This window comes from Roseomonas sp. BN140053 (assembly GCF_047690175.1).
Lineage (GTDB): Bacteria > Pseudomonadota > Alphaproteobacteria > Acetobacterales > Acetobacteraceae > Roseomonas.
The window spans coordinates 221,443-277,378 of the sequence record NZ_JBLLEB010000002.1 but is presented as its reverse complement, the minus strand read 5'-3'; the positions used below and the strand labels follow the sequence as shown (position 1 = coordinate 277,378).

The window sequence follows — 55,936 nt, the reverse complement described above, 5'->3', positions numbered from 1 at the left end:
GGACCCCGTGCCGCTTTCCAGCACCAGCGGCAGGGCGCCCAGCAGGGCGGCGGCGGTGGTCATCATGATCGGGCGGAAGCGCAGCGACGCGGCCTCGACGACCGCCTCGCGCGGGGCCAGGCCGCGATCGCGCTGCGCTTCCAGGGCGAAGTCGATCATCATGATGGCGTTCTTCTTGACGATGCCCATCAGCAGGATGATGCCGATCAACCCCACGATCGACAGGTCCAGCCCCCAGAGGCGCAGCGCCAGCAGCGCGCCGATGCCGGCGGAGGGCAGGGTGGACAGGATGGTGATGGGGTGGATGAAGCTCTCGTAGAGCACGCCCAGCACGATGTAGATCACCACCACCGCGGCCAGGATCAGCCAGGGCTGCCCGGCGAGCGAGGTGTTGAACTCCGCCGCGTCGCCGCCGAAGCGGCGGGTCACCGTGTCGGGCACGCCGATCTCCGCCTCGGCCGCGTGGATGGCGTCCACCGCCTCGCCCAGGGACACGCCGGCACCGAGGTTGAAGGACAGGGTGACGGAGGCGAACTGGTTTTCCCGCGTCACGATCAGCGGGCCGCGGGTGCGGGTGAAGCTGGCGATCTCGGCCAGCGGAACCTGCACGGCGGTGCCGGTGACGCGCAGCTGGCCGATGGCGTTGGGGTCCTCGCGCAGCCGGTCGCTGGCTTCCAGCACCACGCGGTACTGGTTGCTCTGCCCGTAGATGGTGGAGATCTGCCGCTGGCCGTAGGCGTTGTAGAGCGCGTCCGCCACCGCCTGCATGGTCACCCCCAGGCGCGAGGCGCGGTCGCGGTCCACCCGCACGGCGATGCGCAGCCCGTCCTCGCGCTGGTCGCTGGCCACGTCGCGCAGGCCGGGGATGCCGCGCATCCGCTCCTGCACCCGCGGCGCCCATTCCGCCAGTTCGGCAGCGTCGGGGGAGGTCAGGATGTACTGGTACTGGGTGGTGCTCAGCCGCGCGCCGATCTGGATGTCCTGCACCGCCTGGGGAAAGGCCGCACCACCCGAGACCGCGTCCAGGCGGGACTGCAGCCGGTTCATCACCGCCTGCACCCCGTCCCGCTCGTCGCGCGGGCGCAGCACGGCGGTGATGCGGCCGGTGTTCTGCGCCGGGTTGACCGTGCCGGCACCGGCCACGGCGGCCACGGTGGCCACGGCGGGGTCGGCGCGCACCGCCTCGGCCATGCGCTGCACCAGGTCGGCGGCGCGGGCGAAGGACACGTCCTGCGGTGCCTCGGTGGTGATCTGGATCAGGCCGGTGTCCTGCTGCGGCAGGAAGCCCTTGGGCATCACGACGTAGAGCCAGGCGGTCAGCGCCACCGTCAGCGTCGCCAGGATCAGCGTCACCGCTTCGTGCCGCAGGCTCCAGACCAGGGCGCGGTCGTAGCCGCGGCGCATCCGCTCGAAGCCGTTCTCCGTCCAGCGGGCGAGGCGCGCCGGGCGGTCCTGCCCGGCGGGGCGCAGCACCAGGGCGCACATCATCGGCGTCAGGGTGAGGGAGATCACCATGGACACCAGCACGGCGGCGGTCAGCGTTTCGGCAAATTCGCGGAACAGGCGGCCCACCACGCCTTCCATGAACAGCAGCGGGATGAACACCGCGATCAGCGACACGGAGAGCGAGACGATGGTGAAGGCGATCTGCCGCGAGCCTTCGTAGGCGGCGGCGAGGGGCTTGGTGCCTTCCTCGATCAGCCGGACGATGTTCTCGATCATCACGATGGCGTCGTCCACCACGAAGCCGGTGGCCACGATCAGCGCCATCAGCGACAGGTTGTCCAGCGAGTAGCCCATCACGGCCATGATGCCGAAGGTGCCGACGATGCTCAGCGGCAGGGACACGGCCGGCACCAGCGTGGCACGGCCGCTGCCGAGAAACAGGTAGATCACGCCCACCACCAGAGCGATGGCCAGCACCAGGGTGAACTGCACCTCGTGCACGGAGGCGCGGATGGTCTCGGTGCGGTCGGCCACCACGGTCAGCCGGGCGCCGGCGGGGATGGCGGCGGTCAGCTCCGGCAGCAGGAACTGGATGCGGTCCACCGTTTCCACGATGTTGGCGCCGGGCTGCCGCTGCACGTCGATCAGCACGGCCGGGCGGCCGTTGAACCAGGCGCCGTTGCGCTCGTTCTCCAGCGCTTCCGTCGCCTCACCCACGTCGCGCAGCCGGACGGGGGCGTTGTTCTGCCAGGCGATGATGATGTCGGCGAAGGCGGCCGGGCTCTCGATCTGGTCGTTGGCCAGGATGGTGGCGGCCTGGCGCGGCCCGTCCAGCGTGCCCTTGGGCGAGTTCTGGTTGGCGGCGGTGACGGCGGTGCGCACCGCCTCCATGCCGATGCCGTAGGCGGCGAGCCGCGCGGGGTCGACGCGCAGCCGCACGGCCGGGCGCATGTTGCCCTGCACGGACACCCGGCCGACGCCCGCGGCCTGGGCCAGCTTCTGCGCCAGCAGCGTGTCGGCGGTGTCGCTGAGGCGCGAGATCGGCAGCGTGTCCGAGGTCAGCGCCAGCGTCATGATCGGCGGGTCGGCCGGGTTCACCTTGTTGTAGGTGGGCGGGTAGGGGAGCGTGGAGGGCAGGGTGCCGCGGGCGCCGTCCAGCGCCGCCTGCACGTCCTGCGACGCCTCGTCCATGCTCTTGTCCAGGCGGAACTGCAGGGTGATGCGCGACACCCCCGGCCCGGAGGTGGAACTCATCGCGGTCAGCCCGGAGATCTGGGCGAATTGCCGCTCCAGCGGCGCGGTGATCAGCAGTGCCGCCGTGTCGGGCGAGGCGCCGGGCAGCTGGGTCACCACCTCGATGGTGGGGAAATCCACCTCCGGCAGCGCGGAGACCGGCAGGCGCAGGTAGCCGAAGATCCCCGCCAGCAGCACCGCCACCGAGAGCAGCGTGGTGGCGATGGGCCGGCTGATGAAGGGGGCGGCGATGTTCACCGCGCCGCCTCCGCCGCCTGCCGCGGCCGGCGCTGGCGGCCCGGGATGTCCGTGCCCGGGGCGGGGCCGGTGGGGGCAGGCGGCGGCTCGGCCACCGCCACCAGCGTGCCGGGGTTCAGCCGCAGCCCGCCGGAGGTCACAACGCGCTCACCCTCGCGCAACCCGTCGCGCAGCACCGCCTCGGTCTGGGTGACGGGGCCGAGGGCCACGGCGCGCTGGGCCACCTTGTTGTCGTCGCCCACCACGAAGACGTAGGCGCCGTTGGGGCCCTGCTGCACCGCCACCACGGGCACCACCGTGGCGTCGGGCACCACCTCGATGCGCAGGCGCAGGTTCACGAAGGCGCCGGGCCAGAGGTGCTGGTCGTCGTTGGGAAACACCGCCTTGGCCTTCACCGTGCCGGTGGCGGCGTCCACCTGGTTGTCCACCGTCAGCAGCGTGCCGCGCGCCACCGGCTCGGCGGTGCTGTTGGGGTTGCTGCCCACGGCCACGCCGGTGGCGCCGGCGGCGCCGGGCACGGTTTCCACCGGCACGGATCCTGCGGCCATGGCGCGCATCAGCCGCGGCAGCTCCTGCTGCGGCAGGGTGAAGGTGATGGCGATCGGCCGCAGCTGCGTGACGGTGACGAGGCCGTTGGTGTCCGAGGAGCGCACGAGGTTGCCGGGGTCCACCTGCCGCAGCCCCACCCGCCCGTCGATCGGCGAGCGGATCACCGTGTAGTCCAGCTGGGTCCGGGCGCTGTCGATCGCCGCCTGGTCCTGCGCCACCTGCGCCTCGAACATCGCGACCTGGGCGCGCTGGGTGTCGACCTGCTGCCGGGTGATGCCGCTGGCCGCCAGCAGCCCCTGGTAGCGCTGGAGGTCCACGCGGCCGTTGTTCAGCTGCGCCTGGTCGTAGGCCTTCTTGGCTTCCGCCTGGGCCAGGGCGGCGGCGTAGGTGCGGCTGTCGATGCGCGCCAGCACGTCGCCGACCTTGACGTCCTGGCCTTCGCGAAAGGCGATCTCGGTCAGCACGCCCTCGACCTGCGGGCGCACGGTGATGCTGTTCAGCGGCTGCACCGTGCCCAGCGCGTCCAGCATCAGCGGCACGTCCTTGCGGGTGGCGGCTGCCGCCGTTACTGGCACCGCGACGGGTCCGCCCCCAGGCGCGCCGGCGGGCGGGCCGCCCCGGCGTCCGGCGCCGCGGCCCCGTCCGCCGCTCTCCGCCGTGGTGGTCGGCGCGGCGTAGTAGTGCTGCCAGGCCCAGTAGCCCCCCGCGCCCACGGCGCCGAGCACCAGGACCCCGAGGGTGAAACGGAGGAAGCGGCGGGAGCGGGCCATCGGGGTGCTTTCGCGAAGGGGGTCAGCGCCAGCCGCCGCCGAGGGAGCGGAACAGCCCGACGGCGGCCTGCAGCCGCGCGAGCCGCACCTGCACCAGGGCAGTGCGGGCCGAGAACAGGGTGCCCTGCGCGGTGAGCAGGGTGATCAGGTTGATGGTGCCGGCGCGCAGCTGCGCCTCCGCGATGCCGAAGGCGCGGGCGGCCCGCGCGGCGGCCTCGGCACGCAGCTTCTCCTGCTCCGTGGTTTCGCGCAGCGCCACCAGGGAGGTGTCGACATCCACCAGCGCGGACACGATGGCGCGGCGATATTCCACCAGCAGTTCCTCGGCCTGCGCCCGGCTCAGCTCCACCTGGCCGCGCCGGGCGCCACCGTCGAAGATGGTCTGCGCCAGCTGCGCCACCAGGGAATAGAAGGTGGCTTCCGGGCTGATCAGGGTGCCCAGCACCAGGGAACGGAAGCCGCCCTGGGCCGACAGCACGGCGGTGGGCAGCAGGGCGGCGCGGGCGGCCGCGACGTCGGCATTGGCGGCAGCGAGGTTGGCTTCCGCCGCCAGCACGTCGGGCCTGCGGGCCAGCAGCTCGGCGGGCAGGCCGGGCGACACGGCCGGCACGCGCAGCTGATCGAAGCCGGCCGGGGACACCGTGACGTCCTCGGGCGGGCGGCCCACCAGCGTGGCCAGGGCCAGGGTGTTCTGGGCGATGCTCTGCCGCAGCGGCGGGATGTTGGCCTGCTGCTGCGCCACCACGGTTTCCTGCTGCGCCAGGTCCAGCCCGGTGGCGGTGCCGGCGGTGACCTGGGCGCGGATCACCGCCAGGGTGCGCTGCGCGGCGTCCAGGTTCTCCTCCTCGACGCGGAGTTCCGCCGCGGCTTCCAGCACCTGGAAATAGGTGTTGGCCACGCTGGCCTCGGTGGTCAGCCCGACCGCCGCCGCGTCGAAGCGGCTGGCGCGGGCGGTGAAGGCGGCGGCATCGGTGGTGGAGCGGATGCGGCCCCACAGGTCCAGCTCGTAGCTGGCCGAGAGCGAGAGGTCGTAGGTGGTGGTGCCGCGGAAGCGGTTGCCGTTGCTGCCGGCGGGGCGGGAGCGCGTGACGTTGGCGCCGCCATCCAGCTGCGGAAACAGCGCCGAGCCGGCGATGCGCAGCTGGGCATCGGCCTGCCGGATCCGCGCCGCGGCGGCGGCCAGGTCGAAGTTGCCCGCGGCCGCTTCCGCCATCAGCCGGTTCAGCTCGGGCGAGCCGAAGCCCGCCCACCATTGCGGGTCGGGCCACTGCACGGGTGCGTCACCGGCTTCGCGGAAGCGGCTTGGCAGCGCGATGCCGGACACCACGGGCTCGGCCTGCGGGCCGCAGCCGACGAGGCCGCCGAGCAGCGTGGCCAGCACGCCGCGGCGCGGCGTGGCCAGTGCGCCCAGGCGCAGCGTCGCCGGCGCGCCCCGGCGCAACGTTGCCGGCGCACCCCGGCGCGACGCGGCGGCCGGTAAGGATAAGGTCGTCACGTGCGGCAGTGTTCCTATTCTCTCCGCCTCGGCATGTCGTCGGCCAAGCGGCGGCGCCCGTCGGGCGAGATCGCGCCCACGGCGCGCAGCAGCTCGTTCTCGAAGGCGATGCTGAATTCCTGCCAGCGCCCGCGTGCCGCCGCCAGCGCCGTACCCAGGGCGGCAGGGTCGAAAGGTTCGCGCCGCATGGCCGCCTCGATGGGCTCCCGCGCCTGGCGCATGCCGCGCAGCGCCGCCTCGGTGCGGGCACGCCCGGCTTCCATCTCGCGGTGGAAGATGTCGCGGTCGGGGCCGGAAAGCGCGCGTTCCATGCGGGCCTGCAACCGCCAGGGGCCACCGCCACCCCGGACCGGCCCCGGCCAGGCCAGAAAGGCGCCGAGCACGAGGTTGAGGGCCAGCGAAGCACCCAGGGCGATTCGCAGCACCAGCGGCGCCGAAAGGCGCATCAGTCTCCATCCTCCAGCATGGCCAGCACCGGCGGTGCGACCGCGAGATCCACGCTGCCCTGCGGCGTGGCCAGCACCAGCCAGACGCCGCTGGCCGCCAGCACGGCCAGGGCGCCGCAGCCGGCCGGCAGCACGGGCCGCAGCCAGCGCTCCAGGATCAAGCGGCCCGCAGCCGCCACGGGCAGCGGGCGGCGCGCCACCTGGGCCGCGAGGTTGGCCCGCATCCGGCCGAGCACCGCCGGGTCCAGCGCGGGAAGGCTGGCGCCGAGGGCGGCATCCACCCGGGCGGCCCGGTCCCGCAGCGCCCGGGCTTCGGGCGAACTGTCCAGCAGGGATGCCGCCGCGGCCCGTTCGCCGACCGGCCAATGCGCGGCCTCCGCCCCGAAGGTGTCCAGCAACTGCGCGAAGCGGCGCAGGCTCATGCCCATCCGTCCTGCTCCCCTTCGGGGCCGCGCAGCCGGGCCGCCAGGCAGCGGCGGGCCCGGCGCAGCAGGCCCTCCAGCCCGCGCACCGACACGGACAGGGCTGAGGCAGCCTCGCTGCCGCTCAGCCCCTGGTCGTAGAACAGCGCCAGCGCCGCGCGCTGCCGGGCCGGCAGCTCGGCCAGGGCGGCGGCCATGCGGCCGCGCTGCTGCCGGGCCGAGAGCTGCTCCTCCGGCCCGGGCTCCGGGTCGGCCAGCGCCGCCGCTTCCTCCAGGGGGGCAGCGGGACGGCTGCCCCGGCTGCGGACGCGGTCGATGGCGAGGTTGCTGGCGATGCGGAACACCCAGGTGCCGAAGCTGGCCCGGGCCGGGTCGAAGCGCGCGGCGTTTTCCCAGGCGCGCAGCATCGCGTCCTGGGCGACCTCCTCCGCCTCGGCCGCGGTGCCGGTGATGCGTAGGGCCAGGCCGTAGAGGCGCGGCAGGTGCCGGGCCGCGAGCTGGTCGAAGGCCAGGCGGTCGCCGGCCACCGACCAGGCCACCAGCACCTCGTCGGCCGCCTCGGCGCGGTTGCGCTCCAGGCGGTCCGTGGCCGGAACGCGGGGCATCGGGGCTCCGGTCCAGTGGCGGAGCGCGAGGGCGGCGATGGGGGAGGGCATGGGTCTCGTTTCTACAGGATAGATACGGACACGCCGCCCGTACCCCACGCGACGAATTGAAACCGCTTCGTGGCAGGCTGAGGGCGCCGGGCCCGCGGCCTCCCGGGGGAAGGGCCCGCCGCCCTGCCCGGGGATTGGCGGCCCGCCCGGGTCATCCCGGCGCGGTGACGGAGCGGACCTTGTCGAAGTCGAAGCCCGCCTTGCCCAGCATCAGCTGCAGGGCGCCGTTGTTGCGCTCCACCGCCGTGGCGGTGCCGGTGGAGGTCCAGGTCAGCGGCGCCACGGCACCGCCGGTGGCGATGCCGGTCACGGTGGTGCTGTAGGCGCCGTTCGCCACCTGCGTGCCGGTGCTGTCCTTACCGTTCCAGTTCCAGCTCTGCGCCGCGCTGCCCAGGGTGACGTCGGCCTCGCGCAGGATCCGGCCGGCCGAGTTCCGCACCGTGATATGCGCCTGCGAGGCCGCGCCGGCCGCGGGCAGGCGGATTTCCGCCCGTCCATCCTGCAGGGCGATCTGGCTGCCCTCCACCTCCACGCGCTGGCCCAGCATCGGCGCCGCGGCGGTGAGCTGCGAGGTCTGCTGCAGCGCGATCATCTTCTCCAGGTTGCCGTTCATGGAAATCTGCTGCTCGACGCCCGCGAACTGCACGAGCTGGCCGGTCATCTCGTTGGTGTCGAGCGGGTCGTCGGGCGACTGGTTCTTCAGCTGCGTGGTGAGCAGCGTCAGGAAGGTGTTGAAGTTGGCCGACAGCACCGGCTTGGACGCGGCGGCGCCGGTGGCCGCGGTGGTGGTGGTGCTGGCCGCGGCGGCATTGGTGGTGGTCATGCGGGTCCTCCTGGTCGGGGGTCAGATCGCGATGTCGAGCAGGCCGCGCAGGGCCCGCATGGGTTGGAGAGGGGCCTCGATGCGGTCGGGGCCGCGGCCCAGGCCGCGCCGCCCGCCGGTATCCCGGCGCGGCTCCTGGCCACCGCCGCCCTGGCCGGACAGGGAGAAGCTCAGGCTCAGCCCGCCCTGGGAGGTGATGCCGGCCTGGCACAGGGCGCGGTCGAGGTCGCTGCCGTCCCGCTGCAGCAGGGCCAGAGTTTCCGGGCGCTCGGCGGTGACCTGCACGGCGGCCTTGTCCCGGGTGCGGTCCACCCGGATTTCCACCCGGCCCAGCTCCGCGGGTTCCAGCACCACCTCGATCCGCGCCTGGGCGTCGGGGCTGAAGCTGAGCCCGATGGCCACCGGCGCCACCTGCAGGGCCGGCGTCACCGGCGGCCGCGGCGCCGCGGCCGGGGGGGGAGGCGCTGCGGTGGCGACCGGCGCCGAGGCGGGGCTGGTCGCGGGAACCACGCTGGCGGGGTCCGGCAGGAACGGAGCGGCGGGGAAGGGCGCCTCCGGCGGGCGAGGCTCGCCGGGGTGGGTTGCGGGACTGGCTCCGCCCGTGCCCGCGGCTTCCTTCATCTCCTCGGCCCGGAAGCCGGGTTCCGCGACGGGGCCGCCGGGAGCCTTGCCGTCCGGCATCGCGGCGTCCGGCGCCTGCGCCTCCTCCTTCACCGCGGCCGGATCGGGCGAGGGCTGCGCTCCGCCGGGTGCCTCGGCGGAGGCTCCCGCCGCCGCTCCGATCGGGCCGCCGCCGGACGTCTTCCCTTCAACGCCCGTGGCCATGGCCGGAACCGCGGGGATTGCGACCGTGCCGGGAAGCGGAGGGGGGGTGGCGGGAGCAGGCACGCCCGGCTCCGCACCGGGCTGGGGTGGTTGGGGTGGGGGGGCTTCGCCGGTGCCTGGCTGCGGGACGGCCCGGGGCTCGGGAGGCGGGACGGGCGCTGCGGCCGCCTTCTCGGCGACCGGCGAGGCGGCTTCCTCCTCTCCGGGCGTCGCTTCGGCCGCTTCCGTGCTCTCGCTCCCGGCCGCATCCGCCTTGCCCGGCGCCGTCGCCTCGGCCGAGTCCGGGGCTGCTGCCTCCGCGTCCTGCCGGGACGGTTCCGCCACCGACGCGGCCGGCTCCTCCGGGGGATCTTCCGCCAGCGGGCGCGACCCGCCCTCGCGGGACGGGGGCGGAGAGGGCTGCGCCCGGGGCGGCGGGGCATGGCCCTGGGCAGCGAGCAGCGCGCCGGCGAAGCTTGCCTCCGAGCCGCCGCCGGCGCGGCTGCGCGGCGGTGCCGGGCGGGGCGCGACCGTCTGGGTGGGGTCGATCTTGTCCATCAGCGGCACGTTCCTCGCGGCGGTCCGCAACCCCTTCGGCAAGCCGCTTGCCACGCCCGGTGCCCGGAACGGGCGGCAGAAACTGCCCCTTGCCCCGCTGCACCCGGCAGCTCCTGCCCCGCTCCCGGCAAGCCGGGCCGCCAGGATGGGCGAACGGGCTGGCATGGCCGTCGCACCGGGACGGGCGGGGCGGCTCCGACCGGGATGCCGCCGAACCCGCAACGCCCGCGGCAGGGAGCAGCGCCGATGTCGCTCTACGGATCCATGGTGACCGCGATCAGCGGACTCACGGCGCAGTCGCGCGCCCTGGGCCACGTCGCCGACAACGTCGCCAACAGCCAGACCACCGGCTACAAGCGCGTCGACACCAGCTTCGAGGACTACGTCACCAACTCCACGCAGCGCCTGCACGAGTCCGGTTCGGTGGTGGCGCGGCCGGACTACACCAACAGCCTGCAGGGCAGCATCGCGCAGTCCGACAACACGCTGGCCCTGGCGATCTCCGGCCAGGGCTTCTTCGCGGTGGCGCAGCCCGCGGGCACCGACGCGCAGGGCGCCACGGAGTTCAGCAAGAGCACCCTCTACACGCGGGCCGGCGATTTCGGCCTGAACAACGAGGGCTACCTGGTGAACAATCAGGGCTACTACCTCAAGGGCTGGCCGGCCAACGCCGCCGGCACCCTGAACCGCACCGACCTGACCACGCTGCGCATCGACCAGAGCGTCTTCGATCCCGTGGCGACGGGCAGCGTCGGCCTCAGCGCCAACCTGCCCGCCGATGCCGCCACCGGCACGGCCGTCACGTCCCAGGTGCAAATCTACGACGCGCTCGGGCGGCAGCACGCGGTGTCGCTGAACTACACCAAGGGAACCGGCGATGCCTGGCAGCTCGCGGTCAGCATTCCCGGCACCACGCCGCCCACGCCGGTCGGCACCATCGACCTGAACTTCGGGGCCGGCGCGGGCGTTCCGCCCGGCACGCTGGGCAGCTTCAGCGGCGCGACCGGGCTGACGGGATCGGGCGGCGGGGCCGGCGATCCGGCACAGGTCGGCTTCAGCATCGATTTCGGCCAGGGGCCGCAGAACATCAGCCTGGACCTCGGCTCCTTCGGGTCGTCCCAGGGGCTGACCCAGTTCTCCGGCACGGAGTACGAGGTGGGCAGCCTGACCCAGAACGGCATCCCGCGCGGCTCCTTCTCCTCCGTGTCGATCAAGGAGAACGGCGACGTGGCGGTGAACTACGACAACGGCCAGTCCCGCACGGTGGCGCGGGTGCCGATCGTGTCCTTTGCCGACCCCGACAGGCTCCAGCGCGCCGACGGCCAGGCGTTCCTCGCCACCGTGGAGAGCGGCGAGCCCCTGGCCGCCGACATCAACAACAACGGTGCGGGCAAGCTGGTCACCAGCGCGCTGGAAAGCTCCAACGTCGACATCGCCTCGGAATTCTCCAAGCTGATCCTGGCGCAGCGCGCCTACACGGCGAACACCAAGATCGTCACCACCACGGACCAGATGCTGCAGGACACCATCAACATGACGCGCTGAGCGGCCCGTTAAGCCTTCGCTAACCTCCGCCCTGCGAGGATGCCCGCGCCGTGAGCCTGGATACCGCCCTTTCGATCGCCCGAGGCGGGCTGTCGCTCGTGCAGCGCCAGCTCGCGCAATCGGCCGACAACGTGTCCAACGCGGGCACCGCCGGCTACACGCGCAAGGCCGTGGACGCGGAGGCGATGTCCTCCGGCAGCCAGTCCTTCGGGGTGCGGGCGCTGGCCGCGACGCGGGACGTGGACGCTGCCCTGAATGCCAGCCTCAACGCCGCCCGGTCCGCCAATGCGGCGGCGGTGGCGCGGGAAGCCATCCTGTCGCCCGTGGAACGCGCCCAGGGCAACCCGGAGGACGCGTCCTCCGTCGGCGACCTGTCGGCGGCCCTGAACACGGCCTTCGTGCGGCTGCGCGCTTCGCCGGCCGAACCGGCCCTGCAGCAGGGCGTGCTGTCCGCGGCGGAGGACCTCGCCGGGCGCTACAACGACACGGCCAAGGCGATCGTCGCAGCGCGCCAGGCGGCGCATGACGGCATGGTGCAGGACATCGCCACGCTCAACACCGGGCTGCACGACGTGGCCGGGCTGAACGCGCAGATCATCGCCCTTTCCGCCTCCGGGCAGAGCACGGCCGCGCTGCAGGACCAGCGTGACGCTGCCGTGGCCAGGATCTCCGAAGTGCTGGAGGTCCGCACGATCACCCAGCCGGACGGCGCCATCTCGCTGATCGGGCGCGGCGGCGTGTCGCTGCTGCTGGGCAAGGGAGCGGACGACTTCAGCCTGCAGCCGGCCTCGATCGGGGCGGGGTCGTACCATGGCGCGGGCGGCAGCATCCCCGGCGTGATGCTGGGGGGCGTGGACGTCACCAGCCAGCTCAAGGGCGGGCGGCTGGCCGAATATGCCAGCCTGCGCGACGCGTTGCTGCCGCAGCAGCAGGCGGAGCTCGACATCTCGGCCGCCGCGGTCGCGTCGCGGCTGGACGCGCAGGGGCTGACCCTGTTCACCGGCGGTGGGGGCGCGGTGCCCGACCCGGGTGCCGCCTACAGCGTGCCGACCAACGGGCTGATCGGCTTTTCCGGAACGATCCGCGTGGGTGCGGGCGTGCGGGCCAACCTGGCCAGCGTGCGCGACGGCACCCACGGGGTCACGGCCGTGCCCGGCGGTGCCAGCGCCTTTTCCACCAATCCTTCCGGTGGGCCGCAGGGCTTCACCACGCTGATCGACCGGGTCCTGACCTACGGCTTCGGGGCGGAGGTCGCGGCCGGTACGTCGCAGCCGACGCTGCCCGGAACCGGGCTGGGCCCGGACGGGTCGCTGACCTCCGGCCTCGGCACCGCGCGCACGGTGCAGGACTACGCGGCGCGGCTGGTGGCGAGCCACACCGCGGCGCGGGCGGGCGCGACGGCGGCCAAGGAGGCGGCGGGCACGCTGCTCACGGGGCTGGAGAAGAAGTTCGACGAGAGGTCGGGCGTGAACGTCGATTCGGAGATGGCCGCGATGGTGACGCTGCAGAACGCCTACGCCGCCAATGCCCGGGTGATGAGCACGGTGCAGGCCATGTATGACAGCCTCTTCGCCGTGTCCGGCTGAGGGCGGCCGGCGCGATGAGCACCACCAACGTCCTGGGCAACGGCACCATCGCGCGGCTGATGCAGAATGTCGGCGCGCTGAAGGCGCGGTCCGAGCTGCTGGCGCGGCAATCCGGCGACGGCCGACTGGCCACGGTTTACGGCGACGAGGCGCGGGACGCGCGGCAGGCCATCGACCTGCGCGGCGAGATCGCCCGGCGGGAAGCGACGAGCACCGGCCTGACCCGCGCGCTGGGCCGCACGCAGGCGTCGCAGGTCGCGCTCGGCCGGTTGTCGGACATCGCGACCAGCTTCTACGCGCAGACCACCAAGCTGTCCGCCACGGAACCCTCCGCCATCCGCATGGCCGCTTCCGCCGCGCGTTCGGCCCTGGCCGAAGTAGGTGGTTTGCTGAACGAGCAAAATGCGGGGGAATACCTGTTCGGCGGCAGCGACACCGCCAACCCGCCGATCCCCGGCGGCAACCCTGCCGCGAGCGGCATGAACAGCGACATCGCGGCCGCCATCGCCGGGCTGAGCGGCACCGGCGCCACCTCGGCGCTGACGGCCACCCGGGCGGCCGCCCTGAACGACACGGCCGGCGTGACGCCGTTCTCCGCCTTCCTGTCCGACCCAGCCACCGGTGGCGGCGAGCCGCGCCGGACCACGCTGGTGTCCGACGGCACGGTCCTGCCGACCGGGCTGTGGGCCAACCGGAACGCGGATGCCACCTCGGCGGGGGAAACCACGGGTTCCTGGTCGCGCGACCTGCTGCGCGGGCTGATGACGCTGGCGGCCCTGCCCGACGCGGTGGGGGCCAGCAACGCCGATGTGGACGCCGTGCTGGCCAGCCTGCGCGGCAGCTTCTCCTCCTCCGCCGACGCGTTGGGGGTGGAGCAGGGCACGCTGGGCCAAACGGAAGCGCGGCTGCAGGCGGCCAGGACGTCCCAGGGGGACGTGGTGGTCGCGCTGCGGACGCAGCTCGCCGGAATCGAGGAAGTCGACCTGGCGGATACGCTGACGGCGCTGCAGGACACCAAGACCCGGCTGGAAGCGTCCTACAAGGCGATTTCCACCCTGACGGAGCTGACACTCACCAGCTTTCTCCGCTGAGGCGGGCGCGGGCCGCATTCTTCGCCGCGGTGTTCAGCCCGCGTTAAGGCGGGACAGGCATAACGGAGATCAACCGCAAGACGCGGAACCCAACCGGGTCCTTCGGCACCCGAGCGATGAAAGGGGCAAACACCATGGCCCTGAATTCCGTGAACACCAACACCGGCGCCATGGTGGCGCTGCAGTCCCTCAACCGTACCAGCGACGCGCTGGCGGCCACCCAGAAGCGCATCAGCACCGGCTATCGCGTGGCCGATGCCCGCGACGACGGTGCGGCTTTCGCGGTGGCGCAGGGCGTGCGCTCCGACATCGCCGGCCTGACCTCGGCCAACGAGCAGCTCGGCGGCATCAAGGGCATCCTCAGCACCACCAGCACCGCCCTGAAGAACGTGTCCGACACCATGGCGGAGATCAAGACCGTCCTGGTGAAGCTGGCGGACACCAACACCACCGGCGACTCGCGTACCCAATACACCGCGCAGTTCGGCACGCTGGTGGACAAGGTGAACAAGTTCCTGTCCGACGCCACCTACAACGGCAAGTCCCTGCTGGGCACGGACGAGAACGCGGCTACCGACGTCACCACCGTACGCAACGAGTCCGGCGGCACCTTCACCGTGACCCAGACCGCCGCTGCGTCGCTGACCTTCGACACCGCCGTCAACCTGACCACCGGCGGCACCACCACCACGGCGGACGGCAAGTTCACCCTGGACGCAGCCGCCGACATGACGGCGGAAGGCGCCCAGTTCATCCTGGGCAGCGGCGTCGCGGCCGACCAGCCCGACGTCCGTGCCGGCGGCGGCACCGCCACCGGCATCAAGACCTTCGACACGGTGATGAGGGCGCTCAACACGGCCATGAACCAGTACGGCAACGACGCCAAATACGTCGATGCCCAGGTGAACTACAACAAGGACAAGATGGACAGCCTGGAGGACGGGCTGGGCGCGCTGATCGACGCCGACCTGGCGAAGGAAAGCGCCAAGCTGCAGTCGCTGCAGATCAAGCAGCAGCTCGGCACCCAGTCGCTGAGCATCGCCAACCAGGCGCCGCAGACCCTGCTGAGCCTGTTCCGCTGAACGGCGGCGGGCGGCGCGGAACCCTCGGTCCCGCGCCGCCCGGCTTTCTTGCCACCGGGAACCCCCAAGGAACGCGAACACCGTGTCCACGCTGGTCCTCGAAATGCGTCAAGGCGACCTCATGGTCGTGAACGGCGCACCGATACGTTTCCGCAACCGCACGCGCATCGAGCTGACGGCCAAGGCGCGCTTCCTGTTCGGCAAGCAGATCCTGTCGCCCGACATGGCCACGACGCCCGCCCGCCGCATCTACTTCGCCTTGCAGACCGCCTATATCGGCGACGAGGACGAACGCGAGCGCGGCTTGCTGGCGGCCCGCAGCCTGATCGAGGAGTTCCAGGCCGTGACCACCTCGGTGCTGGCGCGCGAGATGCTGGACCGGGCCCTGGCCGCGGCGGAGGCGGATGAGTGCTACGTCGCGCTGAAGCTCGCGCGGCGGGTGATGCGGCACGAGGATGCGGTGCTGGGCCTCGCCGTGCCGCCCGGCCAGGAGCTCCTGAACGAGGCCGATGCATGAGCGTCGCGGCGCGGGCCTATGGTGCGTCGCGCACGGCGCTCGCACCGCGGCAGCTGGAAGCGGATGTCTTTCGCCGTGTCACCGGCGCCATGCGCGGCAGTGACGGGCCAATGGCCACCACCCGCGCCCTGTCCGACAATCGCCGTCTCTGGCTGGCGGTCGAGACTGCGGTGTCGGACCCCACCAACGCCCTGCCGGCCACGTTGCGGGCGCAGCTGGTGTCGCTGGGCCGCGCCGTGCTCCGCGAACTGGATGCGCCGGAGCCGGACCTGGATTTCCTGATCGAGGTGAACATGACCGTCGCCGCCGGTCTGGCAGGCGGCTGAGATGATCAACGGCGCCCTCGCCCTTTCCATGCTGGGCGCCGGCGGCGGGGCGGGGAGCCGCGCCACATCGAGCCCCGCGGAAGCCGTCGCTGCGCTGAAGCGGGCGCTGGCACCGGGGGCGGAGGCGAAGGGTGTGGCGCAGGCGGCGCGGGACCCGCAGGTGCAGCGCAGCCTCAGCCGCTACCAATCCGCACTGGACGGCGCCAAGGACCTGGAGAGTGCCCTGAAGGACCCTCGGGTCCTTTCCGTGCTGCTGCCCGCGCTGGGCCTGGACGGGGAGCAGAACAAGCCGGCCCTGGTGTTCCGCGCGCTGACCTCGGACCTGAGCAACCCGAAATCCCTGGTGAACCGGCTGGGTGACAGCCGCTGGGCCAGTGCGGCCAAGACCTTGAACCTCGCGGCGGGGAATGGGCTGCAGGCCCTGCGCTCCGCGGCCATGCAGCAGACCATCACCCGTGGCTTCGAGAGCTTCACCTGGCGCAAGGGGCTGGACGACCAGGCGCTCGGCCTGTCGGACGCGCTCTACGCGCAGGAGAATGCCGCCACCGTCGACGATCCCTACGACATTCTGGGCAACGGCGTGATGCGGCGCGTGGTCACGGGCTCCCTCGGCCTGCCCGATGCCATGGCGGTGCAGAGTGTCGAAACCCAGGCGCGGGCGATCACCTCCCGGCTCGACCTGAGCAAGCTGTCCGACCCGCGCGAGGTCACCAAGCTCGTGCAGCGCTACGTGATGAACCGGGCGCAGAACAACACGGGCGGCCAGGGAAGTCCCGGCGGGTTGCTGTCGCTGCTGGGCTGAGGGTCGCAGAGGCGGTTGAAGCTCAGCTCTCGGTCGGTCCCGTGACCTCGCCGGGCAGTTCGGCGCCCGTCAGCACGGCCCTGCGATAAGCGTCCAACTCGCGTTCGCTCGGGATCGAGGACCGGGTCTCGCCCGCGCTGTCGCGGAACTCCATTACCACCATGCCAACGGCGTAGTCGTAGGAAAGGCGCAGGTTGGGCGCGCTCAGAGGTTCGCTCGGCGCTGGAAGCGGCACGGGCGTGCTGACCGCTGCCGCGGCGGCGCTGCGGACCGCCGTCGGCGCGGCGGTCGGGGAAAGCAAGACGGCGTCGGGCATGAACATCCTTCCTCATCCGCATCAGAAATGCTGCGGGGTTGAGAAAGGATGAATGCCCTGATCCTGCTAGGCGTTCTCCACGGCATGCGCCGCTTTCGCTCGTGCCTCTTCGACCGGTGGTGGGGCTTTGGACGGCTGCGGTCGTCGCGGCGACAGGCGCGCGATCAGCGCCGTGGCGGTGGCCAGCAGCGCCGCCGGATCAGGACTCGGGCGTTCCAGCAGGATCCGGTCGCCGCGCCGCTCCAGCGGTGCCTGCACGGCCGGCGGCTCACCGCGGAAGCGGGCGGCGGCGGCGCTCGGCCCGACCTTGAGCTCGGCGATGCCGAGGCGGCGGCAGCGCAGCCGCAGCCTCGCCAGGGTGAGCAGGTTGGACACGGGCTCCGGCAGCGGTCCGAAACGGTCCGCCACTTCCTCGGCAAAGTCTGCGAGGGCGCGGGCATGGCCGCCGCGAACCAGTTCGCCCAGCCGGGCATGCAATTCGACGCGCAACGATTCTTCCTCGACGTAGTCGTGCGGGATAAAGGCGGACACGCCGATCGACAGGGAAGGTGCCCATTCCTCGGCGGGCGCTTCGCCGTGTGCCAGGTGCAGCGCGCGGTCCAGCAGGTGCTGGTACAGCGCCAGCCCGATCACCTTCACGTGCCCGGCCTGCTGCTCGCCCAGGAGGTCGCCGGCGCCGCGCAGGTCCATGTCGCGCGCGCTGATGGCGAAGCCGGCGCCGATGCGGTCGAAAGCCTCCAGCGTGCGCAGCCGCTTCAGCGTGACGGGGGAGGGCGGCTCGGCCGGGTCGGTCAGCAGGGTGATGGCGCCGCGCGTGCGGCCGCGTCCCACCCGGCCGCGCAACTGGTGCAGCTGGCCCAGCCCGAAGCGGTCCGCGCGCCACACCAGCATGGTGTTGGCCCGGGGCACGTCCAGCCCGGTTTCCACGATGTTGGTGCTCAGCAGGGCATCGGCGTGACCTTCGGCGAAGCGCACCATGGCGCTGTCCACCTCGTCCGCCGGCAGGTCGCCATGCGCCTCGATCAGTTCCAGTTCCGGCAGCAGCCGCGTGATGCGTTCCCGCATCTCCGGCAGGTCCTCGATGCGGGAACAGACCACGAAGCTCTGGCCGTTGCGGCGGTGTTCGCGCGACAGGGCCTGGCGCAGCACCGCGTCGTCCAGCGGTATCTGCGTGGTGCGGATCGGCTGCCGGCGGGCGGGCGGCGTGGCGATCACGCTCAGCTCCTGCAGCCCCACCAGGGCGGATTGCAGGGTGCGCGGGATCGGGGTGGCCGTCAGCGCCATAACGTGCACGTCGCGGCCGAGTTCGCGCAGCATGGCCTTCTGCCGCGCCCCGAAGCGCTGCTCCTCGTCCACGATCAGCAGGCCGAGATCCTTGAAGCGTACCCCCTTGGCGGCCAGGGCCTGGGTGCCGATCGCTACGCGCACGGAACCGTCGGCGATCCCGGCCTTGATCTCCCGCGCCTCGGCCGCGGAGGACAGGCGCGACAGGGCCTCGACCCGCACGCCCAGGCCGGCGAAGCGGCGCCGGAAGGTCTGGAGGTGCTGGCGCACCAGCACGGTGGTGGGCGCCAGCACGGCGACCTGCTTGCCGGCCAGGGCGGCCACGGCCGCGGCACGCAGCGCCACCTCCGTCTTGCCGAAGCCGACATCGCCGCAGACCAGCCGGTCCATCGGCCGGCCGGAGGCGAGGTCCGCCAGCACGGCGGCGATCGCCTCCTCCTGGTCGGCGGTCAGGGGGTGCGGAAAGCGGCCGACGAAGCGGTCATAGGCGGCGCGGGGCGGCCGCAGCACGGGCGCCCGCTTTTCCTCCCGCTCCCGGGCGAGCCTGACCAGCGTTTCGGCGGTGGTTGCCAGCTCCGCCTCCACCGCGGCGCGGCGCTTCGGCCAACTCTCGCTGCCCAGGCGGTCCAGCGTCACGGCCTCCGCTTCCGCCCCGTAGCGCCAGAGCCGGTCCATCTCGTCCAGCGGCACCAGCTGCATGGTGCCGCCAGCGTATTCCAGGCGCAGGCAGTCCAGCTTGGACTCGCCCAACTCCACCGTTTCCACCCCGCGCAGGGCGCCGAGCCCGTGGTCGAGATGGATCACCGCATCGCCCGGCTGCAGGGCCGTCTCGCCCAGCGGCAGGGCAGCGGCGCGGCCGCGACGCCGGGCTCGGTTGGGTCGGATTTCCCCCGGCGGGATCACCAGGGCTTCCGGCGCGTCGAAGCCGGCCTCGATGCTGCCGTCCAGCAGGGCGAAGGTGCCGGGGGGCGACGCGCGCAGGGCGGGCCAGCCCGCCACCGGCACCGGCTCGGCGGGCAAACGTCCGGCCAGCGCGCGGAGCAGGGCGCGGGTCTGTCGCGGCGGCCCGGCCAGGGCGACGCGCCCACCGGCTTCCATGCGCGCCTCGAGCAGGGCCAGGAAGGCATCCTCCGGGTCGTCGGCGTCGGTGAGGTGGGGCAGGGTGCCCTCGGGCTCCTCGGGCGGCGCCTCCAGCGCGATCACCCGCCGCTCCTCCACCGCCCGCTTCCAGGCGGCATCGTCGAGGTAGAGTGCCTCGGGGGGCAGCGGCCGGCGGCTCTCCTCCTCGGTGGCGGCCAGGGCGAGCCGGGCGCGATACGCATCGGCGACCTCCGCGACGCGCTGGGCGCGGACCTCCTCGGCTTCCGGGTCGAGCACCACCACGGCGCGGGGCAGCAGGTCGAACAGCGTCACCAGCGAGGGCTGGAACTTCGGCAGGGCGTGCTCGATGCCGGGAAAGCGCGCCTGTTCCGCATCGCGCGGCAGGATCACCTCGGAAGCCGGACCCAGCACGATCTCCTCGACCTCGTCCACGCTGCGCTGCGTCAGCGGGTCGTAGCGGCGGATGGCGGTGATGCGGCCCTCCGCATGCTCGATGCGGCAGGGCATCGTGCCCTGACCGGGGGGAAAGACGTCGAGCACGGCGCCGTGCAGCACGGCCTCGCCGGGCTCGTCCACGCGGTCGTCCAGGATGTAGCCCAGGCGCTCCAGGTCGCGCTCCAGGCCCGCTTCGTCGAAGGCATCGCCGCGTCGTACCGACAGGGTTTCGAGAGCGGCGGGGGAGGGCAAGCGCTGGGTGGCCGCTTCCACGTTGGCGATCACCAGGCGCGGCGGCCTGCCCGCCCCGGAGAGTCGCGCCAGTGCGGCCATGCGCAATCCCATGACCTGCCGGGAGGGCGCGGCGCGGTCATAGGGCAGGCAGTCCCAGGCGGGCAGCCGCTCCACCACCAGCTCCGGGGCCAGGGTCCGGGCGGTGCGATGAAGGCGGGCGGCCCGAGCCTCGCTGCGTGCCACCAGGATCACGTCCTCGCCGCCGGCTGCCAGTTCCACCAGCCGTGCGGCCAACAGGCCTTCCGGTTCCGCCCGCAATTCCACCATGCCCATCCCCCAACCACTCCGTTGCGTCGGGGAGAACGCGGCGGCGACGCCGGCGGGCGGGGTGTTCGCGCGGTCGTGTGGGACCGCAACTCGCGGCGAGCGGTGCAACCCCGCGGCCCGATGCCAGCTTGGGTCCGCGCGCCCGGGGATCACGCATGGACATGACGACTCTGGTGGGTTCGCTCGCCACCATCGCTTCCACCACCAGCTTCGTGCCGCAGGCCTGGAAGATCATCCGGACCCGTGACACCAGCGCGATCTCCAAGCGCATGTACGTGGTGACGGTGGTGGGCTTCTCCTTGTGGCTGACCTACGGCGTGCTGCTGGGGGAGGTGCCGCTGATGGTGACCAACGGCCTCTGCCTGCTGCTCTCGGCCTTCATCCTGTTGATGAAGGTGCTGCCGAAGCGCCATCGCGACAGCGTCGCCGATGCGCTGGACCCCACGGCGCCGGCCTGTCCCAGGGAGGCGACGGATGCCGGCGCCGCCACGACGAGGGGTGGGTGAGGGGGCGCCCTACAACAGGGCGCCGCCCAGCACCGCCACCGCCACGGAGAAGTAGATCACCAGCCCGGTCACATCCACCAGCGTGGCCACCAGCGGCGCCGAGGCGCTCGCCGGGTCGAAGCCGACGCGCTTGAGCAGGAAGGGCAGCATGGAGCCTGCCAGCGAGCCGAAGGTCACCACGCCGACCAGGGCGGCCCCGACGGTCAGTCCGATCCGCGCCCAGTGCTCGCCGTAGTCGTAGATCCCCAGCACCTGCCAGAGCGCCACCCGGCCGAGGCCGATTGCCCCCAGGATCACGCCCAGCACCAGCCCCGTCGGCAGTTCCCGCAGGGCGACGCGCCACCAGTCGCGCAGCTTCACCTCGCCCAGCGCCAGCGCGCGGATCAGCAGGGAAGTCGCCTGCGAGCCGGAATTGCCGCCGGAGCTCATGATCAGCGGGATGAACAGCGTCAGCACCACCGCGCGTTCCAGCGCCACCTCGTAGTGCTGCATGGCGCTGGCGGTGAGCATCTCGCCCAGGAACAGGATGCAGAGCCAGCCGCCGCGCTTGCGCAGCATCGTGCCGAAGCCGATCTGCGTGTAGGGCTCCTCCGTCGCTCCCATGCCGCCGAAGCGGTGCACGTCCTCCGTGCCTTCCTCGACCATGGCGTCGATCACGTCGTCCACCGTGACGATGCCCAGCACGTGCTGCGCCTCGTCCACCACGGGCACCGCCAGCAGGTCGTGCCGGCGGATCAGCCGCGCCACCTCCTCCTGATCCAGCAGCGGCGACACGGTGACGGGCTCCATGTCCCGGGCGGCGCTGAGCACGGGGGCGGCGGGATCGGCGATGATCAGGCGGCGCAGGCCCACCGAGCGCAGCAGCGCCCGGGTGTCGGGGTCCAGGACGTAGATGGCGTAGACCGTCTCGCGGGTGCTCTCGACCGCGCGGATGTGTTGCAGCGTGCGTTCCACCGTCCAGCCGGCGGGGACGCTGACGAATTCGGTGGTCATCATGCTGCCGGCCGTGCCCGCAGGATAGGAGAGCAGCTGCTGCAGCGATACCTGCGTTTCGTCGCCGAGCCGCGGCAGCAGCCCCGCCCGGACGGGTTCCTCCAGCTCGCGGAACACCTCGGCCGCCTGGTCCGCGGACATGCCGTCCAGCAGGATCGCCGCCTGGCCCTGCGGCAGGGCCGCCACCAGCCCGGCCGGGTCTTCCAGCTCGGGGGTGTCGAGGATTTCGATCGCGCGTTCGGCCGGCAGTTGCGCCAGCGCCGCCGCCCCGGCTGCCGTGGACTGCTCGTTCAGCAGTTCCACCGCGTCGGCGACATGGCCGCGCACGAGCCGCGCCGCGAGCGTGTCGGCAGGCAGGTCGTCGGGGGCGGTTTCGGGAATGCTGTCCATGGCTCACCTCGCACCGCGCCGCTGCCGGCGGGTCGCGCGTGAGCCGATCAGCGGATCAGGGCGCGACAGCCGGGAACGGCACGGAAGATCGACCGGGGTTGTCGCTGGGCATGATGCTCGGCTGTGGGTGTGGCGGGTCGGGGATGCCTGGCGTCCCCTGCCGTACGCCGGGCGAAGTGGACCTTCCGCCCGGGGCTGTCAACGCCGGGTTCCGTGCCGGCGCGCGAGGGTGTTCGACGGGATGGAGGGGCGCCGCACCGGCCGGCAAACCGCGCGATCCCTCCTGCTGCCGGGAGGGGCGCGCGGCGCCACACGGGATGCTCACACGTCCAGGTTGGCGACCTTGAGCGCGTTGCCCACGATGAACTCGCGCCGCGGCTCCACCACGTCGCCCATCAGGGTGGCGAAGATCTGCCCAGCCTCGTCCACGTCGTCCACCTTGACGCGCAGCATGGTGCGCGCGGCCGGGTCCAGCGTGGTCTTCCACAGCTGGTCCGGGTTCATCTCGCCCAGTCCCTTGAAGCGCTGGATGGTCAGGCCCTTGCGGCCCTGCGCCAGCACCCGGTCCATGGCGGCCAGCGGGCCGGCCACCTCGCTCTCGCGACCCTCGAAGAACAGCGCCGCGCCGCTGCCGTAGCGCGCGCTGAGCGAGGTCCGGCGCTCTTCCAGCCAAGCGGCATCGGCGCCGCGCAGCACCGCCGGGTCCAGCGAGAAGCGCTCCGCCACGCCGCGCACCGTGCGGCCCAGCTTCAGCCCGGCCTCGTCCAGCGCGGCGGTCCAGCCGCGCTCCGTGGGCAGCGACAGGGCGTTCAGCCGCTCCACCAGGTCGGAGGCGGCCTGGCCGTCATTGGCCACCGCCAGCGCGCCCGTCAGCGCCGCCTGCTCGGCGATCCAGAGCGGCAGGGTGGCGGACACGCGGCGGATGCGGCGGGCGACCTCGCGCAGGCGGGTCACCTCCTCCCGCAACTCGTCGCCTTCCAGCACCGTGCCGTCGGCCAGCCGCAGCCGGGCGCCGATCAGCGCCTTTTCCAGCAGGTAGTCTTCCAGCGCCGCGTCGTCCTTGAGGTAGCGCTCATCCTGCCCGCGCTTGGCGCGGTAGAGCGGCGCCTGGGCGATGAAGAGGTGCCCGCGCTCGATCAGCTCCGGCATCTGGCGGAAGAAGAAGGTCAGCAGCAGCGTGCGGATGTGGGAACCGTCCACGTCCGCGTCGGTCATGATGCAGATCTTGTGGTAGCGCAGTTTGGCCGCATCGAACCCGCCATTGGCCGGATCGGGGCCGATGCCGGCGCCCAGCGCGGTGATCAGCGTGCCGATCTGGTCCGAGCCGAGCATCTTGTCGAAGCGGGCGCGCTCCACGTTCAGCACCTTGCCGCGCAGCGGCAGGATCGCCTGGAAGGCGCGGTCGCGGCCCTGCTTGGCGGAGCCGCCGGCGCTGTCGCCCTCGACGATGAAGATCTCGGCCTTGGCGGGGTCGCGCGCCTGGCAGTCCGCCAGCTTGCCCGGCAGGGTGGAGATGTCCAGCACGCCCTTGCGCCGCGTCAGGTCGCGCGCCTTGCGGGCCGCCTCGCGCGCGGCAGCCGCGTCGAGGCACTTGCGGACGATCTCGTTGGCTTCCTTGGGGTGCGTTTCGAACCAGTGGTCCAGCGCGTCGGCCACCACGGCATGCACCACCGGCTGCACCTCGGAGGAAACCAGCTTCTCCTTGGTTTGCGAGGAGAACTTGGGGTCCGGCACCTTGACCGAGAGCACCGCCGTCAGCCCTTCGCGCATGTCCTCGCCCGACAGGGCGGTCTTGTCCTTCTTGGCGGCGGCATCGGCCACCTTGCCCAGCACGCGGGTCAGCGCCTGCCGGAAGCCCGCGAGGTGCGAGCCGCCGTCGCGCTGCGGGATGTTGTTGGTGAAGCAGTGCATGGATTCGTGGAAGCTGTCGGTCCAGCGCAGTGCGAACTCGACACGGATCGCCTTGTGCTCGCCGTTGCGCTCCACCGTCTGCTCGCCGGTGGCAGCGGCCGGGGGGGAGAAGATCGGCTTGTTGGAGCGGTCCAGGTATTCCACGAAGGCGGCCAGCCCGCCCTCGAAGAAGAACTCCGACCGGCGCGGCGCGGCCGCAGCGCTGCCCTCGCCGCCCTCGGGCAGGGGGCGGTCGTCGCGCAGGGTGATGCGCAGGCCGGAATTGAGGAAGGCCAGCTCGCGCAGCCGCTTTTCCAGCCGCTCGTACTCGAACTCGGTGTTGGAGAAGGTGGCGGCGCTGGGCTTGAAGGTGACCTGCGTGCCCGTGGGGTGGTCGGAGGGGCCGACATCCTCCAGCGGCGCCACGGCGTCGCCGTGGGCGAAGCGGATGACGTGCTCGCGCCCGTTCTTCCAGATACGGGCTTCCATGCGCTCGCTGAGCGCGTTCACCACCGCGGCGCCGACGCCGTGCAGGCCGCCGGACACCTTGTAGGAGTTCTGGTTGAACTTGCCGCCGGCGTGCAGCCGCGTCAGCACCACCTCGGCGGCCGAGACGCCCTCCTCGACGTGCATGTCGACAGGGATACCGCGGCCGTCATCGGTCACGGTGACGGAGCTGTCGGCGTTGATCACCACGTCCACGGCGGTGGCGAAGCCGGCCTGCGCCTCGTCCACCGAGTTGTCCACGATCTCGAACACCATGTGGTGCAGGCCCGAGCCGTCGTCTGTGTCGCCGATATACATGCCCGGGCGCTTGCGCACCGCGTCGAGCCCGCGCAGCACGGTGATGGAGGCGCTGTCGTAGTCGTCCCCGCCCCCGGCAACGGAGGGGTTCGGGGCAGCGCTCACGGGGTCGGACATTCGGGAATAGAGCCTTCCGGAAAAACCATTCGAATCAGGCTTGCAATATAGGGATTCCCGAGGCTTCCCGCACCCCGTAATCGGCCGTTCCGCGCAGGCCGGAAGGCGCCGTGAGAAAGGTTTCGGCGACCCCGTCCAGCGACGCGAAGACGCCGGCCTCCGTGCCGGTCAGGAAGACCTGGGCGGGCAGGGCCACCAGGGCGGCGAACAGGGCCTCCCGCCGGGTGGCGTCGAGATGCGCCGCCACCTCGTCCAGCAGCAGCAGCGGCGCGAAGCCCCGGGCCGCGGCGATCAGGGCGGCATGGGCCAGCACCACGGACACCAGCAGGGCCTTCTGTTCCCCCGTGGAGCAGAGCTCCGCCGGCAGGTCCTTGGGCAGGTGGCGGAGCAGCAGGTCGCAGCGGTGCGGGCCTTCCACCGCGGCCCCGGCGGCCGCGTCCCGGCGGCGGTTGCCCGCCAGGTGGTCCCGCAGCGCGTCCTCCACCGCCAGCGCCGGCCGTTCGCGCAGTTGCTCCGCCACGCCGCAGGACAGGTCGCAGCAGGCGGCCGGGAAGGCGCCGGCCGTGCCGGCCGCCAGCGCCGCGTTCAGCCGGTCCACCATGCCCAGGCGGGCGGCGGTGGCGGCCACGCCGTGGCGGGCCATGGCGTCCTCCAGCGAGGCCAGCCAGCGGTCGTCGCGGCAGCCCTCGGACAGCAGGCGGTTCCGCTGCGCCATGGCGTTGTCGTAGGCCGCGACCTCCCGGGCATGGCCGGGCTCCAGCGCCCAGACCAGCCGGTCCAGGAAGCGGCGGCGTCCGGAAGCGCCCTCCTGGAACAGCCGGTCCATCTGCGGCGTCAGCCAGACCGCGGCGACCTGGTTGGCCAGCTCCGCCTGGGAGCGCACGGGGTTGCCGTCCAGCCGCAGCACGCGCTTGTCCAGCGGCCCGTCCGGCGGGGTGCCGGTGCCGAGGTCGAATTCCCCCGCCGGCCCCTCGAAACGGCCGCTCACGGCCCAGGGCAGGGGGCCCTCGGGGGTGCGGCGGGCGAACTCGGCATTGCGGGCACCGCGCAGCCCCCGCCCGGGCCCGAGCAGGCTGACCGCTTCCAGCAGGTTGGTCTTGCCGCTGCCGTTGTCGCCCGCCACCACCACCACCGGCGCCCGCAGCCGCAACTCGGCGCTGGCATGGCTGCGGAAGTCCTGCAGCAGCAGGCGGGTCAGGCGAAGGCTGGGGGCGGTCATACGGCGGCGTTTCCAGGGGCGGCATCGGGGCGGAACGGCGCCCCACCGCGCGGAAGCGCGGTTTCGGGCGGCAGCGGCCGCCCACCCTCCGGAAATGGCGATGCGGCGGCGGCCCTGCAACGTGGCCGCCGCTCGCGGCGTATCAGACGCGCATCGGCATCAGGACGTAGAGGGCGCTGTCCTTGCTCTCGTCCTGCACGATGGTGGGGGCCGAGCCGTCGGAGAAGCGGAACACCAGCTGGCCCTGTACCTGGTCGGTGATGTCCTTCAGGTAACGGGCCTGGAAGCCGATCTCCAGCGGCGTGGAGGCGTACTGCACCGCGTCGGCGTCCAGCTCCTCGCGCGCCTGCCCCTGCTCCGGGGAGGAGGCGGTCAGCACCAGGGCGTTGCTGCTCAGCGCCAGCTTCACCGGGCGGGACCGCTCGGAGGAGATCGCCGCCACCCGATCCACCGCCTGGGCGAAGAGGGCGCGGTCCACCCGCATCTCCTTGTCGTTCGACTTGGGGATGACCCGCTCGTATTCCGGGAAGGTGCCATCGATCAGCTTGGAGGTCAGCGTCACCGCGCCCAGGCGGAACTGGATCTTGGTGTCGCTCAGCCGCACCTCGACGGTGGCGTCCTCGCCCGAGGCTTCCTCGGCCAGCTTGCGGATCTCGCCCACCGTCTTGCGCGGCACGATCACCCCCGGCATGCCCGAAGCGCCCTCGGGCAGGGAGGACTGCATCCGTGCCAACCGGTGCCCGTCCGTGGCCACCGCCCGCAGCACCTTGCCGTCCTCGCCATCCGCGACGTGCAGGTAGATGCCGTTGAGGTAGTAGCGGGTTTCTTCCGTGGAGATGGCGAAGCGCGTGCGGTCCACCAGGTCGCGCAGCGCGCCCGCGGGCAGGGTGAAGCGGTGCGGCAGCTTGCCCTCGGTCATGGCCGGGAAGTCTTCCACCGGCAGCACCATCAGGGAGGTGTTGTAGCGGCCCGAGCGCAGGGCCAGCGGCGCGTCGCCGCCGGGCTGGTCGAACTCCACCTTCTGCCCGTCGCCGAGGCGGCGGGCGATCTCGAACAGCGTCGCGGCCGGGGCGGTGCAGCGGCCGGGCTGGGCGACCTGCACACCGGCGGTGATCTCCTCGACCACCGCGATCTCCATGTCGGTCGCGGTCAGGGTCAGCCGGTCCGCCCCCGCATCCAGCAGCACGTTGGCCAGGATGGGGATGGTGTTGCGGCGCTCGACGACGCTCTGGACATGCGCGAGCGCCTTGAGGAGCACCGCCCGGTCCACCGTGAACTTCATCGCGCGTTCCTCACACCCTCGGGGCGTTCCGGGGGAAGAAACCCCCGAACTGTCACAGAGGCATGCGTACCATCCCGGTTCTGGCCGGGGAAGCGCCTGCCCGTCGCAACGCTCGTGCTGCCGGGTCGAAGAGGCGGCCGCACCCGCCAACAGCGGTGAACGCGCCGGGCCCCGAAACGCCAGAACCGGCCGGGCTTTCGCCCGACCGGTTCCGACATGCCGCTTCCGTGGGAGCGTCGCGGGCGGCGCGCTGCCGCCCCTTCTGCTCAGCCGTCGGTCTGCGGGGTCACCGGCGCCGCCGGGCGGGTGGCGCGGTGGTGGCGGGCGCGGGGCTGGGCCTGCACCTGGCGCGTCGCGTGGCGGCGGGCGGTCGGGCGCTGCTGTGCCTGGGAAGCATCGGCGGCGTTCGCGGATACCAGGTGGCTCCGGGTCCGGGCCTGCGCATCGGGAGCGGCCGTGATCACCACGGGAACCGCCAGAACGGCGAGCGTGAGGAGGAGACGCAGGGGGTTCGGCATGACGCGTGGTTTCCTGATGGAGCAGAAGGCGGCAACAGCACCGCTCGGCCATGAACCATCTACATGCCTGCATCTCACGGGCTGATGGGCCGGCGCTGACAAAGCGTCCACGCGAAACGGCTGCCGGCCCGGCTGCGAGATCCCTCTGCCGCCCGCCGTCGCTTCGTCATGCGCCCGCGGCACGCCCGTGCCAGGCCGGGCACGCGGACGCATGGCGTCCGGAACGGCCGAACGTGTCAGCAGCGGGGGGCGACGCGCTGCCCGGACAGGGTGGGAGGTTGGTTCAGCCCGGGGCGCGACGCGCCTTCGGCGGCGTCGTGTCCGGGGCGGAGGAAGCCTGGGACCCGCTCAGGTTTCCAGCATGCGGCGCAGCAGCTCCACATCCTCGGCAAAGCCCGAGTCGCCCTGCATCAGCTCCGCCACCTTGGCCACGGCGTGCATCACCGTGGTGTGGTCGCGGTTGCCGAACTTGCGGCCGATCTCCGGCAGGGAGCGGGAGGTCAGCTGCTTGGCCAGGTACATCGCTACCTGCCGCGGGCGCGCCACGTTGCGGGCCCGGCGCGCGGAAGACATGTCGGTCAGCCGCATGTTGTAGTGCTCGGCGACGCGCTTCTGGATTTCCTCGATCGTCACCCGGCGGTCATGCGCGCGCAGGATGTCGTGCAGCACCTCCTGGCAGGATTCCAGCGTCACCGGGCGGCCGAACAGGTTGGAATGCGCGATCAGCCGGTTCAGCGCGCCTTCCAGCTCGCGCACGTTGGAGGTGATCTTGTGCGCCAAGTATTCCAGCACGCGCTCCGGCACCGGCGTGCCGGCCGCCGCGGCCTTGGCCTGCAGGATGGAGATGCGCAGCTCGTAGGTGGTGGCGTGGATGTCGGCCACCATGCCGCAGCCCAGCCGCGTGCGCAGCCGGTCCTCCAGCCCCGACAGGTCGGAGGGCGACTTGTCGGCGGACACCACGATCTGCTTGCCGGCATCCACCAGCGCGTTGAAGGTGTGGAAGAACTCTTCCTGCGTGTTGTCCTTGCCGATCAGGAACTGCAGGTCGTCGATCATCAGCACGTCGACGGAGCGCAGGCTTTCCTTGAACTCCATGGTGGACTGCGAGCGCAGCGCCGCGATGAAGCGGTACATGAACTTCTCGGCCGACATATAGGCCACCGAGCGGTCCAGGCCGGGCTCGCGCAGCGCCCAGGCCATGGAGTGCATCAGGTGCGTCTTGCCCAGCCCGACGCCGCCATACAGGAAGAGCGGGTTGAAACCGGGGCTCGCCGGCTTCTCCGCCACGCGGCGGGCGCAGGCATGGGCGAACTCGTTGGGCTTGCCCACCACGAAGGTGTCGAAGGTGAAGCGGCCGTCCAACGGCGCCGCCCAGTCGCCCTTGGGCTCGGTGGCCTTGGGGTCAGCCTTGGCCTCGGCCCGGATTTCCGGCCGCGCCGTAAGGGCTTCCGCCAGGGCCGGGGCCGCCGGCTCCAGCGCCGAGGCCGCGGCGCCATCCGCGGCCGGCGGGGCCACGCGGATCTCCACGCGGCGCACGCCCAGGTTCTCCGCCTGCCACAGCGCCCGCAGCCGGTCGCCGTACTGGCTGCGCAGCCAGTCGCGCAGAAAACGCGAGGGGACGTGCACCACCGCCTCCTCGCCCTCGATGGCGGCCAGCGTCATCTGGCGCATCCAGGTGCGGTACTCGACCTCGCCCACTTCCTCGCGCAGGCGGCCGCGGATGCGGGCCCAGGCCTGGGCAATGTCGGGCACGCCGTCTTCCGCCGAAACGGGGAGGGAGGACGCGCCGAGCTCTTCCTGCATAAGCATCCGCATCCTTCCGCGTCCGGCGCCCGGCGCCGCTCCCTCAACCACGGCGCGCCACCGGACGAGCCGCCCAGCGCCACCCCCTCCTCCGCTGCCCGGCTCCTGCGGGGCAGGAAAGGGCGGGTCCCGGACGGGATTTGGCGTCCCTTGAACCCAAGAACAGCGCGAAGCCGTCCCGCGAATCAAGCGGACTCATAAGCAGGGCTGACTCCAGAGTCACACTGTTGCCACGAAGTCGCTATTGCGGCAGCGAAGATGCGGGCTCGTCTGAGGAACAAGCTCCACTCCCCTTGATTCGCATGGGAAAAATTTAGCCCGGATCCTTTCGGACCCGGGCTGTATCATCGTGTAACAAGACGTGACCGGCGGATCGCGTGGCCGCGCCGCCGAGGGGCTTTAACCCTGGGCGGGAGCGCCCAGCGCCTTCACCCGGGCCGACAGGCGGGACAGCTTGCGGGCCACGGTGTTGTCGTGCAGCACGCCCTTGTCGGCCGCGCGCATCATCTCCGGCTGCGCCGCCTGGAACGCGGCCTGGGCCGCGGCCTTGTCGCCGCCCGAGATCGCGTCCTCAAGCTTGCGGATGAAGCTCCGCACGCGCGAGCGGCGGGCGGTGTTGCGCTCGTTGCGCTTCTCGTTCTGGCGGATGCGCTTGCGCGCGGAAGGATTGTTCGCCATGGGCTGAGGTGACTGCCAATCGTGTCTATGGAAGGCCGCCAGCCCGTTCAAAGGCTGCGGAAGGTCGCGGCTTCTACCCAGTGGTCCTCCGCACGTCAAGCTTTGGCTGCCCTGGGCGGCCGACGGCCTGTTCCGGAACCCGTCTCAGGACCGGCGAAACCCGGGTTTCCGCTTTTCCGCGAAGGCGGCCATGCCCTCCTGCTGGTCTTCCGTGCCGAAGAGCGACAGGAACAGGCGGCGCTCCAGCCGCACGCCTTCCCGCAGGGTGGTCTCGAAGGCCACGTTCACCGCTTCCTTGGCCATGGCCACCGCGGGGGTGGAGAAGGAAGCGATCTTTTCCGCCGCGGCGATCGCCTCCGGCAGCAGCTCCGCCGCCGGCACCACCCGCGCCACCAGGCCGGAGCGTTCCGCCTCGGCCGCGTCCATCATGCGGCCGGTCAGGACCAGGTCCATGGCCTTGGCCTTGCCCACTGCGCGGGTCAGGCGCTGCGTGCCGCCAGCGCCGGGCAGGATGCCCAGGGTGATCTCGGGCTGGCCGAACTTCGCGGTGTCGGCGGCCAGGATCAGGTCGCACATCATGGCCAGCTCGCAGCCGCCGCCCAGGGCGAAGCCGGCCACGGCGGCGATCACGGGCTTGCGGATTTCCAGCACGGTTTCCCAGCGCGCGCCGATGAAGTCGTCCAGGTAGGTGCCGGGGAAGCGGCGGTCCTTCATCTCCTTGATGTCGGCGCCGGCGGCGAAGGCGCGCTCGCTGCCCGTCAGCACGATCGCGCCGACCGCCGGGTCGGCGTCGAAGCCGCGCAGGGCCTCGCCCAGTTCCGTCATCAGTTGGTCGCACAGGGCGTTCAGCGCCTGCGGGCGGTTGAGGGTGATCAGCCCCACCGCGCCGCGCCGTTCGGCCAGGATCATCCCGTGTTCGGCCACCGGCCCACTCCCTCAGCAATGTCGTGGCGCAGCTTGCCCGCTTCCGCGCCGCGGCGGGAGGCGCCTCGTACGGACGGCACGAGGGGCCGACCTGCGATCCGGGTGGTTGGCCCCGGGAAGGGGAGAAGGAATTCTCCCCTTCCCGGACCCTTCCCCTCATCGTCTTTCGATTTTCGCTGCCGCAGTCGGGGCTGGAACGCCGGGCGCGCCGGAGGGCGATGCCCTCCAGCGGCTGCGGCAGCAGCGCACGCTGCAAAGATGGAATTTCCCTGGGTCACTGGGCGGCAAGCTGTCCACCCCGACCCGGCAGCCCCCGAAAGAAGATGAGGGAGGGTTTGGGAGGGAGAATTCCTTCTCCCTCCCAAGGCCACGAGTTCGGCGCGGGCGCGATCCGTGCCGCCGGCCGCCTCAGCGCTGGGTGCGCGGGCAGAAGAAGGTGGAGCGCCCGGCCTGGACGATGCGCGCCACCCCTGGGCATTTCGGCGGGCCCGGGCAGTTCGGGCAGGCTTGGCCGGCGCGGTCGTAAACGGAGAAGCGGTCCTGGAAGAAGCCCAGCTCGCCATCCGCCCGGACGTAGTCGCGCAGGGAGGAGCCGCCGGCCTCGATGGAGTCCCGCAACACGGCCTTGATGGCCGGCACCAGCCGCGCCGCCCGGGCGCCGGGCACGGTGCTGGCCAGCCGGCGGGGGGAGATGCCGGCACGGAACAGCGCCTCGGCCACGTAGATGTTGCCCAGGCCGGCGACGACCTTCTGGTCCAGCAGCGCCGCCTTGATCGGCGTGCCCTTGCCGGCCAGGGCGGCGGACAGCACCGCGGGGGTGAAGCTGTCTTCCAGCGGTTCCGGCCCCATGCCGGCGAGCAGGCGGTGCGCGTCCTCGGCCTCGGTGGGGACGAGGTCCACCACGCCGAAGCGGCGGGGGTCGCAGAAGCCGACGCGCCAGCCGTCCTCGGTTTCCATCACCAGGTGCTCGTGCGCGTCCGGCGAACCGTTGCCGCGCGCGTCGGAGGCAGCACCCTGCGGCCCCAGGCGCTCGGCGGGGGCAGATTCCGACAGCCGGGCCACCATGCGGCCGGACATGCCGAGGTGCACCAGCAGGCTGCTGCCGCTGTCCAGCCGCATCAGCATGTACTTGCCGCGGCGGCGAAAGCCTTCCACCCGGGCACCGGTGAGCCGCTCGGCCAGGCCGGGCGGAAAGGGCCAGCGCAGCCCGGCGCGGCGGGTTTCGGCGCGGGCGAGCGTGCGGCCGGTGAGCACGGCCGAAAGGCCGCGCATCACGGTCTCGACCTCGGGAAGTTCGGGCATGGGGTTTTTCGCGGCAGTCCTTCGGGCGGGGCGGGGTACGCCCATCATCGTGCAGATAGGGGCGATACCGCTGCGTGGCGACCTGCCCTAGAAGGGGCAGCATGTCCGACCAGACCGATTTCGGCTTCCGCGAGGTTCCCCGCGCCCAGAAGGCCAGCCTCGTGCGCGAAGTCTTCAACAGTGTCGCCCCCCGCTATGACGTGATGAACGACCTGATGTCGCTGGGCGTCCACCGGCTGTGGAAACGCGCCTTCGTGGCGGCGATCGGCGCCTCGCCCCGCGAAACCCTGCTGGACCTCGCCGCCGGCACCGGGGACGTGGCCTTCCTGGCGCGCGAGCGCGGCGCCGGGCGGGTGATCCTGGCCGACATCAACGCCGCCATGCTGGGAGTAGGGCAGGGGCGGGCGCTGGGGCGCGGCCTGGCCGACGGGCTGAGCTTCGTGTGCTGCGACGCCGAGCGGCTGCCCTTTCCCGACCGCAGCGTGGAGAAGGTCTCCATGGCCTTCGGCCTGCGCAACTGCACGGACAAGGACGCCGTGCTGCGGGAAGCGCGCCGCGTGCTGCGGCCCGGCGGGCGCTTCCATTGCCTAGAATTCTCGCGCCTGCGGATCGAGGCGCTGCGCGGCCTCTACGACGCCTGGAGCTTCAAGGCGCTGCCGGCGATCGGTTCCCGGGTGGCGGGGGATGCCGACAGCTACCAGTACCTCGCCGAGAGCATCCGGCAGTTCCCCGACCAGGAAACCCTGGAAGGCATGATGCGCCGGGCCGGGCTGGAGCGGGTGTCGCATCGCGACCTGTCCGGCGGGATCGTCGCCATCCACACGGGCTGGCGCCTCTAGACGCTGGCCGGGCCGGGATCGCCGGCATGCGCCCTCGTCGCGGGGTGTTGGCATGACGCCCGGCGCCGGGAACCGCATCCGGCTGGTGCGCGACGGCGCCAGCGGCGTGGAGGCGATCCGCGCCCGCTTCTTCGGCCATGCCTACGACCTGCACCGCCACGATGAGTGGCTGGTGGGCGTCACCGAGCAGGGGGTGCAGGAGTTCCTCTGCCGCGGCGCCCGCCGCAGGAGCCTGACCGGGCAGGTGATCCTGATCGAGCCGCAGGAAGCGCATGACGGGCAGGCCGGGGCGGCGGAGGGCTTCCGCTACAGTATGCTCTACCTGCCGCGGCCCTGGCTGCGGGCCGGGCTCGGCGACGGGGGCGGGGGAGATCCCGGCTTCTCGGCCAGCCTGGTGCACGACCCGGTGCTCGGCGACAGCATCCGCGCCGCCTACGCGGCCCTGGCGGAAGCGGCCCCCCGGCTGGTGAGCGACGCGGCCCTGGACCGGGTGCTGCTTCGGCTGCGGCCGCACCTCGGCCGGCCCGCCCGGCGGGGCACGGCGGGGCGCGACGACGCGGTGGCACGGCGGGCGCGGGATCGGCTGCACGACCTCATCCTGGAGGATGTCGGGGCCGACGCACTCGCCCGCGCCGCGGGGGCGGTGGACCGTTTCCACCTCGCGCGCGCCTTCCGGGCCAGCTTCGCCACCTCGCCGCACGCCTATCTCGTGCAGATCCGCCTCCTGCGCGCGCGCCGGCTGCTGGCGATGGGGGAGCGGCCCGCCGCCGTGGCCGCGGCCTGCGGCTTCGCCGACCAGAGCCATCTCGGCCGCTGGTTCCGCCGCGCCTACGGGCTGACCCCGGCCGCCTATCGCGCCTGCTGCACGGGCGTTCCAGACCGCGCCGCCGCGATCGGCTGAACTGCGCCCGGGACTGCGAAGGGGGGGGCGGGCATGATCTTCGAGACCAAGGTGGCGATCCTCGTGCTGGAGGATCTGGCGGTGTGGCAGAAGCTGAACGTGACCGCTTTCCTGGCCACCGGCATCGCCGGGGCCGCGCCGGAGGCCATGGGCGAGCCCTACGAGGATGCGGCCGGCCGGCTGCATGCCCGGCTGCTCGGGCAGCCCATGCTGGTTTTCGCCGCCACGCCGGAGGCCTTGCAGCGCGCCTGGCGGATCGGCATCGAGCGGGAGCTGTGTCGCGCCGCCTATGTCCGGGCGATGTTCTCCACCGGGCACGACGCCGCCAACCGTGAGGTCTTCCGGGCGGAGCCGGCAGAGGCGCCGGACTTGGTGGGCCTCGCCCTGCGGGGGCCGAAGCGGGACGTGGACAAGGCCACCAAGGGCGCCCGGCTGCATCCCTAGCGGCGGGTCCCGGCCGACCGGCGGCCAAACCGCTTCCCGCCCCCGCGGCTGCCCGCTACACCCTCGGCCATGCTGCGCGGCAAGCGGATTCTCCTGATCGTGTCCGGCTCCGTGGCGGCCTACAAGGCGCTGGAGCTGGCCCGGCTGCTCGGCAAGGCGGGGGCCAGCGTGACCGGGCTGCTCACCCCGGGCGGGGCGCGCTTCGTCACGCCGCACGCCTTGCAGGCCATCACCAACCGGCCCCTGGCCCAGGACCTCTGGTCCCTGGAGGAGGAAGGCGAGGGGCGCGGCCATATTGCCCTGGCACGCGGACATGACCTCGTGGTGGTGGCCCCGGCCTCGGCCGACCGCCTCGCCCGCATGGCGGCGGGGCTGTCCGACGACCTGGCCGGCGCGGCGCTGCTGGCGACCCAGGCGCCGGTGCTGGTGGCGCCGGCGATGAACTGGGCCATGTGGGCGCATCCCGCCACGGTGGCCAATGCCGCCATCCTCGCCAACCGCGGCGTGCGCTTCGTGGGCCCGGAGGAGGGGCTGATGGCCGAGGCGGAGAGCGGCACGGGCCGCCTGGCCGAGCCGCCGGCGATCCTGGCCGCGATCGAGGCGGTCCTGCAAAACAGCTTCCCCGACGCCGCCAACCCGGAGCTGGAAGCGGCGCTGGATGCCGCCATCGCCGCGGGCGAAGGGGGGGAGGAGGACGGCGCGCCGGTCTTCCCGACCGGCGTGGGTTCCGCTGCCGCCGCGGCGGTCGCGGCGGTCGCGGCGGTCGCGGCCCCCGGCCCGTCGCCGGCCGCGCTCGCCGACACGGCGATGCCCGATGCGGACGAGGCCGGGGCGGAGCCGGCGGGCGACCCGCTCTCGCTGGTCGGGCGGCACGTCCTCGTCACCAGCGGCCCGACGCAGGAGGCGATCGACCCCGTGCGCTTCCTGGCCAATCGCTCCTCCGGCCGGCAGGGCCACGCCATCGCCGCCGCCCTGGCCGCGCTGGGCGCCCGGGTGACGCTGGTCTCCGGCCCCGTGGCGCTGGCCGATCCGCCGGAGGTCGAGGTGGTGCGGGTGGAGAGCGCCCGCGACATGCTGGCCGCCTGCGAGGCGGCGCTGCCCGCCGACGCCGCGGTCTGCGCCGCCGCCGTGGCCGACTGGCGCCCCGCCGAGGTCGGCACCGCCAAGATCAAGAAGCGCGAGGGCGCTGCCCCGCCGAGCCTGACCCTGATGCCGAACCCCGACATCCTCGCCACCCTGTCGCACCACGCGCGGCGGCCCGGGCTGGTGGTGGGCTTCGCGGCGGAAACCGAGGCGGTGGTGGAGAACGCGGTGAGCAAGCTGGCGCGCAAGGGCTGCGACTGGATCGTGGCCAACGACGTCTCGGGCGACGTGATGGGGGGCAGGGAGAACACCGTGCACCTCGTCAGCGCCGCCGGGGTGGAGGACTGGCCGACCCTGCCCAAGGAAGCGGTGGCCGAACGCCTCGCCCGCCGCATCGCCGAGGCCCTAGCCTGATGCGTGCCACGATCCTCGTCACCCGACTGCCGCATGCCGAGGGGCTGCCGCTGCCGGGCTATGCCACGGCGGGGGCGGCGGGGATGGACCTGCTGGCCGCCGTTTCCGCGCCGGTGGTGCTGCCGCCCGGTGGCCGCGCCCTGATCCCCACGGGGCTGCGCGTCGCCCTGCCGGAAGGGCACGAGCTGCAGGTGCGGCCCCGTTCCGGCCTGGCGCTGAAGCACGGCATCACCCTGCCCAATTCGCCCGGCACGGTGGACGAGGACTATCGCGGCGAGCTGCAGGTCATCCTGATGAACGCCGGCGCCGAGCCCTTCACCGTGGAGCGCGGCATGCGCATCGCCCAGGCGGTGCTCGCCCCCGTGACCCGCGCCGTGTGGGAGGAGGCGCCGGAGCTGCCGGATACCTATCGGGGCGCGGGCGGCTTCGGCTCCACCGGTACGGGCTGAGAGGACGGCACTGAAGGAAGGCTGGGGGAGTGAACTCCCCCAGACCCCCTCCTTTTTTCGGGAGTTTAAAGAGCCCGGTGGTCAGGGGCGCACCCCAAACTCCCGAAAATAGAAGGGGGTCCGGGGGGATACTTCCCCCCGGCTTCCTGTTCTTCCCCGCCGCCAATCGCCCCGGTTCAGCCCGCCAGCATCCGCCGCAGCTCCATGTACCAGGGATGCGACGGGTCGCGCAGGGCGAGGTGCGTGCCGAAATGGTCGAGGCCCGGATAGCAGGCCGTGCCATGTGGCAGCCCTGCCGCGCGGAGACGCTCCGCCATCAGCAGGTTGGAACGGCGCACCCGCTCCGTGTCGTGCTCGCCCCAGGCCAGGAAGAAGGGGACGCTCGCCTGCGCGGCCCAGTGCACCGGGCTGGCCTCGGCATCGTCCTCGGGGCGGGTGAGGATGTTCTCGTAGACCAGGGCTTCCAGGCTGCCCGGAGCCGGCGCGGGGTGGTGCAGGTCCAGGATGCCGCTGAGCGGCAGGGCACCGCGGATGACGCCGCGCGGCAGCCCGGCGGCCTCCCCGAGATCGGGCCGCAGCGCCGCCATGGCGGCAAGGTGACCGCCCGCGGAATGGCCGGACAGGAAGAGCCGGTCAGGATCGCCGCCGAAGCGGCCGACCTCTCCCCGCAGCGCGGCGAGGGCACCCAGCGTGTCCAGCAGGAAGGCGGGAAAGCGGTGCTCCGGCGCCAGGCGGTAGGTCGGCGCCACCAGCACCGCCCCCAGCGCCGCCACGGTGGGGGCCATGAAGCCGCACCATTCCTTGTAGCCGCTCTGCCAGCCGCCGCCGTGCAGGAACACCAGCACGGGGCGCCGTGCGTCCACGTTGCCGGGTGGCGCGAAGATGTCGAAGCGCTGCCAGGGGCCGGGACCCCAGGCGATGTCGCGCTGCACGACCAGCCCCGGCATGGGTGCGGCGGAGGCTTCCAGCGCGGCGTCGGCATAGGCCTCGGCCGCAGCCACGGGCGGCGCGGGCTGCGGCGCCAGCAGGAAGCCGTGGCGTCGGATCGGGGTCATGCGGGCGCGACCGGCGGGGAGGGGCTGCGCCGCATCACCGCAGCCCGAACATGTGCGGCACGAAGAGCGTGATGGACGGGAAGGCGATCAGGATGAACATGGTGATCGTCAGCGGCACGCAGAACAGCCAGATCTCCTTGTTGATCTCGCGCATCGGCACGCGCGTCAGCGTGGACAGCACGAAGAGGATCAGCCCGTAAGGCGGAGTGATGATAGCGATCATGAAGTTCAGGATCACGATCACGCCGAAATAGGTCAGGTCGATCCCCAGCGCCCGGACCGTGGGCAGCAGCACGGGCACGAAGACCATCAGCATCACCGCCCCGTCCAGCACCGTGCCCAGCACCAGGAACAGCACGTTGACCAGCAGCATGAAGGCCAGCGGCGACAGGTCGGCGGCGTCCATCCAGCGCGCCAGCCCGTCCGCCACGCCCTCGTTGGTGATGGCGTAGTTGATGATGAAGGAGGAGATCAGCAGCATCATCACCACCGCCGACTGGCGGGAGGATTCCCGGAACACCTCGACCAGCGCCCGCCAGCCAAGGTTGCGGTAGAACACCACGCCGATCAGCATCGCCCAGGCGGCGGCCACCGCGGCGGCCTCGGTGGGGGTGAAGATGCCGCTCCAGATGCCGCCCAGTAGCACGATCGGCAAGGTCAGCGGCACGGCGGTGCCGGCCAGGACGCGCGGCCATTCGCGGGCCGGGATGCGCTCGCCGCGCGGCAGGCCCCGGCGCTTGGCGATCAGCAGGATCAGGACCGAGATGGAGGCCGCCATCAGCAGCCCCGGCACGATCCCGGCCAGGAACAGCGAGCCGATCGAGGCGCCGGAGATCAGCGCGTAGAGCACCATGGGGATGGAGGGCGGGATCATCGGCCCCAGCAGCGAGGCGGCCGAGGCGATGGCCACCGCCAGCCCGCCGGGATAGCCGCCCTGGGTGCGCATCTGCCGGATCGCCACCATGCCCGCGCCCGCAGCGTCCGACACGGCCGAGCCGGTCATGGAGGACATCACGATATTCATCAGCACCGTGACGTGGCCGTAGCCGCCGGGCAGCCGCCCGACGAGGAGGTTGGCCGCGTTCCACAGCTTGTCGGAGATGGTGGCGGCGTTCATCACGTTGGCGGTCAGGATGAACAGTGGCACCGCCAGCATCACGCTCAGCGTGATGATGCTGTTCAGCGTCTGGTCCACCAGCAGCCCGATATCCTGGCCGCTGGTCCAGAGATAGGCGATGCCGGCGGCGAACATCGACAGCACCACGGGCAGGCGCAGCAGCGCCGCCACGACGAACACCAGCAGCAAGACGGCGAGGGAGCTGCTCATCGTGCGTCAGCCGATCACGTTGGTGGTGTTGGCGTGGTCCTCCGGCATCACGCAGCGCTGCCAGTCCGCGCGGAGCAGCCGCCGCAGCTTCACCAGCAGCCGCACCACCACGGACACCATGTAGAGCACGAAGCAGGAGAACACCGCGTCCAGCCGCCATTCCAGCGCCGCCGTGCGCTCGCGCTTGAGGAACAGCACGTAGTCCAGCACGGCCGGCACGGCGGCCACGAAGATCACGCCGAAGATCACGCACTGCGCGATGCCGATGATCCGCCGCCCGCGCGGCGAGGAAGCGTCCCACAGGATGTCGAAGGCGACGTGGTCACGTTCCCGCGTCACGAAGCTGTCCGTCCAGAAGGTGGCCCAGACGAACACGATCATGGCCATCTCGTCGCTCCAGAAGAGCGGCTCGTCGAGCAGGTAGCGGGCGACGATCCCGGCCAGGAAGATCAGGAAGATCGCGGCGAAGGCCAGGGTCCCCAGGGCTTCCGCGGCCTGACCCAGCCGTTCCGCCACGGCCGGGGTGCCGCGCGACGCCCCGGCCTGCAGCCCGGGCGCCGCTCTCTCCGCTGCCGTCACGCCGCGGCCTGGATACGGTCCACCAGCCCGGGGGCCCAACGCGCCGTCAGGCCGCCATCGACGTATTGCTTGGCTACGGCGGCGCGGAACGGCTCCAGCTCCACGGGGGTGACCCGCAAGCCGTTGCTGCGGAAGAACTCCAGGGTCGCCGTCTCGTCGGCGACCCGGGCGCGGTCGTGCGCTTCCGCGACGATGCGGGCCTGCTCACGCAATACCGTCTGCTGCGCCGGCGTCAGCTTGTCCCAGAAGGGCTTGCCGAAGGCGAAGAAAACGGGCTGCACGAGGTGCGAGGTCAGCACCACCTGCTGCGTCACCTCGTGGAAGTTGTTGGCCCGCGTCAGGCCCGGCGGGTTTTCCTGCCCGTCGATCGCGCCGCTCTTGAGCGCCAGGTAGACCTCGGGGTTGGGCATCGGCGTCGGCACCACGCCCAGCCCGCGGCCCAGCGCCGTCCAGCCCGGGCCGGGCGGCATGCGCAGCTTCACCGAGCGCAGGTCGGCCGGCGTGCGGACCTCCCGCACGGTGCGCAGGTTCATCTGCCGGGTGCCGAGATACACCACGTCGATGATCTGCACGCCCATCTGGGCGGCGACCTTGCTGAAATACTCCTGCCCCAGCGGCCCGCCGAAGACCTTGCGCAGGTGGTCGTAGTCGCGAACCACGTAGCCGGCGGAATAGGGGCCGAGCTCGGGGATCTGCTGGTCCACCTCGAAGGTGGTCATGGTGCTCATCTCGAGGTTGCCGCGCTGCAGCGCCGGCAGTTCCGTGTTCTGCCGGAACAGCGAGGAGCCGGGATGCACGGACACGGCGATCTCGCCCGGCAGCGCCTTCTCGACGCCCGCCTTGAAGTCCTGCAGCGCCTTGGTCAGCAGGTCCGTGTCGGTGGAAGGGGTGGAGATCCGCAGCGGCAGGGCTGCGGCGGCGGCCGGGCGCGGCAGCATCCCCAGCAGGGGCGTGCTGCCCAGGGCGGAAAGCAGGGTCCGGCGACGCGTCATGGCCACACACCTTCGGGATGGAGAGGGCACGCGCCCTCGTGACTTGTTATGACGGGACGGTCCAATTATAAAATTCTCGTGTCAATACGAAATCTCGCGCCCGCGCTGAACGAGGCCGCCGCCGGACGTTCCCAGGCCGAGGCCGCCTACCAACGGCTGCGCGGCGAAATCCTGCATGGCGAGCTGATGCCCGGCGCCAAGCTGCGTGCGGCCGAGCTGCAGGACAGCTTCGAACTGGGGCTGACGCCGATCCGCGAGGCGCTGATGCGGCTGACGGCGGAGGGACTGGTGGTCACGGAAAGCCACCGCGGCGCTCGCGTGGCAGAAATCACCGCCGAGGGCTTGGCCGACCTGATGCAAACGCGCCGCGACCTGGAGCGCCTCTGCCTGCCCCGCGCCATCGAGCGCGGCGACGAGTCCTGGGAAGCGGAAATCGTGGCCGCCCTGCACCTGCTGACCCGCACGCCGCTGCCGGGGCCGGAGGCCGGGCGCGACGCGGTGACGCTGTGGGAAACGCGGCACCGGCGCTTCCACCTCGCGCTGGTCGGTGCCTGCGGGTCGGAATGGCTGCTGCGTTTCTGGCATTCCCTGGCCGACCACGCCGAGCGTTATCGCAAGGCGCGGCTGTCGCACTACCACGAGGAAGCCGCGGCGCTGCGCGAGGATGCCGCCCGCGCCCGCGACATGAACGAGAACCACGCCCGCATCGCCGATGCGGTGCTGGCCCGCGACGCGTCGCGGGCCACGGCGCTGATGGACGCGCATCTGGGCGACACGGAGCGTGCGGTGGCGCGACTGCTGGCCGGCACGGAACGGCGCGCCCTGCCGGGCTGAGTCGGTTCTTCCCCTGCCCGGGGCTGCATCCGGCCGGCAGCGGCTGCACGGGCTGAATATGGCAGGAAACGCCGAAAGTGGCAGAATACGCGAAACCTGCCACGGGCGAAGTCGGGCTTGACCGCCAACCCCTTGGCATCTTAGGATTATTTTCCGAAAACGAGCCCGTCGGAGCGATCGGCGGTAAGGAAGTAAGATCGTAAGGAAGTAAGGCAAACCGCCGTCCCGCGGACGGGAGCGCGGTCCGCGAGGGCCTTCAGGTCGCGGCGTCGCGGCGCCCGTGCAGCCAGCGCCGCAGCCGTTCCGGTGCGGCCGCCATCTCCGCTTCCGGGCCGCAATAGGAGAAGCGCAGGAAGCGGCTGCCGCGGTCCGGGTCGAAATCCACGCCGGGGGTGGCGGCGATGCCGGCCTGGGCCAGCATGTCGGCGCAGAAGCGCACGGAATCGTTGGTCAGGTGCCCGATGTCGCACCACAGGTAGAAGGCGCCGTCCGCCGCGGCGATGCGGTCGAAGCCCACGCCCGGCAGTCCGGTGAGCAGCGTGGCACGGTTGCGGGCATAGGCGGCACGGTTCGCGTCCAGCTCCGCCGTGCAGTCGAAAGCCGCCTCGGCTGCCACCTGGGCGACGTGCGGGGCGGAGATGAACATGTTCTGCGCCAGCCGCTCCACCGGCCGAACCAGGTCTTCCGGCAGCAGCAGCCAGCCGATGCGCCAGCCGGTCATCGAGAAATATTTGCTGAAGGAGTTCACCACGATCGCGCTGTCGCTGAACGCGGCGGCGGAGGCTTCGGGCGTGCCGTAGGACAGGCCGTGGTAGATCTCGTCCGAGATCAGCCGCACGCCCTCGGCCTCGCACCAGCGCGCGATGGCGGCCAGTTCCTCCGGCGCCAGCATGGTGCCGGCGGGGTTGCAGGGGGAAGCGACGATCAGCCCGGCGGGGCGCGGGTCCAGCCGCTCCAGCATCGCCACGGTCGGCTGGAAGCGGGTGGACGCGTCGCAGGGCAGCAGGGTTGGCCGCATGCCCAGCGCGGTCAGGATGTTGGCGTAGGGCGGGTAGTAGGGCGCGGCCATGGCCACGGCGTCGCCCGCGTCGAAGGCGGCCAGGAAGGCCAGCGGAAAGGCGCCGGACGCGCCCACCGTCACGGCCACCCGCGCGGCCGGCACGGCATGGCCGTAGCGCGCCTGATGGTGCGCGGCGATGCGCTCGCGCAGGGAGCGCAGCCCGAAGGCTTCCGTGTAGCCCATGGGCGCACCGGCCCGCAGCGCGGCCACGGCGGCCTCCGCCGCGCCGCGCGGGGCGCCGGTGCCGGGCTGACCGACCTCCATGCGGATCACCCCGCCCTCGCCCCAGGCCGGGCGGCCGGCGGGCAGGGCAGGGATCGCGGCGGCCAGGGCATTGGCCGCCGCGATCACGTCCATCACCAGGAAGGGCGGCGCTTCCGCCCCGCGCCCGACCTTGAGCGCCACTAGTTGCCGCCCACCGCCGCCAGCCCGGCGCCGCGCGGGTCCGCCGCCGCCTGGCAGGCCTGCGGCGCGTCCGGCAGGCCGCCGGGGCAGCCGATCGCCACGCCGCGCCCGGGTTCCGGCACCGCCGCCAGCGCCTGATCCAGCGGCGCGTTGCGCAGCAGGTGCGCGGCGGCGGGGATCGCCACCGCCAGCGGCGCCGCTTCCTGGCCCGACCCGGCACCGGCGTAGCGGAAAACGTTGGTGTTGCCGTTGTTGACGATCATCGCCGAGAGCAGCGGCGGCTCGGACGGGCGCGCCGCCAGCAGGAAGCCCAGCCCGGGCAGCACGCGGCCGGTACCGAACAGGTTGTTGACCGAGAAGGCGCAGGACACGGCGGCGCCGGACCGGTCCACCACCGCCAGCGCGGTCGAGGCCGGCAGCGGACCCAGCGCGCCCGAGGGCGGCGGGTTGGCCAGCAGCGCCGCCGGCTCGCCGCCGCCGCGACGGGCGGCCGCGGCGACGCCCAGGGCGCGCCCGGCGGCCGCGGCGCCGTTGCCGGATTGCAGCGCCTGGAAGGCCGCGGCCGCGGCCAACCCGCCATCCGCCGGCGGCGGCAGGAAGGCGGCGGTGTCGAAGCCCACCCGCAGCGTGACGGGGGCGGCGGTGCGCGGCACGGCGTCGCGCAGCATCTCCGCGCTCAGGCCCCCGCCCGCCGCCACGGACGCGTCGGCCAGGCGCCGCGCCAGGGCGCCCTGGTGCATGTCGCCCACCCCGGCGGTGCGCAGCTGCGACAGCGTGCCGGCGAGGTCCGGCTGCACGAGGCGCGCGCCCTCAGCGGTGGCGCTGCCGAACAGCTCGCGTGCCCGCGGGTCGGCCAGCAGCGGCGCGCCCACGGTGTTGAGGTCGCTGGCCAGGGCGCGCGACACCTGGACGCCGAAGCGCGCCAGGGTTTCGGACGGCACCACCGCTTCCTCGAAGGGACGGCGGCCGTAGCGCGCGTGCAGGGCGAACAGCCCGCGCGCCATCAGCGGCACGGCGGCGGGCCGGTCGCCGCCGGGGCCGCCCGAGGCCGGCGCCACGGCCGGGAACAGGATCGCCTCGGTCGCGCCGCGGCGCGGGTCGTAGGCTAGGCAGGCGCCGCCGCCGCCCAGGCCGGCGCGGGAGGGCAGGGTGACGCCCAGGGCGAAACCCGCCGCCACCGCGGCATCCGCTGCCGAGCCGCCGGCCGAAAGGCTGTCGCGCGCCACCAGCGCGGCGCGGGGCTCCTCGGCCACGGCGGCGCCCAGGTAGCCGGACACGTAGCCGACCTGCCCGGGCTGCAGGCGGTTGCCGCCGCCGAGGAAACCGCCCACGCGGTCCAGGGTGGAGCACCCCGCCAGCAGCGCCAGCGCGGTGCCGGCCAACAGGACGCGCGCCCCGTGCCGGGCCTGGTTCTCGCGACGGTGCAGGTGGCTCACCGGCCGCCCCTCGCTCGCCTGAAACTGCGCCGCGCTCGCCATGCCGTCGTCTCTGCCCTTCTCGGCTGTCCGGCCTCGTCCCGCCCGCACCGGAGGGTGAAGGGCGGGCGACGGGGGAGGGTGCTGCCGCGCGGCGCCCGGAACGGGCCGCAGCGGCAGAAGCCCCGGCCCGGCATCGCGCCGGTCCGGGATGGGGCGCCATAACCGCCTTCCCCGGCAGCGGCAACCATGCCGCCGCGGCCCATACCCCCCGAGGGGGCCTGTGCAACGGCGCCAGGGCTGGCAAGCTGGCGGGCGGAACAACGGCGCCGCCCCTTCGCCGCCGGAGGACGAGATGACGAGAACCCCGCTCGTGGCCCTGCTGTGGCTGGCCACCGCCGGCCTGGCCGCCGCGCAGCCCGCGCCGTCGCGACCGGACCCGGCGCCCGCCCCGGCAGCCGCGGCCCAGGCCTTCACCCCCGCCCAGCGGGAGGAGATCGTGGAGGTGCTGCGCGACGCCCTGGGCCGCGACCCATCCATCCTGCGCGAGGCCATCACCGCGCTGCGGCAGGCCGACGAGGCCGACCGGGCGCGCGGCCGCCGCGACGCCATCGCGAACAACGCCGAGGCGCTGTTCCGCAACGCCGGCGATCCCAGCAAGGGCAACCCGCGCGGCAGCCTGACCATCGTGGAGTTCTTCGACGCGCGCTGCACCTATTGCCGGGCCCTGCAGCCCGCCATGGCGGAGCTGCTGCGGCGCGACCGCGACCTGCGCGTGGTGCTGAAGGACATCCCGATCCTCGGGCCCAACAGCGTGCTGGCGTCCCGCGCCCTGTTCGCGTCGCAGCGGCAGAACAAGTACGAGCCCTTCTACGACGCCCTGCTCGCCCTGCGCACCGACGTCACCGAGGCGACCTTGCAGGCCGAGGCACAGCGGGTCGGGCTGGACTGGCCCAGGCTGCGCCGCGACATGGATGACCCGGCGATCCAGACCCGCATCAACGACAACCTCCGCCTGGCGCAGAGCCTGGGCATCGAGGGCACCCCCGCCCTGGTGATCGGCACCACGCTGGTGCCGGGGGCGGTGGACCTGGACACGCTGCAGCGGCTGGTGGCGGAGGCAAGACGCGGATGAGGATTCCCGGCCCCGACCACCCCATCACCATGGAGCCCAACCCGAACCGGGTACGTGTTTCCCTCGGCGGGCAGGTGGTGGCGGACACCACCCGCGCGCTGACGCTGCGGGAAGCCAACTACCCGCCGGTTTTCTACATCCCGCGCGAGGACGCGGCGATGGCGCTGTTCCACCGCACCGACCACAGCACGCAGTGTCCCTTCAAGGGCGAGGCTTCCTATTTCAGCCTCGACGCCGGCGGGCGCCGCGCGGAGAACGCGGTGTGGAGCTACGAGCAGCCCTTTCCTGCGGTGGCCGCCATTGCCGGGCACCTCGCCTTCTACCCGACGCGCGTGGACAGCATCGAGGAATCCCCGGCCTGACCCCGCCTGGGGCGGAAAGGCTGGGGAAACCGGCGTCAGGCCAGCCCGGCCGGCGCGAGCTCGGGCTGCGGGAAGCGGCAGGCCGGGTCGCCGGCGAAGTCGTGCAGGCCGATATGCGTCAGCCGGCCCGCCGTATCCAGCCAGACCTTGCCGCCCAGCGCCCGCCAGCGGCGGCAGAAGTTGTAGTCCTCGCTCAGATAGGTGCCGTCCGGCTCGATGGTGGTTTCGAACAGCGCAAAGCGGGCCGGGCCAGGCTCGGCCGGCGGATAGGCGTGAATGGCGGCGTAGCGCGTTTCCGGATGCGCCGCGGCCATGCGCAGCACGGTGTTTCGCGCGATCATCATGAAGCCCGTGCCGGCATAGGTGGCGGTGACGAAGTCGCCGTCGCGCTCCAGCTCTGCCCCGTTGCAAGGCTGGCCGACATAGAGCAGCGGCGCGGTGGCCAGCGCCTCGCCGCCGCGCAGCCGGTGGCGCGTGGGCGCGCCCCAGTCCTGCACCTTCAGCGGGTACATGCCGGCCACCACCTCCTTGTCGGCGCGCAACAGGCGCTCGACCTGTTCCGGCTCGAAAGCGATGTCGGCGTCGATGAACAGCAGGTGCGTCGCTTCCGGCGTGTCGAGGAAACGGCTGAGCAGCGTGTTGCGGCTGCGGGTGATCAGCGAGTCATGCCCGAGCAGGCTGAGGGTCAGGGAAAAGTCCCGCCCCGCTGCGTACTGGGTCAGGCCGATCAGGGACTGCACGTAGGATTGGTGCAGCATGCCCCCGAAACAGGGCGTGGCGATAAACACGACGGGCGTCCTGCCCATGATCCCGGTTTTCTCCTGCCTGTCGCGGACGGGGCTGTTGCCCGGTGCCGCGCTGGTTTCGCCCGGACAGTCTCGCCCCGGCTGCTTACCGGGCGGTTTCCGCGGACGAAGTTCCGCAGGCCGCACCGTGATGCCGGGCCGCACGGATTTGGCGCGACGGCGCTGCCGCCGTTAGGCTGCGGCGTGGATCATCGGCGGCAGCGCATCTTCCGTAACGGCCCGGCGCTCCGCCCTTCCACCGGCGTCGGCGACGGCCCGCGCGGCAGGGGGCCATGGTCCCATCGTGGCAGCCTCGCCAGCCGCCATCGGCCGCCCGTGGCCCCCCGGGCCAGCCCTTGAGCCCGCACCGCGTCGCGTCATTGCCGCGCTTTCCCGTGCGCCTGCCCATTCCCGACCTGCGCCCCTTCCTGGCAGGAAACGTCCTGCCGGGTGCCTGGTCCTTCGAGGCCCCCGCGCCGGGGCCGCACGTCGCGCTGGTTTCCCTCACCCACGGCAACGAGATCGCCGGCGCGCTGCTGCTGTCGCGCTGGCTGCGCGAGGAACTGCGCCCATCGCGCGGCCGGCTGACGCTGATCTTCGCCAACCTGGACGCTTTTGCCCGCTTCGACCCCGCCGACCCGACCCTGTCGCGCTACGTGGACGAGGACCTGAACCGCGTGTGGTCGGCGGAGGTGCTGAACAGCGCGCGCCGGTCCTCCGAGCTGCGGCGCGCGCGAGAGCTGCGGCCGCTGATCGACACGGTGGACGTGCTGCTCGACCTGCACTCCATGCTCTGGCCCTCCGATCCGCTGCTGCTGTGCGGCGCGCCGCTCAAGGCACGGCCGCTGGCCGGGGCGCTGGGCGTGCCCGGGCTGGTGGTGGCGGACCAGGGCCATGCCGACGGGCGACGCCTGCTGGATTACGGCCCCTTCGCCGACGAGAGCTCCTCCCGCGTGGCGCTGCTGGTGGAAGGCGGCCCGCATTGGGAGCCGGAAACCCCTGAACTGATGGATCGCTGTGCCCGCGCCCTGCTGCGCGAGGCCGGACTGCTGGAAGCCCCCGCCGCGCCGCCGTCTTCCGACGCCGGACTATGGGAGGTGACGCGCACGGTGGTGGCGGCCACCCGCGGCTTCGCCTTCGTGCAGCAGTTCCGCGGCGGCACGGTGATCCCGGCGCGCAACACGTTGGTTGCCCTGGACGGCGAGACGGAAATCCGCACGCCCTACGACAATTGTCTGCTGGTGATGCCCAGTCCGCATGTCCTGCGCGGCCACACCGCCGTCCGGCTCGCACGCCGGGTGGGATAGCGGCAGCGGACGGGGCGGCGGCCGGGCGTTTCGCTATTCCGGCGGCGCCAGCGGCAGCACCAGGTGGGACGGGTGGTCCGCATCGGCGAAGAGCGTGTTCATCGCCACGCGGCTGCGCCGCCAGCTTCCTTCGGGCTCGCCCGTTTGCGGGTTCAGGTCGTAATGCGGGAACTCGCTGCCCGCGATGTCCAGGCGGATGCGGTGGCCAGCGCGGAACAGGTTGGCGGTGGGGAACAGCTCTACCGTCACGCGCGCCGGCACGCCCGGCTGCATGGGGCTGGGGTTGGCGGGGTCGTCGCGGTAACGGCAGCGCAGGATGCCCTCGCACAGGTTCATCGCGAAGCCCTGGGGATAGTCGGCGCTGGGCGGATACACGTCCACCAGCTTGGCGGTGATGTCGGTGTCCGGCCCGTCCGTGGCCACCCAGAGATGCGCCACCACCGGCCCGATCACCTCCAGGTCCCGGGTCAACGGCTCGCCCTGGAACACCAGCACGTCGGCGCGCGAGGCCAGCGGCAGGAAGGGGGCACGGCAGCCGAAGATCTCCGGCCGCTCGCGCTGGTCCATCGGGCCACCGGCCGTGACCGGCTCCATGGAGGTGATGGCGCCGCCGATGGTCGGCACCGGGTGCGACGGGTCGGAATCCCACGACAGCGGCGCGGCACCGGCGCCCGGTGCGGCTTCCCGCAAGGCGCCGTCATTGTGCAGGTGGAACGCGGTGAAGCGGGTGCCGGGCAGCGGCCAGTCGGCGCCGCTGCGCCAGCGGCCGCCATGCTCCAGCTTGCCGGCCGCATTCCTGCGCCCGCTGCCGCCGCCCATCACGAAAACCCGTACCGCCGGGTCCGCCTCGACGCCGTTGCCGATCCCGCGCAGCCAGTGGTCGAAGAAGCGCAGGCGAAAGGCGCGCCAATCGCCGGCCCAGGAATCCACCGTGGCGTCGGGGCCGAACTCCACCTCGCCGAAGGCCGTCACCGACCGGTTACCGTGCGTCCAGGGGCCGAGGATCAGCGACTGCCGGCCGCGTCCCGCCGCGCGCAGCCCGGTGAAGTTCTCCGTGGCCGTGCGCGGGTAGGGGTCGTACCAGGAGGACATGTGCACCGCCGGCACGTCGGCGTAGCGGTCGTACCAGCCCTTGGCGTAGATGCCGAGGCGCTGCCAGTACGCGTCGAAGCTGCCGCGCTCCCATTGCTCGAACAGGTAGTCCTCGTAATCGGGGGCGTGGCGTACGGGGGAATGGCCACGCTTCCAGGGGAAGCGGGTGAACCATTCGCGCAGGTCCTCGGCGTCCATGGCCGCAGCGCGCACGGGGTCGGCGCGGGTTTCCGGCGCTAGGCGGCCCTGGTTGAAGGCCCAACTCGCCTGCTTCAGTTCGAAGGCACCGCCGCGGCGGATGCCGCCGTTCCAGCTGTCGGAGAAGCCGCCGGAATCCAGCACCTGCGCCGCCAGCCCCGGCGGGTTCAGGCAGCCCAGGCTGGCCTGGGTGTGGGCGGCGTAGCTGAGGCCCATCGTGCCGATCAAACCATTGCACCAGGGCTGGGCCACGATCCAGGCGCAGCAGTCGTAGCCGTCCTCGCCGTCGGCGAGGTACTTCACGAACTCGCCCTCGCTGCCGTAGCGGCCGCGGCAATCCTGGTAGACCACGGCGTAGCCGGCCTGCACGAAGGTGGCGGCCACGGTTTCGCGGGGTGCCGGCTTCGGGTCGGCCGCGGTGCGCTCGGAGCGTGAGGCTTCCCGCTTGCCGTAGGGCGTGCGTTCCAGGATCACCGGCCAGGGCCCGGTGCCCTCCGGCAGGTAAACGTCGGTGGCCAGCCGCACCCCGTCGCGGCAGGCCACCACGTGCTCGGTGCGACGCATCAGCGAGGAACTCCGGCGGCACCGTCGGAATGAAACGTCATCTGGAGCAGCTCCTCATCGAAATATCTGCCGTTCACGCGAAGGGCACGCGGCTCCACGCCGTAGGGCCGGAAGCCGAGCCGGAGGTAAAGGGCACGTACTCCGTCATTGCCCACCACGACGGCGGTCAACAACTGCTCGACCTGCGCGCGGGCATGATGGATGACGCACCCCACCAGCGCGGCGCCGACACCTTGCCGTCGCTGGTCCGCCGCGACGTAGACACCCCAGAGCTGACCCTTGTGCCGCGCCTTCTCGCGCTTGGTCACGACGAAGCCGGCAAGCCCCACCAGCGCCGATCCATCGAAGGCGCCGAACACGGCATCCGGCCATGCCGTGTCGCGGAGGCGCGCGGCGAAAGCGGCCTCGTCCTGCATGGCGGCCTCGGCATGGCTCTCGCCGAAAGCCTCGGGGTGGAGCGCCAGGCCTTCGAGCCGGAGGCGGCGAAACGCCGCGCCATCCGCGGCGACCAGGGCGCGGATCGCCGCCACTGCGTTCAACCTCGGCGTACGGTCCCGGAGTGGCGGCCCGTCACGGCTTCGGCCGCAGGTGCTGCGTCAGCGTGTTCTCGTCCAGCCCGCCGCCATAGATCAGGTTGGCGCGATGCGCCCAGACGTTGTCCGGCACGTGCAGCGGCAGGATGCCGACATCGCGGCGGAAGGCGATCTCCTGCGCCTGGCGCAGCATGGCGTCGCGCCGGCTCGGGTCCACCACGCCGCGTGCCTCGTCGATCACCCTGTCGAAATCCGGGCTAGAATACCGGCCGCGGTTCAGCCCGCCCAGGCCGCGTGCCTGGTCATAAGTCCGCAGCACCTGCGACAGGCCGAGCCAGCTGTCGCCGGTGGTGTGGCCGAAGCCGATCAGGAAGGCGGAGAATTCTCGCTTGCCGGCGCGGGTGAAGAACACGTTGGAGGGCATCACCTCCACCCGCGCATCCAGCCCGATTCGCGTCCAGAACTGCGCCACGGCCTGCGAAGTCTTGTCGTCCTCGATGTAGCGGTTGTTGGGGGAATGCAGCGTGATGCGGAAGCCTTCGGGATAGCCGGCATCGCTCAACAGGCGGCGCGCGGCGGCCACGTCGAATTCCGGGGCGGGCAGGGCGGGGTCGAAGCCGACCTGCCCCTGCACCGCCAGCTGCGCCGTGGCGCGCGAGGCGCCGGAGATCACCCGTTCCACGATGGCGGCGCGGTTGATCCCGAGCGAGAGCGCCCGCCTGACACGCGCATCCTTCAGCGGGTTCTGCGCCAAGGGCCGGCCGTCGCGCGCCGTGACGAAGGGTGACACGTCGTTGTCCTGGTCCAGCGCGATATAGATGACGCGCGAGGAGGGCGAGGTGGTGACCCCCACCTCCGGCCGCGCTCGCAGCCGGGCGACCTCGCCGGGCGGCACGGCGTCGATCAGGTCGGCATCCCCCGCCAGCAGCGCCGCCATGCGCGCGGCGTCGTTGGCCACGGGGCGGATGGTGGCGCGCTCGAAGGCGGGCTTGGGACCCCAGTAGCTGTCGTTGCGGGTCAGCCGCAGCTGCGCCCCCGGCTGCCATTCCGCGAAGCGCCAGGGGCCGGAGCCGATCGCGGCGCGACCGCTGTTGAAGTCGGCGGTGCTGGCATTCGCCGCCACCCGCGCCGAGACGATGTAGGCCGTCATGGCGTTCAGCACCACGGACGGGTCCGGCCCGCGCGAGCGCAGGCGAACGGTGCGCTCATCCACCACTTCCACCGCCGTCACCGCGCCGGCGAGGCGGATAAAGGGGGCCGGGCTGTTGGGCACCTTGGGCATCCGCTCCAGCGAGAAGCGCACATCCTCGGCCGTGACGGGGGAGCCGTCGTGGAAGCGGGCATCCTCGCGGATGCGGAACTCCCACACGTCAGGCTCAGGGTTGGAGAAGGTCGCCAGGCCCGGAACCGGCCGCAGGTTCTCGTCCGAGCCCACCAGCGCGTCGAAGATGTGCTGTGCCACGGTCTGGTTGGCGCCCACCAGCGCGTAGTGCGGGTCGATCGAGGAGGTCTCGGTCTGCAGCGCCACGCGCGCTTCCTGCGCCGCCGCGGGACGCGCGACCTGCACCAGGGCCGTGGTCGCCAGCAGGGCCGCCAGCACCCCCTGCAGGGCGGCGCGGCGGGGGAGTTCGGTCAGGCGCATCGGCGGGTGGCTCCGGCAAGCAGGGGAGCGGACGCTAGACCCGCGGCGTTCCGGCGGCGAGAGGGCCGCGACGGGGCAGGGCCCTGGGCGCGGCGCCCGTCAGAAAGCCCGCACCCGGGCCGGGCGGCGGTCCAGCACGGTGCGGCCGAACAGGCTGGCCACCAGCTCCACCAGCAGCTTGGCACTGCGGCCACGCTCGTCCAGGAAGGGGTTCAACTCCACGATGTCCACCGAGCCCACCAGGCCGCTGTCGTGCAGCATCTCCATGATCAGATGGGCCTCGCGGGTGGTGGCGCCGCCCGCGACCTGGGTGCCGACGCCCGGCGCCAGGCTGGGGTCCAGCACGTCGATGTCGAAGCTGACATGCAGGTGCACGCCGCGCTCCCGCCACGGCCCGATCCGCTCGCGCAGCAGCGCCGCCACGCCGAACTCGTCGATGTCGCGCATGTCCGTCCCCTCGATCCCGTGCTCCCGCAGGCGCTCCCGTTCCTCGGCATCGATGGAGCGCAGGCCGAAAAGGTGCAGGTTGCCGGCCGGCACGGGCACCAGCGGCCGATCCGGCAGCAGGGCCCGCAGGCTGGGCTCGCCGGTCAGAAAGGCCACGGGCATGCCGTGCATGTTGCCCGAGGGCGTGGTGGCGGGGGTGTTGAAGTCGGCATGCGCGTCCACCCAGAGCACCACCAGTTCCCGCCCGGCGTCACGGCAGTGGCGCGCGATGCCGCTGACCGTGCCCATGGACAGGGCGTGGTCGCCGCCCAGAAAGACCGGCAGGTCGCCGCTGGCGGCGGCTGCGAAGGCAGTGTCGTGGATCAACCGGGTCCAGGCGGCGATCTCGCCGGGATAACGGCAGCGCGCCGCATCCGCCGCCGCCAGGGCCGAAGGCTCCGCCGGAGGCGCGAGGAGGTCGCCCCGGTCATGCACGGTGAAGCCGAGATTCCGCAGCAGCGGCGCCAGCCCGGCGGTTCGCAGCGCGGCAGGTCCCATCAGGCAGCCCGGGGTTCCCGCCCCGATCTCCAGTGGCACGCCCAGCAGGGTGATCGCCGGACGCCCGCCATCCGCCCAGGCTCCGCCCACGTCCGAGTGGTCCATGCGCTTCGCCTGCTTTCCATCCATGTGGCGAGACCCGCTGCTCCCGCGCAGCGGTGAGGAAGGGGGGCAGGCGTCAGGCGGCCCGGAAGGAGTCCGCCAGCGCCTGCCAGTAAGCCTTGCGGCCGCCTTCCCAGTCCAGGGGCAGGCCGCGATGCTGCAGCCCATCCGTGCGCCGGACGCCGGCGTCCTTCACCAGCCAGGAGTCCCGGTCCAGCAGCCCCCAGGTGAGAAAGGTCTTCACCCCGCCCTCCCGCGCCGCGTCGGCGAAGGCCCGGATGCGGTCGGCCACCAGCTGGTCGCGGGCGGGATAACCCTCCGGCACGCGCCAGGATTCGCGCATGTCCAGCTCGGTGATCAGCAGCTCCACCCCCTCGGCCCGCAGGCTGCGGCAGAAGGCGGTGAAGGAGGCAGGGTTGAAGGGGCGGTCCATCTGCAGGTGGGCCTGCATCCCGACCTGGTCCAGCGGCGCACCGGCCCGGCGCAGCGATCGCACCAGGGCCAGCAGGCGCCGGCGCTTTTCCAGGCAGTGGGGTGCTTCTTCCTCCACCCCGTAGTCGTTCAGCGTCAGCTTGAGGCTGGGGTCGCGCTCACGCGCCAGGCGCAGCGCCAGCTCGACATAGCCCGGGCCGAAGCACCGCAGCCACGGGCTGTCCCGCATCTCGCCACTCGCCTGCGGCGTGTCGCTGCCGGGCGGATCGGCGATCACCTCGTTCACCACGTCCCAGTCGCGGATGCTGGCGCGGGTATGCGGCAGCACGGCATCCATGTGCGCTTCCAGCAGGGCGCGGCCGCGGCGCGGACCCTCGGCCAGGGCCGCGGCCGTCCAGTCCGGCAGGGCCTGGTGCCACACGATGGCATGGCCGCGCACGGTCTTGTTGCGCGCCCTCGCCCAGCCGATCAGCGCGTCCAGCGGGGCGAAGTCGAAGCGGCCCTCCTGCGGCTGCACCGTGCCCCACTTGCCCTCGTATTCCGGGACCAGCAGGGCGCATTCGGTGTCCACCAGACGCGCGAAGGACGGGTCGGCCGCCAGCATCGAGGCCTGCACCGCCGCGCCGAAGGCGAGACCGCGGGAGCGGGCGATCTCGCCCAGCCCCGGCCCCTCGCGCTGTGCCCGGGCCGGGGCGGCCGCGAGCAGGGGCGCGGTGGCCAGGGCGGCCCCCAGGAACGCGCGTCGGCGCGGCGGGCTCACGCCGCGTCCCGCTGACCCGTGGCGGGGACCGCGTTCTCGTTGGCCGGACCGGCGAACTGCTGGGCGTAGCGGTTGCGCCGCCATTGCAGCAGCCGCCAGGCGCCCCGGGCGGCAAGGTCGGAGATGCGGCCGCGCGGCTCCAGCCCGATGGACTTGAACACCATGCCCATGCCGCGCTCGATGTGCCGGAAGCGATAGAAGCCCATGGCGCGGCCCATGTAGCCGGCGATGCAGCGGTCGTGGCTGTAGGGCATGCTTTCCGGCTCGTTGCCGCAATGGAAGGCGAAGGCCAGTTCGTCGTCCTCGCTCTCGCCGATGCGGCCGGCGGCGACGCGCAGCCGCTTGGCGAAGCTCAGCTTCTCGCGCGCCAAGTAGCGCTTCATGTGGTCGTAGAAGAGCTTGAAGTGCCGGTATTCGTCCGCCGCGATCAGGCGGCAGACCTGCTTCAGCACCGGCTCCTCCGTCGAGTCGCCCAGCGCCGTGTAGTAGGAGGAGGTGCCGGTCTCGACCATGCAGCGGGCGATCAGCTCGCCGGTGCGGGAGCCGCGAATCGAGGCGTCCACCGAGGTCTCGATCTTGTAGCCGGCGCGGTAGCGGGCGAAGGCGGCGTCGAAATCCCAGCCGGGGTCGGCCAGGGCGGCCCAGCGGCCCAGCGCGTCGCCGTGCTGCACCTCCTCCACCGCCCAGTTGTCGGCGGCCTGGGAAAAGTCCGGATCGCCCACGAAGACGTTGCGCAGGTAGACCGCGTAGTCCAAGCCGTTCTTCTCCACCATCGCCGCCGCCTTCACGAGCGGAATAATGGAGGGGTCCAGCTTACCAGGATCGAAACGGTCCCAGGCGATCTGGTCGAGGTGCCAATGCTTCATGCGCGCTTCGGTTTTTCCCATGGGGTCGCCGGCCCCGAGAGATGCCGACGCCGCAATCTTTCTAGGCCGACCTGCCCTGGCAAGTCACACCTGCTTGGGAAAACCGGCCGCGCTGCCCTCCCGGCCGATGTCAGGCTTCCTTGTAACGGTAGCCGATGCCGTACAGCGTCTCGATGTGGGAAAAGTCGTTGTCCACCGAGCGGAACTTCTTGCGCACCCGCTTGACGTGGCTGTCGATGGTGCGGTCGTCCACGTAGATGTTCTCGCCATAGGCGGCGTCGATCAGCTGGTCGCGGTTCTTCACCATGCCGGGGCGGACCGCCAGCGCCTTGACCAGCAGGAACTCCGTCACCGTCAGCTGCACCTGCTGCCCGCGCCAGGTGCAGGTGTGCTTGGTCTCGTCCAGCACCAGGTCGCCGCGGGCGATCACGCCCCCCGCCGGCGCCCCGGACCCTTCGGCGCGGGAGGTTTCGTTGCGCCTCAGCAGGGTACGGATGCGTTCCAGCAGCAGGCGCTGCGAGAAGGGCTTGGTGATGTAGTCATCTGCCCCGAGGCGAAGGCCCATCAGCTCGTCCAGCTCGTCGTCCTTGGAAGTCAGGAAGATCACCGGCAGGGCGGAGCGCTGCCGCAACCGCTGCAGCAGCTCCATCCCGTCCATGCGCGGCATCTTGATGTCCAGCACCGCCAGGTCGGCCGGGCGCGCCAGCAGCCCCTGCAAGGCACTTTCCCCGTCCGTGTAGGTACGGACCTGATATCCCTCCTGTTCCAGGGTCATGGAGACCGAGGTCAGGATGTTGCGGTCGTCGTCCACGAGGGCGATGGTCTGCGGCATATCCGGCCCAACC

The 55,936-nt window shown here is 72.3% G+C and carries 50 protein-coding genes (1 of these 50 cut by a window edge); 17 read left to right on the top strand and 33 right to left on the bottom strand.

What is annotated here, in order from left to right; translation table 11 throughout:
- The 8 genes from ACLIBK_RS03410 to ACLIBK_RS03375 form a co-directional block, all read right to left on the bottom strand.
- Window positions 1-2,937: the 5' portion of an efflux RND transporter permease subunit gene (locus tag ACLIBK_RS03410; protein ID WP_415385815.1), read on the bottom strand. The gene continues 165 nt to the left of window position 1, outside the view; the window shows 2,937 of its 3,102 coding nt (coding positions 1-2,937); its start codon is at window positions 2,935-2,937; its stop codon lies beyond the left edge, outside the window.
- The gene (locus tag ACLIBK_RS03405; protein WP_415385814.1) at window positions 2,934-4,256 is read right to left on the bottom strand and encodes an efflux RND transporter periplasmic adaptor subunit; all 1,323 of its coding nucleotides are present in this window, start codon (window positions 4,254-4,256) and stop codon (window positions 2,934-2,936) included. Before ACLIBK_RS03405 ends, ACLIBK_RS03410 begins: the two co-directional genes overlap by 4 nt.
- 22 nt (window positions 4,257-4,278) lie before the next feature.
- Entirely contained in the window at window positions 4,279-5,751 is a 1,473-nt protein-coding gene (locus tag ACLIBK_RS03400; protein WP_415385813.1) for an efflux transporter outer membrane subunit, read from the bottom strand.
- A gap of 14 nt (window positions 5,752-5,765) precedes the next feature.
- Window positions 5,766-6,197, bottom strand: a complete 432-nt coding sequence (locus ACLIBK_RS03395; RefSeq protein WP_415385812.1) for a periplasmic heavy metal sensor — start codon at window positions 6,195-6,197, stop codon at window positions 5,766-5,768.
- Complete coding sequence (locus tag ACLIBK_RS03390; RefSeq protein WP_415385811.1) at window positions 6,197-6,619, bottom strand: hypothetical protein; 423 nt, start codon at window positions 6,617-6,619, stop codon at window positions 6,197-6,199. The genes ACLIBK_RS03395 and ACLIBK_RS03390 overlap by 1 nt, the downstream gene beginning before the upstream one ends.
- Window positions 6,616-7,224, bottom strand: a complete 609-nt coding sequence (locus tag ACLIBK_RS03385) for a sigma-70 family RNA polymerase sigma factor (RefSeq protein WP_415385810.1) — start codon at window positions 7,222-7,224, stop codon at window positions 6,616-6,618. The genes ACLIBK_RS03390 and ACLIBK_RS03385 overlap by 4 nt, the downstream gene beginning before the upstream one ends.
- 202 nt (window positions 7,225-7,426) lie before the next feature.
- Window positions 7,427-8,098: a flagellar hook assembly protein FlgD gene (locus ACLIBK_RS03380; RefSeq protein WP_415385809.1), complete on the bottom strand. Its 672-nt coding sequence runs from the start codon at window positions 8,096-8,098 to the stop codon at window positions 7,427-7,429.
- A 21-nt stretch (window positions 8,099-8,119) separates the two neighbouring features.
- Window positions 8,120-9,460: a flagellar hook-length control protein FliK gene (locus ACLIBK_RS03375; protein ID WP_415385808.1), complete on the bottom strand. Its 1,341-nt coding sequence runs from the start codon at window positions 9,458-9,460 to the stop codon at window positions 8,120-8,122.
- A 246-nt stretch (window positions 9,461-9,706) separates the two neighbouring features.
- On the opposite strand from ACLIBK_RS03375, the gene flgE reads away from it, so the two are divergent.
- From flgE to ACLIBK_RS03340, 7 genes are all read left to right on the top strand, one after another.
- Window positions 9,707-11,005, top strand: coding sequence for a flagellar hook protein FlgE (gene flgE / locus ACLIBK_RS03370; protein WP_415385807.1), 1,299 nt, complete (start codon window positions 9,707-9,709; stop codon window positions 11,003-11,005).
- Window positions 11,006-11,055: 50 nt separating this feature from the next.
- The gene (locus ACLIBK_RS03365) at window positions 11,056-12,591 is read left to right on the top strand and encodes a flagellar hook-associated protein FlgK (RefSeq protein ID WP_415385806.1); all 1,536 of its coding nucleotides are present in this window, start codon (window positions 11,056-11,058) and stop codon (window positions 12,589-12,591) included.
- Between the two features lie 14 nt (window positions 12,592-12,605).
- Window positions 12,606-13,682, top strand: coding sequence for a flagellin (locus tag ACLIBK_RS03360; protein ID WP_415385805.1), 1,077 nt, complete (start codon window positions 12,606-12,608; stop codon window positions 13,680-13,682).
- 134 nt (window positions 13,683-13,816) lie between these two features.
- Window positions 13,817-14,764 (top strand): flagellin, encoded by a 948-nt coding sequence (locus tag ACLIBK_RS03355; RefSeq protein WP_415385804.1) that lies wholly within the window; start codon window positions 13,817-13,819, stop codon window positions 14,762-14,764.
- An 82-nt stretch (window positions 14,765-14,846) separates the two neighbouring features.
- Window positions 14,847-15,281: a flagellar biosynthesis repressor FlbT gene (locus ACLIBK_RS03350; protein WP_415385803.1), complete on the top strand. Its 435-nt coding sequence runs from the start codon at window positions 14,847-14,849 to the stop codon at window positions 15,279-15,281.
- Window positions 15,278-15,607, top strand: a complete 330-nt coding sequence (locus ACLIBK_RS03345) for a flagellar biosynthesis regulator FlaF (protein WP_415385802.1) — start codon at window positions 15,278-15,280, stop codon at window positions 15,605-15,607. The genes ACLIBK_RS03350 and ACLIBK_RS03345 overlap by 4 nt, the downstream gene beginning before the upstream one ends.
- Window position 15,608: 1 nt before the next feature.
- The gene (locus ACLIBK_RS03340; RefSeq protein WP_415385801.1) at window positions 15,609-16,409 is read left to right on the top strand and encodes a DUF1217 domain-containing protein; all 801 of its coding nucleotides are present in this window, start codon (window positions 15,609-15,611) and stop codon (window positions 16,407-16,409) included.
- A gap of 22 nt (window positions 16,410-16,431) precedes the next feature.
- On the opposite strand, the gene ACLIBK_RS03335 is transcribed toward ACLIBK_RS03340, so the two are convergent.
- Together ACLIBK_RS03335 and ACLIBK_RS03330 are read right to left on the bottom strand one after the other, a co-directional pair.
- Window positions 16,432-16,725, bottom strand: coding sequence for a hypothetical protein (locus tag ACLIBK_RS03335; RefSeq protein ID WP_415385800.1), 294 nt, complete (start codon window positions 16,723-16,725; stop codon window positions 16,432-16,434).
- Between the two features lie 66 nt (window positions 16,726-16,791).
- Entirely contained in the window at window positions 16,792-20,106 is a 3,315-nt protein-coding gene (locus ACLIBK_RS03330; RefSeq protein WP_415385799.1) for a DEAD/DEAH box helicase, read from the bottom strand.
- Between the two features lie 155 nt (window positions 20,107-20,261).
- On the opposite strand from ACLIBK_RS03330, the gene ACLIBK_RS03325 reads away from it, so the two are divergent.
- Window positions 20,262-20,612 carry a SemiSWEET family sugar transporter gene (locus ACLIBK_RS03325; RefSeq protein WP_415385798.1) on the top strand — a complete coding sequence of 117 codons (351 nt, stop codon included), beginning with the start codon at window positions 20,262-20,264 and terminating at the stop codon, window positions 20,610-20,612.
- Window positions 20,613-20,621: 9 nt separating this feature from the next.
- On the opposite strand, the gene mgtE is transcribed toward ACLIBK_RS03325, so the two are convergent.
- The 9 genes from mgtE to mutM form a co-directional block, all read right to left on the bottom strand.
- A complete protein-coding gene (gene mgtE, locus ACLIBK_RS03320; protein WP_415385797.1) occupies window positions 20,622-21,995 on the bottom strand; it encodes a magnesium transporter in 1,374 nt (457 codons plus the stop codon).
- A gap of 321 nt (window positions 21,996-22,316) precedes the next feature.
- Window positions 22,317-24,806: a DNA topoisomerase (ATP-hydrolyzing) subunit B gene (gene gyrB, locus ACLIBK_RS03315; RefSeq protein ID WP_415385796.1), complete on the bottom strand. Its 2,490-nt coding sequence runs from the start codon at window positions 24,804-24,806 to the stop codon at window positions 22,317-22,319.
- A 34-nt stretch (window positions 24,807-24,840) separates the two neighbouring features.
- Window positions 24,841-26,025, bottom strand: coding sequence for a DNA replication/repair protein RecF (gene recF, locus ACLIBK_RS03310; RefSeq protein WP_415385795.1), 1,185 nt, complete (start codon window positions 26,023-26,025; stop codon window positions 24,841-24,843).
- Window positions 26,026-26,167: 142 nt separating this feature from the next.
- On the bottom strand, window positions 26,168-27,307 hold the full coding sequence (gene dnaN, locus ACLIBK_RS03305) for a DNA polymerase III subunit beta (RefSeq protein WP_415385794.1): 1,140 nt from the start codon (window positions 27,305-27,307) through the stop codon (window positions 26,168-26,170).
- Between the two features lie 266 nt (window positions 27,308-27,573).
- A complete protein-coding gene (locus tag ACLIBK_RS03300) occupies window positions 27,574-27,825 on the bottom strand; it encodes a hypothetical protein (RefSeq protein ID WP_415385793.1) in 252 nt (83 codons plus the stop codon).
- Window positions 27,826-28,173: 348 nt separating this feature from the next.
- Window positions 28,174-29,628, bottom strand: a complete 1,455-nt coding sequence (gene dnaA, locus ACLIBK_RS03295) for a chromosomal replication initiator protein DnaA (RefSeq protein ID WP_415385928.1) — start codon at window positions 29,626-29,628, stop codon at window positions 28,174-28,176.
- A 399-nt stretch (window positions 29,629-30,027) separates the two neighbouring features.
- Window positions 30,028-30,306 (bottom strand): 30S ribosomal protein S20, encoded by a 279-nt coding sequence (rpsT, locus tag ACLIBK_RS03290; RefSeq protein ID WP_415385792.1) that lies wholly within the window; start codon window positions 30,304-30,306, stop codon window positions 30,028-30,030.
- 144 nt (window positions 30,307-30,450) lie between these two features.
- Window positions 30,451-31,215 (bottom strand): enoyl-CoA hydratase, encoded by a 765-nt coding sequence (locus ACLIBK_RS03285; protein ID WP_415385927.1) that lies wholly within the window; start codon window positions 31,213-31,215, stop codon window positions 30,451-30,453.
- 423 nt (window positions 31,216-31,638) lie between these two features.
- Window positions 31,639-32,532 carry a bifunctional DNA-formamidopyrimidine glycosylase/DNA-(apurinic or apyrimidinic site) lyase gene (mutM, locus tag ACLIBK_RS03280; RefSeq protein ID WP_415385791.1) on the bottom strand — a complete coding sequence of 298 codons (894 nt, stop codon included), beginning with the start codon at window positions 32,530-32,532 and terminating at the stop codon, window positions 31,639-31,641.
- A gap of 101 nt (window positions 32,533-32,633) precedes the next feature.
- Here mutM and ACLIBK_RS03275 point away from each other — a divergent pair, with 101 nt between their 5' ends.
- The 5 genes from ACLIBK_RS03275 to dut all read left to right on the top strand — a co-directional run bounded on the left by ACLIBK_RS03275 (window position 32,634) and on the right by dut (window position 36,662).
- Entirely contained in the window at window positions 32,634-33,371 is a 738-nt protein-coding gene (locus ACLIBK_RS03275; RefSeq protein ID WP_415385790.1) for a class I SAM-dependent methyltransferase, read from the top strand.
- A 52-nt stretch (window positions 33,372-33,423) separates the two neighbouring features.
- The gene (locus tag ACLIBK_RS03270; RefSeq protein ID WP_415385789.1) at window positions 33,424-34,272 is read left to right on the top strand and encodes an AraC family ligand binding domain-containing protein; all 849 of its coding nucleotides are present in this window, start codon (window positions 33,424-33,426) and stop codon (window positions 34,270-34,272) included.
- A 33-nt stretch (window positions 34,273-34,305) separates the two neighbouring features.
- A complete protein-coding gene (locus tag ACLIBK_RS03265) occupies window positions 34,306-34,716 on the top strand; it encodes a DUF2000 family protein (protein ID WP_415385788.1) in 411 nt (136 codons plus the stop codon).
- Between the two features lie 69 nt (window positions 34,717-34,785).
- Window positions 34,786-36,213, top strand: a complete 1,428-nt coding sequence (locus ACLIBK_RS03260) for a bifunctional phosphopantothenoylcysteine decarboxylase/phosphopantothenate synthase (RefSeq protein ID WP_415385787.1) — start codon at window positions 34,786-34,788, stop codon at window positions 36,211-36,213.
- On the top strand, window positions 36,213-36,662 hold the full coding sequence (gene dut, locus ACLIBK_RS03255; protein ID WP_415385786.1) for a dUTP diphosphatase: 450 nt from the start codon (window positions 36,213-36,215) through the stop codon (window positions 36,660-36,662). The genes ACLIBK_RS03260 and dut overlap by 1 nt, the downstream gene beginning before the upstream one ends.
- 176 nt (window positions 36,663-36,838) lie before the next feature.
- Here the strand turns inward: dut and ACLIBK_RS03250 are convergent, their stop codons facing one another.
- The 4 genes from ACLIBK_RS03250 to dctP are packed head-to-tail and all read right to left on the bottom strand — an operon-like array spanning window position 36,839 to window position 40,615.
- Entirely contained in the window at window positions 36,839-37,717 is an 879-nt protein-coding gene (locus ACLIBK_RS03250) for an alpha/beta hydrolase (RefSeq protein WP_415385785.1), read from the bottom strand.
- A 34-nt stretch (window positions 37,718-37,751) separates the two neighbouring features.
- Window positions 37,752-39,044 carry a TRAP transporter large permease gene (locus tag ACLIBK_RS03245; RefSeq protein ID WP_415385784.1) on the bottom strand — a complete coding sequence of 431 codons (1,293 nt, stop codon included), beginning with the start codon at window positions 39,042-39,044 and terminating at the stop codon, window positions 37,752-37,754.
- 6 nt (window positions 39,045-39,050) lie between these two features.
- Complete coding sequence (locus tag ACLIBK_RS03240; protein ID WP_415385783.1) at window positions 39,051-39,623, bottom strand: TRAP transporter small permease; 573 nt, start codon at window positions 39,621-39,623, stop codon at window positions 39,051-39,053.
- Entirely contained in the window at window positions 39,620-40,615 is a 996-nt protein-coding gene (gene dctP / locus ACLIBK_RS03235; RefSeq protein ID WP_415385782.1) for a TRAP transporter substrate-binding protein DctP, read from the bottom strand. The genes ACLIBK_RS03240 and dctP overlap by 4 nt, the downstream gene beginning before the upstream one ends.
- 78 nt (window positions 40,616-40,693) lie before the next feature.
- Between dctP and ACLIBK_RS03230 the strand changes: the two genes are divergently transcribed.
- Window positions 40,694-41,449, top strand: coding sequence for a GntR family transcriptional regulator (locus tag ACLIBK_RS03230; RefSeq protein WP_415385781.1), 756 nt, complete (start codon window positions 40,694-40,696; stop codon window positions 41,447-41,449).
- A 256-nt stretch (window positions 41,450-41,705) separates the two neighbouring features.
- Here ACLIBK_RS03230 and ACLIBK_RS03225 read toward each other — a convergent pair whose 3' ends face one another.
- Together ACLIBK_RS03225 and ACLIBK_RS03220 are read right to left on the bottom strand one after the other, a co-directional pair.
- Entirely contained in the window at window positions 41,706-42,914 is a 1,209-nt protein-coding gene (locus ACLIBK_RS03225; protein ID WP_415385780.1) for a pyridoxal phosphate-dependent aminotransferase, read from the bottom strand.
- Complete coding sequence (locus tag ACLIBK_RS03220; RefSeq protein WP_415385779.1) at window positions 42,914-44,350, bottom strand: gamma-glutamyltransferase; 1,437 nt, start codon at window positions 44,348-44,350, stop codon at window positions 42,914-42,916. Before ACLIBK_RS03220 ends, ACLIBK_RS03225 begins: the two co-directional genes overlap by 1 nt.
- Before the next feature lie 334 nt (window positions 44,351-44,684).
- Between ACLIBK_RS03220 and ACLIBK_RS03215 the strand changes: the two genes are divergently transcribed.
- Window positions 44,685-45,464: a DsbA family protein gene (locus ACLIBK_RS03215; protein WP_415385778.1), complete on the top strand. Its 780-nt coding sequence runs from the start codon at window positions 44,685-44,687 to the stop codon at window positions 45,462-45,464.
- A complete protein-coding gene (locus ACLIBK_RS03210; RefSeq protein ID WP_415385777.1) occupies window positions 45,461-45,826 on the top strand; it encodes a DUF427 domain-containing protein in 366 nt (121 codons plus the stop codon). The genes ACLIBK_RS03215 and ACLIBK_RS03210 overlap by 4 nt, the downstream gene beginning before the upstream one ends.
- Window positions 45,827-45,861: 35 nt before the next feature.
- On the opposite strand, the gene ACLIBK_RS03205 is transcribed toward ACLIBK_RS03210, so the two are convergent.
- Window positions 45,862-46,632 carry a hypothetical protein gene (locus ACLIBK_RS03205; RefSeq protein WP_415385776.1) on the bottom strand — a complete coding sequence of 257 codons (771 nt, stop codon included), beginning with the start codon at window positions 46,630-46,632 and terminating at the stop codon, window positions 45,862-45,864.
- A gap of 335 nt (window positions 46,633-46,967) precedes the next feature.
- Between ACLIBK_RS03205 and ACLIBK_RS03200 the strand changes: the two genes are divergently transcribed.
- Window positions 46,968-47,918, top strand: coding sequence for a succinylglutamate desuccinylase/aspartoacylase family protein (locus ACLIBK_RS03200; protein WP_415385775.1), 951 nt, complete (start codon window positions 46,968-46,970; stop codon window positions 47,916-47,918).
- 33 nt (window positions 47,919-47,951) lie between these two features.
- Here ACLIBK_RS03200 and ACLIBK_RS03195 read toward each other — a convergent pair whose 3' ends face one another.
- From ACLIBK_RS03195 to ACLIBK_RS03165, 7 genes are all read right to left on the bottom strand, one after another.
- Complete coding sequence (locus ACLIBK_RS03195; protein ID WP_415385774.1) at window positions 47,952-49,772, bottom strand: CocE/NonD family hydrolase; 1,821 nt, start codon at window positions 49,770-49,772, stop codon at window positions 47,952-47,954.
- On the bottom strand, window positions 49,772-50,302 hold the full coding sequence (locus ACLIBK_RS03190; RefSeq protein ID WP_415385773.1) for a GNAT family N-acetyltransferase: 531 nt from the start codon (window positions 50,300-50,302) through the stop codon (window positions 49,772-49,774). The genes ACLIBK_RS03195 and ACLIBK_RS03190 overlap by 1 nt, the downstream gene beginning before the upstream one ends.
- 40 nt (window positions 50,303-50,342) lie before the next feature.
- A complete protein-coding gene (locus tag ACLIBK_RS03185; protein ID WP_415385772.1) occupies window positions 50,343-51,947 on the bottom strand; it encodes an ABC transporter substrate-binding protein in 1,605 nt (534 codons plus the stop codon).
- A 99-nt stretch (window positions 51,948-52,046) separates the two neighbouring features.
- A complete protein-coding gene (rocF, locus tag ACLIBK_RS03180; protein WP_415385771.1) occupies window positions 52,047-53,036 on the bottom strand; it encodes an arginase in 990 nt (329 codons plus the stop codon).
- Window positions 53,037-53,109: 73 nt separating this feature from the next.
- Window positions 53,110-54,225, bottom strand: coding sequence for an endo-1,4-beta-xylanase (locus ACLIBK_RS03175; protein ID WP_415385770.1), 1,116 nt, complete (start codon window positions 54,223-54,225; stop codon window positions 53,110-53,112).
- Window positions 54,222-55,091, bottom strand: coding sequence for an acyl-ACP desaturase (locus ACLIBK_RS03170; RefSeq protein WP_415385769.1), 870 nt, complete (start codon window positions 55,089-55,091; stop codon window positions 54,222-54,224). Before ACLIBK_RS03170 ends, ACLIBK_RS03175 begins: the two co-directional genes overlap by 4 nt.
- A 130-nt stretch (window positions 55,092-55,221) precedes the next feature.
- Window positions 55,222-55,923, bottom strand: coding sequence for a response regulator transcription factor (locus ACLIBK_RS03165; protein ID WP_415385768.1), 702 nt, complete (start codon window positions 55,921-55,923; stop codon window positions 55,222-55,224).
- Window positions 55,924-55,936 lie beyond the last annotated feature (13 nt).

Excerpts from the sequence above, each read along its gene's own strand:
- ACLIBK_RS03405 (WP_415385814.1), bottom strand. The coding sequence starts at position 4,256 with ATGGCCCGCTCCCGCCGCTTCCTCCGTTTCACCCTCGGGGTCCTGGTG.
- ACLIBK_RS03395 (WP_415385812.1), bottom strand. The coding sequence starts at position 6,197 with ATGCGCCTTTCGGCGCCGCTGGTGCTGCGAATCGCCCTGGGTGCTTCG.
- ACLIBK_RS03390 (WP_415385811.1), bottom strand. The coding sequence starts at position 6,619 with ATGAGCCTGCGCCGCTTCGCGCAGTTGCTGGACACCTTCGGGGCGGAG.
- ACLIBK_RS03385 (WP_415385810.1), bottom strand. The coding sequence starts at position 7,224 with ATGCCCCGCGTTCCGGCCACGGACCGCCTGGAGCGCAACCGCGCCGAG.
- ACLIBK_RS03380 (WP_415385809.1), bottom strand. The coding sequence starts at position 8,098 with ATGACCACCACCAATGCCGCCGCGGCCAGCACCACCACCACCGCGGCC.
- ACLIBK_RS03375 (WP_415385808.1), bottom strand. The coding sequence starts at position 9,460 with ATGGACAAGATCGACCCCACCCAGACGGTCGCGCCCCGCCCGGCACCG.
- flgE (WP_415385807.1), top strand. The coding sequence starts at position 9,707 with ATGTCGCTCTACGGATCCATGGTGACCGCGATCAGCGGACTCACGGCG.
- ACLIBK_RS03360 (WP_415385805.1), top strand. The coding sequence starts at position 12,606 with ATGAGCACCACCAACGTCCTGGGCAACGGCACCATCGCGCGGCTGATG.
- ACLIBK_RS03355 (WP_415385804.1), top strand. The coding sequence starts at position 13,817 with ATGGCCCTGAATTCCGTGAACACCAACACCGGCGCCATGGTGGCGCTG.
- ACLIBK_RS03345 (WP_415385802.1), top strand. The coding sequence starts at position 15,278 with ATGAGCGTCGCGGCGCGGGCCTATGGTGCGTCGCGCACGGCGCTCGCA.
- ACLIBK_RS03340 (WP_415385801.1), top strand. The coding sequence starts at position 15,609 with ATGATCAACGGCGCCCTCGCCCTTTCCATGCTGGGCGCCGGCGGCGGG.
- ACLIBK_RS03335 (WP_415385800.1), bottom strand. The coding sequence starts at position 16,725 with ATGCCCGACGCCGTCTTGCTTTCCCCGACCGCCGCGCCGACGGCGGTC.
- ACLIBK_RS03330 (WP_415385799.1), bottom strand. The coding sequence starts at position 20,106 with ATGGTGGAATTGCGGGCGGAACCGGAAGGCCTGTTGGCCGCACGGCTG.
- ACLIBK_RS03325 (WP_415385798.1), top strand. The coding sequence starts at position 20,262 with ATGGACATGACGACTCTGGTGGGTTCGCTCGCCACCATCGCTTCCACC.
- mgtE (WP_415385797.1), bottom strand. The coding sequence starts at position 21,995 with ATGGACAGCATTCCCGAAACCGCCCCCGACGACCTGCCTGCCGACACG.
- gyrB (WP_415385796.1), bottom strand. The coding sequence starts at position 24,806 with ATGTCCGACCCCGTGAGCGCTGCCCCGAACCCCTCCGTTGCCGGGGGC.
- recF (WP_415385795.1), bottom strand. The coding sequence starts at position 26,025 with ATGACCGCCCCCAGCCTTCGCCTGACCCGCCTGCTGCTGCAGGACTTC.
- dnaN (WP_415385794.1), bottom strand. The coding sequence starts at position 27,307 with ATGAAGTTCACGGTGGACCGGGCGGTGCTCCTCAAGGCGCTCGCGCAT.
- ACLIBK_RS03300 (WP_415385793.1), bottom strand. The coding sequence starts at position 27,825 with ATGCCGAACCCCCTGCGTCTCCTCCTCACGCTCGCCGTTCTGGCGGTT.
- dnaA (WP_415385928.1), bottom strand. The coding sequence starts at position 29,628 with ATGCAGGAAGAGCTCGGCGCGTCCTCCCTCCCCGTTTCGGCGGAAGAC.
- rpsT (WP_415385792.1), bottom strand. The coding sequence starts at position 30,306 with ATGGCGAACAATCCTTCCGCGCGCAAGCGCATCCGCCAGAACGAGAAG.
- ACLIBK_RS03285 (WP_415385927.1), bottom strand. The coding sequence starts at position 31,215 with ATGATCCTGGCCGAACGGCGCGGCGCGGTGGGGCTGATCACCCTCAAC.
- mutM (WP_415385791.1), bottom strand. The coding sequence starts at position 32,532 with ATGCCCGAACTTCCCGAGGTCGAGACCGTGATGCGCGGCCTTTCGGCC.
- ACLIBK_RS03275 (WP_415385790.1), top strand. The coding sequence starts at position 32,634 with ATGTCCGACCAGACCGATTTCGGCTTCCGCGAGGTTCCCCGCGCCCAG.
- ACLIBK_RS03270 (WP_415385789.1), top strand. The coding sequence starts at position 33,424 with ATGACGCCCGGCGCCGGGAACCGCATCCGGCTGGTGCGCGACGGCGCC.
- ACLIBK_RS03265 (WP_415385788.1), top strand. The coding sequence starts at position 34,306 with ATGATCTTCGAGACCAAGGTGGCGATCCTCGTGCTGGAGGATCTGGCG.
- ACLIBK_RS03260 (WP_415385787.1), top strand. The coding sequence starts at position 34,786 with ATGCTGCGCGGCAAGCGGATTCTCCTGATCGTGTCCGGCTCCGTGGCG.
- dut (WP_415385786.1), top strand. The coding sequence starts at position 36,213 with ATGCGTGCCACGATCCTCGTCACCCGACTGCCGCATGCCGAGGGGCTG.
- ACLIBK_RS03250 (WP_415385785.1), bottom strand. The coding sequence starts at position 37,717 with ATGACCCCGATCCGACGCCACGGCTTCCTGCTGGCGCCGCAGCCCGCG.
- ACLIBK_RS03245 (WP_415385784.1), bottom strand. The coding sequence starts at position 39,044 with ATGAGCAGCTCCCTCGCCGTCTTGCTGCTGGTGTTCGTCGTGGCGGCG.
- dctP (WP_415385782.1), bottom strand. The coding sequence starts at position 40,615 with ATGACGCGTCGCCGGACCCTGCTTTCCGCCCTGGGCAGCACGCCCCTG.
- ACLIBK_RS03215 (WP_415385778.1), top strand. The coding sequence starts at position 44,685 with ATGACGAGAACCCCGCTCGTGGCCCTGCTGTGGCTGGCCACCGCCGGC.
- ACLIBK_RS03210 (WP_415385777.1), top strand. The coding sequence starts at position 45,461 with ATGAGGATTCCCGGCCCCGACCACCCCATCACCATGGAGCCCAACCCG.
- ACLIBK_RS03205 (WP_415385776.1), bottom strand. The coding sequence starts at position 46,632 with ATGGGCAGGACGCCCGTCGTGTTTATCGCCACGCCCTGTTTCGGGGGC.
- ACLIBK_RS03195 (WP_415385774.1), bottom strand. The coding sequence starts at position 49,772 with ATGCGTCGCACCGAGCACGTGGTGGCCTGCCGCGACGGGGTGCGGCTG.
- ACLIBK_RS03185 (WP_415385772.1), bottom strand. The coding sequence starts at position 51,947 with ATGCGCCTGACCGAACTCCCCCGCCGCGCCGCCCTGCAGGGGGTGCTG.
- rocF (WP_415385771.1), bottom strand. The coding sequence starts at position 53,036 with ATGGACCACTCGGACGTGGGCGGAGCCTGGGCGGATGGCGGGCGTCCG.
- ACLIBK_RS03170 (WP_415385769.1), bottom strand. The coding sequence starts at position 55,091 with ATGAAGCATTGGCACCTCGACCAGATCGCCTGGGACCGTTTCGATCCT.
- ACLIBK_RS03165 (WP_415385768.1), bottom strand. The coding sequence starts at position 55,923 with ATGCCGCAGACCATCGCCCTCGTGGACGACGACCGCAACATCCTGACC.